At 68.3% G+C, this 47,351-nt stretch carries 50 protein-coding genes (1 of these 50 running past the window's edge); 26 read left to right on the top strand and 24 right to left on the bottom strand.

All coding sequences use genetic code 11. The annotated features are described in order from the left end of the window. Positions 1-66: 66 nt before the first annotated feature. A complete protein-coding gene (locus tag ACFOWZ_RS29550) occupies positions 67-1,014 on the bottom strand; it encodes a helix-turn-helix domain-containing protein (RefSeq protein ID WP_382377170.1) in 948 nt (315 codons plus the stop codon). An 87-nt stretch (positions 1,015-1,101) separates the two neighbouring features. On the opposite strand from ACFOWZ_RS29550, the gene ACFOWZ_RS29545 reads away from it, so the two are divergent. From ACFOWZ_RS29545 to ACFOWZ_RS29530, 4 genes are all read left to right on the top strand, one after another. Next, on the top strand, positions 1,102-1,941 hold the full coding sequence (locus tag ACFOWZ_RS29545) for an alpha/beta fold hydrolase (RefSeq protein ID WP_382377169.1): 840 nt from the start codon (positions 1,102-1,104) through the stop codon (positions 1,939-1,941). Beyond that, positions 1,938-2,738, top strand: coding sequence for an alpha/beta hydrolase (locus ACFOWZ_RS29540; RefSeq protein ID WP_382377168.1), 801 nt, complete (start codon positions 1,938-1,940; stop codon positions 2,736-2,738). Before ACFOWZ_RS29545 ends, ACFOWZ_RS29540 begins: the two co-directional genes overlap by 4 nt. Further along, positions 2,735-3,514: an MBL fold metallo-hydrolase gene (locus tag ACFOWZ_RS29535; RefSeq protein ID WP_382377167.1), complete on the top strand. Its 780-nt coding sequence runs from the start codon at positions 2,735-2,737 to the stop codon at positions 3,512-3,514. Before ACFOWZ_RS29540 ends, ACFOWZ_RS29535 begins: the two co-directional genes overlap by 4 nt. A 367-nt stretch (positions 3,515-3,881) precedes the next feature. Beyond that, positions 3,882-4,604 (top strand): hypothetical protein, encoded by a 723-nt coding sequence (locus tag ACFOWZ_RS29530; protein WP_382377166.1) that lies wholly within the window; start codon positions 3,882-3,884, stop codon positions 4,602-4,604. Here ACFOWZ_RS29530 and ACFOWZ_RS29525 read toward each other — a convergent pair. Beyond that, positions 4,601-6,811, bottom strand: coding sequence for a P-loop NTPase fold protein (locus ACFOWZ_RS29525; protein ID WP_382377164.1), 2,211 nt, complete (start codon positions 6,809-6,811; stop codon positions 4,601-4,603). The genes ACFOWZ_RS29530 and ACFOWZ_RS29525 overlap by 4 nt on opposite strands. A gap of 90 nt (positions 6,812-6,901) precedes the next feature. Between ACFOWZ_RS29525 and ACFOWZ_RS29520 the strand changes: the two genes are divergently transcribed. The 6 genes from ACFOWZ_RS29520 (at position 6,902) to ACFOWZ_RS29495 (ending at position 12,753) form a co-directional block, all read left to right on the top strand. Then, entirely contained in the window at positions 6,902-8,533 is a 1,632-nt protein-coding gene (locus tag ACFOWZ_RS29520) for a circularly permuted type 2 ATP-grasp protein (RefSeq protein WP_382377163.1), read from the top strand. 13 nt (positions 8,534-8,546) lie between these two features. Next, positions 8,547-9,494, top strand: coding sequence for an alpha-E domain-containing protein (locus ACFOWZ_RS29515; protein WP_382377162.1), 948 nt, complete (start codon positions 8,547-8,549; stop codon positions 9,492-9,494). Positions 9,495-9,496: 2 nt separating this feature from the next. Continuing rightward, the gene (locus ACFOWZ_RS29510) at positions 9,497-10,339 is read left to right on the top strand and encodes a transglutaminase family protein (RefSeq protein WP_382377161.1); all 843 of its coding nucleotides are present in this window, start codon (positions 9,497-9,499) and stop codon (positions 10,337-10,339) included. Positions 10,340-10,399: 60 nt separating this feature from the next. Beyond that, positions 10,400-11,245 carry a helix-turn-helix domain-containing protein gene (locus tag ACFOWZ_RS29505; protein WP_382377160.1) on the top strand — a complete coding sequence of 282 codons (846 nt, stop codon included), beginning with the start codon at positions 10,400-10,402 and terminating at the stop codon, positions 11,243-11,245. Then, positions 11,220-11,390 (top strand): DUF397 domain-containing protein, encoded by a 171-nt coding sequence (locus ACFOWZ_RS29500; protein ID WP_382377159.1) that lies wholly within the window; start codon positions 11,220-11,222, stop codon positions 11,388-11,390. Before ACFOWZ_RS29505 ends, ACFOWZ_RS29500 begins: the two co-directional genes overlap by 26 nt. Positions 11,391-11,550: 160 nt before the next feature. Beyond that, positions 11,551-12,753 carry a pentapeptide repeat-containing protein gene (locus ACFOWZ_RS29495; protein WP_382377158.1) on the top strand — a complete coding sequence of 401 codons (1,203 nt, stop codon included), beginning with the start codon at positions 11,551-11,553 and terminating at the stop codon, positions 12,751-12,753. Here ACFOWZ_RS29495 and ACFOWZ_RS29490 read toward each other — a convergent pair. Genes ACFOWZ_RS29490 through ACFOWZ_RS29475 form a run of 4 tightly spaced genes read right to left on the bottom strand, consistent with a single transcriptional unit; the run spans position 12,738 to position 14,908 of the window. Beyond that, entirely contained in the window at positions 12,738-13,160 is a 423-nt protein-coding gene (locus tag ACFOWZ_RS29490) for a type II toxin-antitoxin system PemK/MazF family toxin (RefSeq protein WP_382377157.1), read from the bottom strand. The genes ACFOWZ_RS29495 and ACFOWZ_RS29490 overlap by 16 nt on opposite strands. A gap of 30 nt (positions 13,161-13,190) precedes the next feature. Then, a complete protein-coding gene (locus ACFOWZ_RS29485) occupies positions 13,191-13,337 on the bottom strand; it encodes a hypothetical protein (RefSeq protein WP_382377156.1) in 147 nt (48 codons plus the stop codon). 19 nt (positions 13,338-13,356) lie between these two features. Then, positions 13,357-13,611 (bottom strand): hypothetical protein, encoded by a 255-nt coding sequence (locus ACFOWZ_RS29480; protein ID WP_030472045.1) that lies wholly within the window; start codon positions 13,609-13,611, stop codon positions 13,357-13,359. A gap of 13 nt (positions 13,612-13,624) precedes the next feature. Beyond that, positions 13,625-14,908 carry a protein-glutamine glutaminase family protein gene (locus ACFOWZ_RS29475; protein WP_382377154.1) on the bottom strand — a complete coding sequence of 428 codons (1,284 nt, stop codon included), beginning with the start codon at positions 14,906-14,908 and terminating at the stop codon, positions 13,625-13,627. A 249-nt stretch (positions 14,909-15,157) separates the two neighbouring features. Here ACFOWZ_RS29475 and lepA point away from each other — a divergent pair, with 249 nt between their 5' ends. The 3 genes from lepA (at position 15,158) to ACFOWZ_RS29460 (ending at position 18,516) form a co-directional block, all read left to right on the top strand. Further along, entirely contained in the window at positions 15,158-16,993 is a 1,836-nt protein-coding gene (gene lepA / locus ACFOWZ_RS29470; protein WP_382377153.1) for a translation elongation factor 4, read from the top strand. 32 nt (positions 16,994-17,025) lie between these two features. Continuing rightward, positions 17,026-17,850: a DUF72 domain-containing protein gene (locus ACFOWZ_RS29465; protein WP_382377172.1), complete on the top strand. Its 825-nt coding sequence runs from the start codon at positions 17,026-17,028 to the stop codon at positions 17,848-17,850. A gap of 93 nt (positions 17,851-17,943) precedes the next feature. After that, entirely contained in the window at positions 17,944-18,516 is a 573-nt protein-coding gene (locus ACFOWZ_RS29460; RefSeq protein WP_382377152.1) for a hypothetical protein, read from the top strand. On the opposite strand, the gene ACFOWZ_RS29455 is transcribed toward ACFOWZ_RS29460, so the two are convergent. After that, the gene (locus ACFOWZ_RS29455) at positions 18,513-22,007 is read right to left on the bottom strand and encodes a glycosyltransferase (protein WP_382377151.1); all 3,495 of its coding nucleotides are present in this window, start codon (positions 22,005-22,007) and stop codon (positions 18,513-18,515) included. The two genes, ACFOWZ_RS29460 and ACFOWZ_RS29455, sit on opposite strands and share 4 nt — an antisense overlap. A gap of 106 nt (positions 22,008-22,113) precedes the next feature. On the opposite strand from ACFOWZ_RS29455, the gene ACFOWZ_RS29450 reads away from it, so the two are divergent. Beyond that, positions 22,114-22,728 carry a class I SAM-dependent methyltransferase gene (locus ACFOWZ_RS29450; RefSeq protein WP_382377150.1) on the top strand — a complete coding sequence of 205 codons (615 nt, stop codon included), beginning with the start codon at positions 22,114-22,116 and terminating at the stop codon, positions 22,726-22,728. Positions 22,729-22,781: 53 nt separating this feature from the next. On the opposite strand, the gene ACFOWZ_RS29445 is transcribed toward ACFOWZ_RS29450, so the two are convergent. The 3 genes from ACFOWZ_RS29445 to ACFOWZ_RS29435 all read right to left on the bottom strand — a co-directional run bounded on the left by ACFOWZ_RS29445 (position 22,782) and on the right by ACFOWZ_RS29435 (position 24,665). Continuing rightward, positions 22,782-23,009 carry a hypothetical protein gene (locus ACFOWZ_RS29445; RefSeq protein WP_030472055.1) on the bottom strand — a complete coding sequence of 76 codons (228 nt, stop codon included), beginning with the start codon at positions 23,007-23,009 and terminating at the stop codon, positions 22,782-22,784. 74 nt (positions 23,010-23,083) lie between these two features. Continuing rightward, positions 23,084-23,515, bottom strand: a complete 432-nt coding sequence (locus ACFOWZ_RS29440) for a phosphohydrolase (RefSeq protein ID WP_382377149.1) — start codon at positions 23,513-23,515, stop codon at positions 23,084-23,086. Between the two features lie 10 nt (positions 23,516-23,525). After that, on the bottom strand, positions 23,526-24,665 hold the full coding sequence (locus ACFOWZ_RS29435; RefSeq protein ID WP_382377148.1) for an SGNH/GDSL hydrolase family protein: 1,140 nt from the start codon (positions 24,663-24,665) through the stop codon (positions 23,526-23,528). A 141-nt stretch (positions 24,666-24,806) separates the two neighbouring features. Here ACFOWZ_RS29435 and ACFOWZ_RS29430 point away from each other — a divergent pair, with 141 nt between their 5' ends. From ACFOWZ_RS29430 to ACFOWZ_RS29410, 5 genes are all read left to right on the top strand, one after another. Then, positions 24,807-26,267 (top strand): chitinase, encoded by a 1,461-nt coding sequence (locus tag ACFOWZ_RS29430; RefSeq protein WP_382377147.1) that lies wholly within the window; start codon positions 24,807-24,809, stop codon positions 26,265-26,267. A 133-nt stretch (positions 26,268-26,400) separates the two neighbouring features. Beyond that, positions 26,401-27,447 (top strand): NAD(P)H-dependent flavin oxidoreductase, encoded by a 1,047-nt coding sequence (locus ACFOWZ_RS29425; RefSeq protein ID WP_382377146.1) that lies wholly within the window; start codon positions 26,401-26,403, stop codon positions 27,445-27,447. A 10-nt stretch (positions 27,448-27,457) separates the two neighbouring features. Then, positions 27,458-28,990 carry a DUF885 domain-containing protein gene (locus ACFOWZ_RS29420; protein WP_382377145.1) on the top strand — a complete coding sequence of 511 codons (1,533 nt, stop codon included), beginning with the start codon at positions 27,458-27,460 and terminating at the stop codon, positions 28,988-28,990. Next, a complete protein-coding gene (locus ACFOWZ_RS29415) occupies positions 28,990-30,510 on the top strand; it encodes a DUF885 domain-containing protein (RefSeq protein ID WP_382377144.1) in 1,521 nt (506 codons plus the stop codon). The genes ACFOWZ_RS29420 and ACFOWZ_RS29415 overlap by 1 nt, the downstream gene beginning before the upstream one ends. Next, positions 30,510-32,039 (top strand): DUF885 domain-containing protein, encoded by a 1,530-nt coding sequence (locus ACFOWZ_RS29410; protein ID WP_382377143.1) that lies wholly within the window; start codon positions 30,510-30,512, stop codon positions 32,037-32,039. The genes ACFOWZ_RS29415 and ACFOWZ_RS29410 overlap by 1 nt, the downstream gene beginning before the upstream one ends. A gap of 49 nt (positions 32,040-32,088) precedes the next feature. Here the strand turns inward: ACFOWZ_RS29410 and ACFOWZ_RS29405 are convergent, their stop codons facing one another. Further along, positions 32,089-33,057 (bottom strand): quinone oxidoreductase family protein, encoded by a 969-nt coding sequence (locus tag ACFOWZ_RS29405; protein ID WP_382377142.1) that lies wholly within the window; start codon positions 33,055-33,057, stop codon positions 32,089-32,091. A gap of 70 nt (positions 33,058-33,127) precedes the next feature. Here ACFOWZ_RS29405 and ACFOWZ_RS29400 point away from each other — a divergent pair, with 70 nt between their 5' ends. From ACFOWZ_RS29400 to ACFOWZ_RS29385, 4 genes are read left to right on the top strand one after another with little or no spacing between them, the layout of a single operon-like run. After that, entirely contained in the window at positions 33,128-33,346 is a 219-nt protein-coding gene (locus tag ACFOWZ_RS29400; protein ID WP_035912982.1) for a hypothetical protein, read from the top strand. Continuing rightward, positions 33,343-33,786 carry a ribonuclease domain-containing protein gene (locus ACFOWZ_RS29395; protein ID WP_382377141.1) on the top strand — a complete coding sequence of 148 codons (444 nt, stop codon included), beginning with the start codon at positions 33,343-33,345 and terminating at the stop codon, positions 33,784-33,786. Before ACFOWZ_RS29400 ends, ACFOWZ_RS29395 begins: the two co-directional genes overlap by 4 nt. Next, entirely contained in the window at positions 33,783-34,046 is a 264-nt protein-coding gene (locus ACFOWZ_RS29390) for a barstar family protein (protein WP_382377140.1), read from the top strand. The genes ACFOWZ_RS29395 and ACFOWZ_RS29390 overlap by 4 nt, the downstream gene beginning before the upstream one ends. Before the next feature lie 43 nt (positions 34,047-34,089). Continuing rightward, entirely contained in the window at positions 34,090-34,506 is a 417-nt protein-coding gene (locus ACFOWZ_RS29385; protein ID WP_382377139.1) for a hypothetical protein, read from the top strand. A 19-nt stretch (positions 34,507-34,525) separates the two neighbouring features. On the opposite strand, the gene ACFOWZ_RS29380 is transcribed toward ACFOWZ_RS29385, so the two are convergent. Both ACFOWZ_RS29380 and ACFOWZ_RS29375 read right to left on the bottom strand, forming a co-directional pair. Continuing rightward, the gene (locus ACFOWZ_RS29380) at positions 34,526-35,167 is read right to left on the bottom strand and encodes a response regulator (protein ID WP_382377138.1); all 642 of its coding nucleotides are present in this window, start codon (positions 35,165-35,167) and stop codon (positions 34,526-34,528) included. Next, the gene (locus ACFOWZ_RS29375; RefSeq protein WP_382377137.1) at positions 35,164-36,348 is read right to left on the bottom strand and encodes a sensor histidine kinase; all 1,185 of its coding nucleotides are present in this window, start codon (positions 36,346-36,348) and stop codon (positions 35,164-35,166) included. The genes ACFOWZ_RS29380 and ACFOWZ_RS29375 overlap by 4 nt, the downstream gene beginning before the upstream one ends. 205 nt (positions 36,349-36,553) lie before the next feature. Between ACFOWZ_RS29375 and ACFOWZ_RS29370 the strand changes: the two genes are divergently transcribed. Then, a complete protein-coding gene (locus tag ACFOWZ_RS29370) occupies positions 36,554-37,684 on the top strand; it encodes an ABC transporter substrate-binding protein (RefSeq protein ID WP_382377136.1) in 1,131 nt (376 codons plus the stop codon). 141 nt (positions 37,685-37,825) lie between these two features. Here ACFOWZ_RS29370 and ACFOWZ_RS29365 read toward each other — a convergent pair whose 3' ends face one another. Beyond that, on the bottom strand, positions 37,826-38,599 hold the full coding sequence (locus ACFOWZ_RS29365) for an enoyl-CoA hydratase family protein (protein ID WP_382377135.1): 774 nt from the start codon (positions 38,597-38,599) through the stop codon (positions 37,826-37,828). A 61-nt stretch (positions 38,600-38,660) separates the two neighbouring features. Here ACFOWZ_RS29365 and ACFOWZ_RS29360 point away from each other — a divergent pair, with 61 nt between their 5' ends. Continuing rightward, positions 38,661-39,278 (top strand): DJ-1/PfpI family protein, encoded by a 618-nt coding sequence (locus ACFOWZ_RS29360; RefSeq protein WP_382377134.1) that lies wholly within the window; start codon positions 38,661-38,663, stop codon positions 39,276-39,278. Next, positions 39,265-39,699 (top strand): MarR family winged helix-turn-helix transcriptional regulator, encoded by a 435-nt coding sequence (locus tag ACFOWZ_RS29355; protein WP_382377133.1) that lies wholly within the window; start codon positions 39,265-39,267, stop codon positions 39,697-39,699. The genes ACFOWZ_RS29360 and ACFOWZ_RS29355 overlap by 14 nt, the downstream gene beginning before the upstream one ends. A gap of 30 nt (positions 39,700-39,729) precedes the next feature. Here ACFOWZ_RS29355 and ACFOWZ_RS29350 read toward each other — a convergent pair whose 3' ends face one another. The 10 genes from ACFOWZ_RS29350 to ACFOWZ_RS29305 form a co-directional block, all read right to left on the bottom strand. Further along, on the bottom strand, positions 39,730-40,341 hold the full coding sequence (locus ACFOWZ_RS29350; protein WP_382377132.1) for a cyclase: 612 nt from the start codon (positions 40,339-40,341) through the stop codon (positions 39,730-39,732). Positions 40,342-40,724: 383 nt separating this feature from the next. Beyond that, on the bottom strand, positions 40,725-41,408 hold the full coding sequence (locus tag ACFOWZ_RS29345) for a sirohydrochlorin chelatase (protein WP_382377171.1): 684 nt from the start codon (positions 41,406-41,408) through the stop codon (positions 40,725-40,727). Between the two features lie 20 nt (positions 41,409-41,428). Further along, positions 41,429-42,301, bottom strand: coding sequence for an ABC transporter permease (locus tag ACFOWZ_RS29340; protein WP_382377131.1), 873 nt, complete (start codon positions 42,299-42,301; stop codon positions 41,429-41,431). Beyond that, the gene (locus ACFOWZ_RS29335) at positions 42,285-43,061 is read right to left on the bottom strand and encodes an ABC transporter ATP-binding protein (RefSeq protein WP_382377130.1); all 777 of its coding nucleotides are present in this window, start codon (positions 43,059-43,061) and stop codon (positions 42,285-42,287) included. The genes ACFOWZ_RS29340 and ACFOWZ_RS29335 overlap by 17 nt, the downstream gene beginning before the upstream one ends. Before the next feature lie 22 nt (positions 43,062-43,083). Then, on the bottom strand, positions 43,084-44,130 hold the full coding sequence (locus ACFOWZ_RS29330; protein ID WP_382377129.1) for an ABC transporter substrate-binding protein: 1,047 nt from the start codon (positions 44,128-44,130) through the stop codon (positions 43,084-43,086). 11 nt (positions 44,131-44,141) lie between these two features. Then, a complete protein-coding gene (locus ACFOWZ_RS29325) occupies positions 44,142-45,482 on the bottom strand; it encodes a sulfate adenylyltransferase subunit 1 (RefSeq protein WP_382377128.1) in 1,341 nt (446 codons plus the stop codon). Further along, the gene (gene cysD, locus ACFOWZ_RS29320; RefSeq protein WP_382377127.1) at positions 45,483-46,394 is read right to left on the bottom strand and encodes a sulfate adenylyltransferase subunit CysD; all 912 of its coding nucleotides are present in this window, start codon (positions 46,392-46,394) and stop codon (positions 45,483-45,485) included. Next, positions 46,391-47,086 (bottom strand): phosphoadenylyl-sulfate reductase, encoded by a 696-nt coding sequence (locus tag ACFOWZ_RS29315; RefSeq protein ID WP_382377126.1) that lies wholly within the window; start codon positions 47,084-47,086, stop codon positions 46,391-46,393. Before ACFOWZ_RS29315 ends, cysD begins: the two co-directional genes overlap by 4 nt. After that, a complete protein-coding gene (locus ACFOWZ_RS29310; protein ID WP_030472080.1) occupies positions 47,083-47,241 on the bottom strand; it encodes a hypothetical protein in 159 nt (52 codons plus the stop codon). Before ACFOWZ_RS29310 ends, ACFOWZ_RS29315 begins: the two co-directional genes overlap by 4 nt. Continuing rightward, positions 47,238-47,351 carry the 3' end of a nitrite/sulfite reductase gene (locus tag ACFOWZ_RS29305; protein ID WP_382377125.1) on the bottom strand. It continues 1,566 nt past the right edge of the window, so the window shows 114 of its 1,680 coding nt (coding positions 1,567-1,680); the start codon falls outside the window, past its right edge; the stop codon is at positions 47,238-47,240. Before ACFOWZ_RS29305 ends, ACFOWZ_RS29310 begins: the two co-directional genes overlap by 4 nt.

Here is a 47,351-nt window from a genome sequence, read left to right as displayed (position 1 = left end):
CCGCCGAACTTAATTTGCCCTGCGGGTCGAGCGCCACAAGCGCTCCCCGCAGGGCTTTTTCACGTTCTACGACGTGCTGCGGCGCCATTCGCTGGGAAGCACGCCGAAGGCGGTCCGGAATCGGCGGGTGAAGTGGGTCGGATCCTTGAAGCCGCAACGCCGGGCGACCCTCCCGATGGACAGGTGCCGGGAGCTGGGATGAGCCAGCTCAGCCTTCGCCTGGTCGAGCCTGCGGGCGATGATCCACTGCTCCAGGCGCAGGCCGGCGTTCGTGCAGACGCGGTGCAGGTGGCGAGGTGAGATGGCGAGCGCCGCGGCGATCGTGCCAGGAGAGAGGTCGGGATCGCGCAGGTGCTGCCGCACGTAGGCGCGGACCTGGACGATCAAGGTCTGCTCGACGACGTCACGGGTGCCCGCCACGTCCTCGACGGCTGTCGCGATGAGGGCGCGGGCGAGCTCGATGCTCGCGGCACCCAGCATTCCGGCCGCCGGGCTGCCGCTGAGCAGATCGGCGTTCCGGGAGAGGTCCATCAGGTGGTTGCCGAACAACCCGTACAGCGGACTCGATCTCAGTCGCGAACCGGCTCGTCTGATCATCTCGCCCGGCAGTGCCAGGTCCGCAGCCGAGGTGTTGAGCGACAGCGCCGCCCCACGGCCGCGCCACCCGAAGCTGAACGGCCGGTTGACGTCGACCAGCAGCACTTCCCCGGCCCGCACTGCCTGGGTGGTCGCTCCCACCTGGTAGCGGGCAGCGCCGGCCTCGTGCACACCGATGGCGATGTGCTCGCCCGACGCCGAACGAGCGGACTTCGTCGTGCCGATGTTGGCGAAGCCGTTCGAGTCGGCCCGCAGGATCGACGCGCTGCCGAACGACCAGAGGTCCACCCGCGCCCGCACCGGCTCGTCGTCCGCCAGCTCCACCCGTCCCGTGCCGGAAGCGTCGCGCAACGTGGTGATCAGCGCGTCCCGTCTGTCCCGCAACGGAATCGTCGTCGTGTCGAGCAGAAGTGCCATGCCGAGTCCCCCTGGTGTGGCGGTGTGAGCCGACGGCACGGCGCTGTGAACCGATTCGGCACGCGTGCTGGATCTTAGATTCGAGTCATGAGTTTCGTCACCGCCGCCGATGGGGCGCAGATCTTCTACAAGGACTGGGGCAGCGGGAAACCCGTGGTGTTCAGCCACGGCTGGCCGCTCAACTCGGACAGCTGGGAAGCGCAGATGCTCTTCCTGGCGAGCAACGGCTGCCGCGCGATCGCACACGACCGGCGAGGGCACGGCAGATCCACGCAGACCTGGCACGGCAACGAGATGGACACCTACGCCGACGACCTCGCGGCGGTGCTCGACGCGCTCGACCTGCGCGAGGTCACCCTGGTCGGGTTCTCCACCGGCGGCGGCGAGGTCGTCCGCTACGTCGGAAGGCACGGCACCGCGCGGGTTGCGAAGATCGCGCTCGTCTCCGCGGTGCCGCCGTTCATGCTGCAGACCCCGGACAACCCCGGTGGCGTGCCGATCGAGGTGTTCGACGGGCTGCGGACGGCTTCGCTCGCCGACCGTTCGCAGCTCTACCGCGACCTCGCCGACGGGCCGTTCTTCGGCAACAACCGTCCGGGCGCGGTGGTCTCCCAGGGCACGCGGGACGCGTTCTGGCGGCAGAGCCTGCAGGCAGGGCACCGCAACGCGCTGGAGTCCATCGCCGCGTTCTCCGCCACCGACTTCCGCAAGGACCTCGAGGCGATCGACGTGCCGACGCTGGTCATCCACGGCGACGACGACCAGGTCGTGCCGATCGACGTGGGTGGAAAGGCTTCTGCAGCAAGGATTCCCGGCGCCACGCTCACGGTTTACGAGGGCGCCCCGCACGGCATCACCGACACCCACAAGGAGCGGCTCGGCGCGGACCTGCTCGCCTTCGTCAACTCGGGAGAGGCTGCACGATGAAGACCATCGTCCTGGTCCACGGTTTCTGGGTGACGCCGCGCAGCTGGGAGCACTGGGTCGACCGCTACCAGCGCGCCGGCTACCACGTCGTCGCGCCCGCCTACCCCGGCTTCGAGGTGGAGGTCGAGGCGCTCAACGCCGACCCGTCGCCCATCGAGGACGTCACCGCGCCCGCGATCATCGAACACCTCGAGTCCGTCGTCGGACAGCTCGACGAACCGCCGATCATCATCGGCCACTCAGCGGGCGGCGCGTTCACCCAGGTCCTGCTGGACCGCGGTTTCGGCGCGGCGGGCGTGGCGCTCAACTCGGCGCCGACCGAAGGCGTGCTCGTCACCCCGTTGTCCCAGATCCGCTCGACGTTGCCGGTGCTGAAGAACCCGGCCAACCGGCACAAAGCGGTCGGCCTGACCCCGGAGCAGTGGCGCTACGCGTTCACCAACACCTTCACCGAGGAGGAGTCGCTGGAGCTGTACCAGCGCTACCACGTCCCGGCGTCCGGGCGGATCCTGTGGGGCGGTGTGCTCGCCAACTTCATCCCCGGCCCGCAGGACATCCACGTCGACTACCACAACGACAAGCGCGCCCCGCTGCTGTTCGTGTCCGGCAGCGAGGACCACATCATGCCGCCGTCGGTGCAGCGTTCGAACGCCAAGCACTACAAGTCGGACACCGTCACCGAGATCCGCGAGTACGAGGGCAAGGCCCACCTGCTGCCCGCGCAGGAGGGTTGGGAGCAGATCGCCGACGACGTCCTGGCCTGGGCCGTCGACCAGGCGGGCTGGCCCGGCGCGTGAAGGACGTCCGCATCACCCACATCGGTGGACCCACGACGCTGATCGAGGTCCACGGGTGGCGGCTGCTCACCGATCCGACGTTCGACGCCCCCGGCCGGAGGTACGCCTTCGGCTGGGGCACGTCGTCGCGGAAGCTGACCGGTCCCGCCATCGCCGCCGCGGACCTGGGCGCGATCGACGCCGTGCTGCTCACCCACGACCACCACGCCGACAACCTCGACGACGCCGGACGGGCCCTGCTCGCCGAGGTCGGCACGGTGGTCACCACGACCTCCGGTGCCCGGCGGCTCGGCCGTGGACGCGGCCTCACCGCGTGGGCCACCACCCTCCTCGAAGCTCCCGGCCGACCGCCGATCGAGATCACCGCGACGCCGTGCCGCCACGGTCCACCCCTGTCCCGTCCCATCACCGGCGACGTCATCGGCTTCGCCCTGCGATGGGACGGCCAGGACCACGGCGCGCTGTGGATCTCCGGCGACACCGTGCTGTACGACGGCGTGCGCGAGGTCGCCGGCCGCGTCGAAGTCGACCTCGCCGTGCTGCACCTCGGCGGCGTCCGCTTCCCGATCACCGGGCCGCTGCACTACACGATGACCGCCACCGACGCCGTCGAGCTTTGTCGTTCGGTGCGGCCGCGCACCGTCGTTCCCGTGCACTACGAGGGCTGGCAACACTTCCACGAGGGCCGCGCTCTCATCGAGCCGGCCTTCGCCGCCGCACCCGATGTCCGCGTTCGCTGGTTGCCGCTCGGCATCGGAACAGACCTCGCCGAGTGAGCAGCCACCTCGCTACTGAGGTTGAAGGGCCGGGGTCTGGCCCGATGCCGGTGGGTCGGGGAGCACGCCGGAGCCTGTGACGCAGTGTCCCAACCGGACTTCCCCCGAATCTTTCGGAGCGAAGGGCGCGGCGCCGGTGATGTCGTCGCGCTCTCCTGGCCCGTTCGCGCCCAGTTGGCGGTAGTCCAGGACAAACGCAATCGTTTGCTGATCACACTACCTATCAACCAACTCAGCGGCAGCCGGGCGTAAGAGCGCTCTCACCCGCCCCGCCGGGCTTCGGCGAACCGTCGCTGATGTCCCACGAGTCGGGGATCAGCCCGAGAGGGCGAACGAGACCACTGTCATCACGGCCACGATTCGTGTTGTGCCTCCTGTTGTCCACCACGGCGGTATCGGCTCACGCTGCTGGGATCCGTTGCACACCGCTCCCACCTGGTACGAGAACCTGGAGTTCGACCGCGGCACCATCTGGCTCTCGAACCTGACCGGCAACGCCGTCGAGCAGTACCGCCTGGACGGCACCTTCCTACAGTCGATCCCGCTGCGCGCCCCCGGTGCCATCCGCAAAGGCCCGGACGGCCTCCTCTACGTGAACTTCGGCGACGACAGCCCGGAAACCCGCCCCTTGCCCTCCGGGGTGGTCCGCCTGACCCCCGAGCCAGAGGTGTGGATCGGCGGCGACACCCTGAGCTCCGCCAACGGCGCCGAGTTCGACCGCCGCGGCATCCTCGTCCGTCACCTCGACATCGCCTACCCCAACGGCATCGTCACCATCGGCAACACCGTCTTCACCAACATCGTCATCGACCCGAAGTCCGCCATCGTCCGCATCACCGGCAACCGCCAGACCCGCCTCGAACTGGGCGCACCCGACAAAGGCCTCGACGACCTGGCCGTAGGCCCCGACGGCAAGCTCTACGTCACCGCCTACACCAGCGGCGAGCTCATCAAGGTCGACCCGTGGACCGGCGCCCACTACACCTTGTTGTCCGGCCTCAAGAACCCGACTGCGGTCCGCTTCCTGCCGGGCACTCGCACGATGTTCGTCACCCACGCCTCGGGCGCGGTCCTGAAGGCCCGCCTCTAGAACAGCCGGTTCGCCAGGCTCGCAACCGCTTGCGCGTCGCAGTCGAGGAGCAGTTCGCGCAGGTTCGCCGCGGCCTCGCGGTCGGAGTAGGCGAAGCCGAGTTTGGCGATCGTCGCGCCCCACTGGACATCGTCGCCTACCGCGTTGGCCAGGTCCTGCCAGCCGCCGCGCAGGCGGTGCAGATACGCCGGCCACCTGACCGCGATCTCGGCGACGGCGACCAGTTGGCAGGCCTCCTCGACATCTGAGGTCTGGAGCACACGCAGGTAGAACTGCCAGGTGTTGAGGAGCCGTTTCTCCTCGCGCACCGATTGCTCGGGCTGGGCACGGAGCCGCTGCCGCAGGTGCTCGCGGACGTCCGGGTGCCGCTCGATGGCGATGATCTCCTGCTCGATCACCTCAACGGTTGCAGACTCCGTGAGCAAGCCGGAGTCTGCAGCGGCTACCCCTTCGGGGTGGACTACCTGAGTTTCGCGATGCACCGGCCCGAGTTGCGCCAGCAACACTTGGTCGACGTTGTCAGCGGTGGTGCGGGGCAACCGGACCGGGAGTTGGACGAGCTTGCGCAGGAACGTCCATCCGGGACTCGGGTCGTCGGGGTGCGTCACAATCTTCGCGTCAGCGAGTTCTTTGTACGCGTGGTCGACGTGGGCCGCGACGACGGCGGTGTCGAGGCCCAGCACGAACCTGGTGGCGGGGAAGTCGTCCGACAGGAACACGTTGATCGCCTCGAACACCTGAGCCGTCGTGCGCGGTGTGCACCGGTCGAGATCGTCGATCAACAGGATGACCCGGTAGTCGTACGCCTTCAGGTCGCGGAGCAACTCGCGGACGTCGTGCTGCACGAGGTAGAGGTAGCCGGAACGGGCGTTGTAGTACGGGTCGCGGATCAACGGATCGGTAGTGGTGCCGGAGAAAGCGTTGCTGACGACCGGCCCGGCGAACAGCTCGCCGGGCAGGAACGCCGAAGCCTTGCCGAACAGGTACCTCAGCGCCGTGTGCAGGACACCCGCGGTGGCCAGCCCGGCTGTCACCCACCACGCCCAGTCGAAGTTCCACTTGGCCAACGCGTTCAGCACGGAAACGCCTAAACCCAGCCCGGCGAGAGTCAGCAGCGGCGAGAGGATCCGCTTCCACAGCTGGCGTTGCAGGTGCCGGCGATCGACGCGCTTGGCGTTGCGGGTGAACCAGTACCGCTCGACGTTGTTGCGGTGCGGCATGATCGCGGACTCGGCGGCCTCGGTGACGACCTTCGCGAGTCCCGCCCACACCTGCTCGCTCGACTGGTGCCGCCACGGGTTGAACGACACCACGAGCGGTTTGACCATCGGCTTGATCTTCGTGGGCTGCTGGCGCGGCGGTTTCATCCCGGCCGGTGGCGAGTAGAGCATCCAGTCCGCCTGGCACACCGTGAACCAGAGCCGCTTCCGGACGGCGGTGGGTGGGGTGGGCATCTTGTTCTTCAGCAGCTCCAGCAGCGTGCTCTTGCCCGAACCCCACGCGCCCTCGACGGTCAGTACGGTCGGGCCGTCGTCGTCCTCGTCCGGTCGCAGCACATCGCGCAACCCGTCCACCAGCGTGCCGCGGTCGAGCAGGTCCTCCGACGCGACACGGTCGCTGAATCCACGGGTCGACACGAAGCTGACCAAAGGCGGTACGGGAAGCCGGGGGTTCCAGATGCGCAGCCTGCCTGTCCTGCCACCAGATGCGATCCGGGGTCGTCCGTCCGGCCCCAGGTAGACGACCAGCGCGGAGACCCGCGATGACTGGCTTTGGCGGATCAGTTCACCGGTGCGCGGATCCCAGATCCGGACTGAACCACCCTCGCTCCCCGACACCAGGAGCGGCTCACCCGAAGTTGGGCACAACGCAAGCGTCGTGATCTGGGTGGAGTGGCCGGACAGCCGACGAGTCTCGCGGCCGCGTGCGTGCGGGCGCAGGACGATGTCCGCACGGTCAGCCACGGCATCCAGATCACCGAACGACACAGACATGCGCGGACCGGGCACCTTCTCCCAGTGTTCGCGGGTGCTGCCCCCGTAGCGCTCCCCGGTGTTCGCCAGCACGATCTCCGGCGGCTGTCCGTCGAAGAACACCTGGAGCAGTGGGCTCCCCGCGTCCTGGGTGTTGACCGCTAGATCGTTGATGGGCAGCTCGAATTCGATGGTGCGTTCGAGCTCCATCTGTGGCGGCTCGGCTGAGGTCACGCCCGGGAAGGTACCGAGTTTCGTTTCCGGGAGGTTTCTGTCTGGTCGGGGTAGTGCGTAAACGGCGTAACAGGGGTGAAGATGTGGACCATGGAACGCCGAGCCCGCACCTCAGGACTGCGCCGCAGCCGCACGGTCACCACGCCGAGGCTCGGTGAGCTGTTCAACGGCTATCTGAATCCCCAACGGCCGCACGCCGACGCCTACGACGAGATGTTCTCCACCGACAACGGTGTGCGATCGGCTTATCGCGCGCTGTACGAATCGGTCGCTCCGTCGCAGGTCAACGAGCTGAACGCGCGTAGTGAAGCGCTTGGGCGGGCGTTTGTCGACCAGGGCATCACGTTCAGTCTCAGCGGGCAGGAGCGGCCGTTTCCGCTCGACCTCATTCCTCGCATCATCACGGCGAGTGAGTGGGCGAAACTCGAGCGCGGCATCGTGCAGCGGGTGCGGGCATTGGAGATGTTTCTCGCGGACATCTACGGCGACGCTCAGATCGTCCGGGATGGAGTGTTGCCGCGGCGTCTCATTACGTCGTGCGACCACTTCCACCGTGAAGCCGCCGGCATCAATCCGCCCAACGGGGTGCGCATCCACGTGGCGGGTGTTGACCTCGTGCGGGACGAGCAGGGGACGTTCCGGGTTCTCGAGGACAACCTGCGGTGTCCGTCCGGGGTGAGTTACGTGATGGAGAACCGGCGGACGATGGCTCGGGTGTTTCCGGACCTGTTCGCTCGGCATCGCGTTCGTGCGGTCGGGGACTATGCGGTGCACCTGCTCAGGGCCCTCAGGAATGCTGCTGCGCCCAACGCTGCGGATCCGAACGTTGTTGTGCTCACGCCTGGGTTGGCCAACAGCGCGTACTTCGAGCACTCGTTGCTCGCGCGGCAGATGGGTGTGGAGCTCGTTGAGGGGCGGGATCTGTTCTGCCGCGACAACTTCGTTTACCTCCGCACGACTGAGGGGGAGCGCCAGGTCGATGTCATCTATCGGCGCATCGACGACGACTTCCTGGATCCGGTGCACTTCCGGCCTGACTCGGTGCTGGGGATCGCGGGGCTGTTGAACGCGGCGAGGGCGGGCAACGTCGTTGTCGCCAACGCGGTGGGGAACGGGGTGGCGGACGACAAGCTCGTCTACACCTACCTGCCGGAGATCGTGCAGTACTACCTCGGCGAGAAGCCTTTGCTGCCCAACGTCGACACGTTCCGGTGCTGGCTGCCCGACGAGCGGACGCACGTGCTGGACAAGCTCGAGGAGCTGGTGGTGAAGCCGGTCGAGGGGTCTGGCGGGTACGGGATCGTGTTCGGGCCGGAGGCGTCGCCGAAGGAGTTGAACTCGCTGCGGAAGCGGATCAAGAGCAATCCGCGCGGGTGGATCGCGCAGCCCGTGGTGCAGCTGTCGACCGTGCCCACGAAGGTCGGGGACAAGCTGGCGCCGCGGCACGTGGATCTGCGGCCGTTCGCGGTCAACGACGGCAACTTCATCTTCGTGCTGCCCGGTGGGCTCACGCGGGTGGCGTTGCCGGAGGGGAGTTTGGTGGTGAACTCCTCGCAGGGCGGCGGGTCCAAGGACACCTGGGTGCTCGCGCCGAAGTCGTCCACTGTGGAGCGGGAGCTCGCCGAGCCCGGGCTGGCCGGGGCTTCCGAGATGGAGTCCGCGGCGGCCGAGCAGGGGCCCGAGCTGACCACTTCCCAGCAACAGCAACAACAGCAGCAGTAGGGAGGCGCGCGAAGTGCTGGCACGCAACGCGGAGTCGCTGTACTGGATCGGCCGCTACGTCGAACGAGCGGACGACACGGCGCGCATTCTCGATGTCTCGGTCCACCAGCTGCTGGAGGACGCGACGGTGGATCCGGACGCCACGTCACGGCAGCTGCTGACCGTTCTGGGGATCAAGCCGCCGGTCGGGACCGAGCAGTTGGACGTGTGGTCGCTGACGGAACTGGTGGCGTACAACAAGGACAACCCCAGCTCCATCGTGTCTTCGGTCAACAGCGCGCGCGAGAACACGCGTGGTGCGCGTGAGGTCGTGTCGACCGAAATGTGGGAGTGCCTTAACGCGATGTGGAACGCCGTCGCGGAGAGGCAGACGTACGCGCGCACGATGGGGCCGCACGCGTTCTTCTCGTTCGTGGAGGAGCGGGCGGCGATGTTCGCGGGGCTTGCGGACTCCACGATGTCGCGGGACGACGGGTGGCGCTTCTTAGTGCTCGGGCGGTCCGTTGAGCGCGTGGACATGATTGTGCGGCTGTTGCTTGCTCGTGTGGGGGACAGGGCGTCGTCTCCTGGATGGGTCACGGTGTTGCGTTCGGCCGGTGCGCACGACACGTACCTAAGGACTTATCGCGGCGCGTTGGACGCGTCGCGCGTGGTGCAGTTCCTGTTGTTGGACAGGCTGTTCCCGCGGTCGGTGTTCCACGCGCTGCGGCAGGCTGAGGCGTGTTTGGAACAGCTGGAGAACCAGCCGACGGTGCGGGTCGGGGCACGGGCCGAGGCGCTGAGGTTGCTGGGCAAGGCGCGGAGTGAGCTGGAGTTCCTGCGGCCGCACGACTTGCTGGACGACCTGCCGAAGCGCCTTGCCGCACTGCAGAAAACGGTCCGTGACGTCGGTGAGGCCGTGTCGCAGCAGTACTTCCACGTGGCGCCGTGGGTCGCCTGGACGAACACCGAGGTGGGCTGACCATGAGCTGGCGCGTACGTGTCGTGCACACGACGGGTTATGTGTACGAGGCACCGGTTGTGCAGTCGTACAACGAAGCGCGGCTGACTCCACGTGGCGACCGACGGCAGAACGTCGTCGTCTCGCGCGTTGAAACGAGTCCGGCGACTCGCGCCTACCGGTACACGGACTACTGGGGAACTGAGGTCACGTCGTTCGACCTGCACGCGCCGCACACGGAACTCAAGGTCGTTGCGTCGTCGGTGGTGGAGACGAGTTCGGAGATCGAACCGGTCACCACCGGTACGTGGGCGGACATGCGCGAGGAGAACCTCGTTGACCGGTACACGGAGTTTCTGGAGCCGACGCGGTACACGCCGCGCAACCGTGAGCTGCTGGCCAAGGCGCGCGAGCTGAAGAAGGGCAACTCGCCGTCGGACGCCGTGCTGGCCGCTTCGCAGTGGGTGTGGGAGCAGCTGAAGTACCAGCCGGGGTCGACCGGAGTGCACAGCTCGGCCGTTGACGCGTGGCAGGAACGCAAGGGCGTGTGTCAGGACTTCGCGCATCTGACGTTGGTGTTGTTGCGCGGCATGGGGATTCCTGCGCGGTACGTCTCCGGTTACCTGCACACGAAGAAAGACGGTGCGCCGCGAGAGACGGTGCGCGGTGAGTCGCACGCGTGGATCGAGGCGTGGACCGGTGGATGGTGGGGCTACGACCCGACGAACGCCATTCCGGTCGGGCCTCGGCACATCTGGGTCGCGCTGGGGCGGGACTACGCGGATGTGGCGCCGTTGAAGGGGATCTACTCGGGTGGGGCGGCGACGGCGCTGGAGGTGACGGTCGACATCACGCGCCTCGCCTAGGATGTTTTCACCCGAATGAGCTTCTTCATTGGAGCAGGTGCAATCCCTAGCGTCGGTCCTATGACTGTGACCACATCGACCGCGTGCAGCAGGGCTTTGGGTGACGAGCTGCGCCGGCTTCGGGAGACCTGCACCGATCTGGGCGGTGCCCACATGGCCATGCGGCTCGGGTGGCACCCGAGCAAGGTGACCAACATCGAGAAGGGCAAGGCGCGCGCCAGCGAGATCGACCTGGTGCAGTTCCTGACGATGTGTGACAAGGACATCGACTTCTTCGAGAACTTCCGGAGGCGGTACAAGTACGCCTTCGACGAGTACGTGGTGCAGGTGCACGAGGAGCTGCGAACGGTCGCGTTCGCCGAGTCCACGGCCACGACGATCACCAGCTACTCCGCGCGAGGCATCCCGGGGTTGGTGCAGACACCGGAGTACGCGGACGCCCTGTACAGGGTGGGTGGGTTCGTCGCGGAGGAGCGGATCCCGAACCTCGTGCGGTTCCGCATCGAGCGGCAGGCGATCCTGCGTCGGCACGATCGGCCGACCTGCGTGTTCTTCGTCCACGAGCTGGCACTCCGGCAGAAGGTTGGAGACAACCAGATCATGGAGGACCAGTACGCGAGAATGCTCTTCAGCGGGTTGGACATCCGGATCGTGCCTGCGGACGTCGTGGTGCCTTCGTCGGGCTGCGTCCTGTGGTCGTACGAGAAGGCGGCGTCGGTTGTCTACTGCGAGGCCGACCTCGTGAACGTGTTCGTGCAGGACCCGGGCGCGATCGCGCGGACCAGGCTCCTCTTCGATCACCTGGAGCAAGTCGCGTTGGATGCGGGACAATCGCGGACGAAGCTGGCGGAGTACGTCAGCCCACCGCGAGAGGAATTCGATGGCCGGGGACCGCGTCTGGCGTAAGAGCAGCTACAGCGGAGCGACAGAGGGCGGCGAATGCGTGGAGGTGTCGTTCGCTGCTGACGTGCTGGTTCGTGACTCCAAGAACGCCGACGCGGGCACGCTGATGTTCAGCGCACCCGCGTGGCGTGCGTTCGTCCGCATGTAGCGGACGGGGTGCCTGACCCGATTGTGCAGACGTGTTCGTTGCACATGGGGGTAGGCCGACGTTCGGCAGGCTCGCGCTCACGGCTGCGATTGTGGGCAGTGTCTGGTTCGCGCACACCGTCGATTGGGATCCAGTCTGGGACTGGGCCCGACGGTCGGGGTTGCCGTTCGCCGTCGTCGCGTTGGTACTCGCGGGTTCGTGGGCACTGAAGTCACGCCGCGGCGAGACGATGCAGGCGCTTACGGGGCGCAGCATTCTGGTCGGCTCGGTCGTGGTGCTGGGGATCGGTGTCACGGCGGCCGTGTTGCTGATCAGGCACTACGGCGGAGGAAGCGCGTCGCAGCAGCTCGACGTGATCCGAACCGCGGGGACGATCGTCGTGGGCACGGGCGGAGCTGTCGCGTTGTTGCTCACCGCCCGGCGGCAGAGGTACACCGAGCTCACCCTCGCCCACCAGCGTGAGGTGGCGATCAGCACCGAGTTCGACGCGACCGAACGACGGATCACCGAGCTGTACACGAAGGCGGCCGACCAACTCGGTTCGGAGAAAGCAGCTGTGCGCCTGGCTGGGCTGTACGCGCTGGAACGGCTGGGCGAGAGCTCTCCCGGCCAACGGCAGACGATCATCAACCTGCTCTGCGCCTACCTCCGCATGCCGTACGAGTATCCGGCTGAAGACGAGCCGAAGCGGGACGCGGTCGAGGAAGAGCACGTCCGCCGTGCGGTTGTGCGTGTCATCGGACGCCACTCGATCGCCGGGAACGACGAGTACTGGCGCGTGCCGCAGATCGATCTCTCCGGAGCCGCACTGCGCAAGGCGGAGCTGGCAGAAGTGGACTTCCGCCTGGCCAAGTTGTCCGGTGCCGACCTCGCCGGAGCGAATCTCAGCCAGGCCAACCTGAGGGGTGCGGATCTCACCGGCGCGAACCTCGCGGGCGCAAGGATGTCGATGGCCGACTTGGTCGCCGCCGACCTGACGGACGCCGATCTGAGCAACGCCAGCCTTTTCTGGGCGAGGTTGGCGCCCGCCAACCTGAACGGTGCACGGCTGGTCGAGGCCGAGTTGCGCCACGCCGATCTCCGTGGGGCGGCTCTGCTCAGGGCTGTGCTGGACAGAGCCGCCATGTCGAACGCCAAGTTGTCGCGGGCGGGCCTTCTCGGCGCGTCTTTGGTGGCGGTTGTGGCGAGGAACGCTGACCTGTCAGGCGTTGTGGCCCGCGATGTCGACTTCACCGACGCCACACTGACCGGTGCGAAGGTCGCCGACGCGGACTTCACCGGGGCGAAGTTCGACGGTGCGAATCTCGTCGGTGTCGATCTGATGTCGGCGACCGGTGTGCCGCCCGATCAGCGCCAGCCGTGACGTTCGCGTAGGGCGTCCACGACCTGGCCGAAGGCGGCGGGTGCCAGCACGGCACCCTCGCGCCGGATGTCGTCGTCCGAGTCCAGCGCGAAGACCCGGTCGAGCCGCAGGTAGGACGGCCGGCCATCGCGGTCCCAGGCGCCCGCGCCCAGCTCCAGGTAGTCCTCGCGCGGCTCCTTCGAGGAGAGCATCAGCGCGATCAGGTCGCCATTCGCGTGGCCCACGACCAGCAGCGGGCGGTCCTTGCCTCGGGAGGCGTCCTCCTCGAACGGCACCCAGGCCCACACGACCTCGCCGGGGTCGGCGTCGCCGTCCATCTGGGGCGAGTAGTCGAGCTTGGCGGCCTGCGCCGCGTCGTAGATCTCGCGCACCGCTCCGTGCGCGGGGCGGGGGTCTTCACCGTTCATCAGCACGAGCGCACCTTAGACGAGCAGGCGTCACTCGTCGTTGATCTCCGGGGCGGGGCCGGCGTCGGTCGTGCCCCCGTCCTCGGCGAGCGGCTGGACCACCGTCGTCCTGCCCTCCCGGTTGACCCTGATCACGACGTCCTGCTCGTCGACGTCGATCTCGATCACGATGCGCATGGTGGTTCCCCTCTCGTGGTCAGGAAAGGACGGCGAACCGGCTCTCGAAGGTGACCGTGGCGGCGGTCAGGTTCTTGACCGTGATCCAGTACGTGCACTGGGTCGAGCTCGCCCGCTCGACGGCGACGTCCCAGTCCAGCTGCGGTGCCCCGGACACGGCGGACGTGGGCATGACGTACCAGACGACGTGCCACCCGACCGGCCACCCCCAGGTGAACCAGCGGTGCGAGGTGTTGGGTGCGAGGCTTGCGCTGAACTGCGTTCCGGTCCACATGGCGGTTCCCCGATCAGGTGCTGAGAACGTCGTAGCGGCCCTCGAAGCGGACCGTGTGCGGGCTGGAGTTGGTCACGGTGAACCAGTAGGTGACCTGGGTGGTGGCACTGGCCCGTTCGACCGCGACCGACCACGACAGCGTGGGTGTGCCGGGGCAGATCAGCGTCGGCATGATCGTCCACACCACGTGCCAGTTCGCCGGCCAGCCGAACGTGAACCACCGGTGGCTCGTGTTGCCCGCGATGGTGCCGAACCACTGCGTGCGCGGCGGCAGGGCCAGGCAGTTGGCGTACGGCGGCGGGCCGCTCGCTCCAGCTGCCCTGAGCTGCAGCTCCGTGCGCCACCTCGCGAGCACCGCGTTCGTCTTGCTGTAGGTCGGGTCGAAGGTCAGCGCGCCGTCGCTCCCCCTGTGGAACACGTCCGCGCCGGTCGGTACCAGGGTCGCGGCGGGGTCGCCCTGCACCGACGCCCACGTCGCGCGCGGCACCGGACCGGGGAAGAGCGCCGGGTCGACCACGTACGTCTCGCCGGTCGTGAGCGTGAGCGTCGGCGCCACGTGCCAGAACCAGCCCACCGTGCAGTCGGGCTTGTTGAAGCTGACCACGTGCAGGCCGCCGTAGATCCACACCTTGTCCGGCTGCACCCCGGCGCCGATCATCAGCCGGCACATCTCGTGCGCCCGGCCCCAGCAGCCGTCGTCGGGATAGGTGAAAGGAATTCCCGGTGCGATCGGGTTCGCGGAACACGCCGTGCGGTTGTTGACGAGGGTGAACACCTCGTTCGCCTTGGCGAGCGTCACCGGTGTGCCGAGAACTTCGCTCTCACCGGTTTCCACGCTTTCCGCGCGCACTTTTGGGTCAGGCCGGACATCGATGATCTCGTGTTCGTCGAGGGTTTCCGTGACGAGCACCGGTTCCTGGTTCTCCTGCGCCCGGCGCAGCGCGGCCAGCAGTTCGCCGAACTCGCGGTTGGTGCGCGACAGCCTGTGCCGCGCGTGCGAGACGACCAGCTCGACGTCGACCCCGTCGTCGCTTTCCCGCAGCTCACCGACCACGACCGGGAGCGGGCACAGCACCTCGACGATCACCCCGGTGGCGGGATCGACCTCCACGTACGCGGTGAGGCCGGCCGCGCGCATCTGCTCCAGCGCGGCCAGCCAGCCGGTGGCCCGGGAATCCTCCAGATCGAGCCGGGCACTGCTGCCGCCGGCGAACACCACGGCGTGATAGCGCGTTTCCGCGGCAGCCACGAGCGTCAACTCGCTGACTTCTTCGACCAGAACGTTTTCGCGCGGCATCGCACGACCTCCCCCGCCCGCGATCCTTCCTCTGATGCGGACCCGGAAAAAGCCTGGGGGAGGAGCGCATTACGCGCACAGAGCCGAAAGCCCCGACCGATCCATGCCGGTTCCGAATGCGCTGAGCCGTCGGAGTGACGCGGAGCCAGGAGCGCCCCGGTGGTGCCTCGACCAGCCAGTGGTGCAGGGCACTCCGGCCACTATGGGACCATAAGGGGACACCCGTCCGATTTCCTGCTGAGGACCACCTTGACCACGTTCGCCGACACGACCTTCACGCCGCCGGAGCTCATCCGGAACTTCTGCATCATCGCTCACATCGACCACGGCAAGTCCACGCTGGCCGACCGGATGCTGCAGATCACCGGCGTGGTCGAGGCGCGGGCGATGCGCGCTCAGTACCTCGATCGGATGGACATCGAGCGGGAGCGCGGCATCACCATCAAGGCGCAGAACGTGCGCCTCCCGTGGCAGGTCGACGGGCAGGACCACGTCCTGCACATGATCGACACGCCCGGCCACGTGGACTTCACCTACGAGGTGTCCCGCGCGCTGGAGGCCTGTGAGGGCGCCGTGCTGCTGGTCGACGCCGCGCAGGGCATCGAGGCGCAGACGCTCGCGAACCTGTACCTGGCGATGGAGAACGACCTCACCATCATCCCGGTGCTGAACAAGATCGACCTGCCCGCCGCGGACCCGGACAAGTACGCGAAGGAGATCGCGCACATCACCGGCTGCGAGCCGGAGGAGGTGCTGCGCGTCTCGGCGAAGACCGGCCTCGGCGTCGGCGAGCTGCTGGACGAGGTCGTGAAGAAGGTTCCGGCCCCGGTCGGCGAGGCGGACTCCCCGGCCCGCGCGATGATCTTCGACTCGGTCTACGACACCTACCGTGGCGTCGTCACCTACATCCGAGTCGTGGACGGCAAGATCACGCCGCGCGAGCGCATCAAGATGATGTCGACGGGTGCCACCCACGAGATCCTCGAGGTCGGCATCGTCTCGCCCGAGCCCAAGCCGTCCCGCGGCCTCGGCGTCGGCGAGGTGGGCTACCTGATCACCGGTGTGAAGGACGTGCGCCAGTCCAAGGTCGGCGACACCGTCACGTCCGAGAAGAAGGGCGCCTCCGAGCCGCTCGCCGGCTACCGCGAGCCCCGCCCGATGGTCTACTCCGGCCTGTACCCCGTCGACGGCTCCGACTACCCGGAGCTGCGCGAGGCGTTGGAGAAGCTCCAGCTCAACGACGCCGCGCTGACGTTCGAGCCGGAGACGTCGGCCGCTCTCGGCTTCGGTTTCCGCTGCGGCTTCCTCGGCCTGCTGCACCTGGAGATCACCCGCGACCGCCTGGAGCGCGAGTACGGCCTCGACCTCATCTCCACGGCCCCGAACGTCGTCTACCGCGTGATCATGGAAGACGGCACCGAGCACGTCGTGACGAACCCGTCCGACTGGCCCGAGGGCAAGCGCGCCGAGGTGTACGAGCCCGTCACCAAGTGCACGATCATCGCGCCGTCGGACTACATCGGCGCGATCATGGAGCTCTGCCAGGCCAAGCGCGGCCAGCTCGGCGGCATGGACTACCTGTCCGAGGACCGCGTCGAGCTGCGCTACACGATGCCGCTGGGCGAGATCATCTTCGACTTCTTCGACTCGCTGAAGTCGCGCACCCGCGGCTACGCGTCGCTGGACTACGAAGAGTCCGGCGAGGCCGAGGCGGAGCTGGTCAAGGTCGACATCCTGCTGCAGGGCGAGGCCGTCGACGCGTTCTCCGCGATCGTGCACAAGGACCACGCGTACGGCTACGGCACGCGCATGGCCACGAAGCTGCGCGAGCTGATCCCTCGTCAGCAGTTCGAGGTGCCGATCCAGGCGGCGATCGGGTCACGCGTGATCGCCCGCGAGACGATCCGCGCGATCCGCAAGGACGTTCTGGCCAAGTGCTACGGCGGTGACATCACCCGCAAGCGCAAGCTGCTCGAGAAGCAGAAGGAAGGCAAGAAGCGCATGAAGATGGTCGGCCGGGTCGAGGTGCCGCAGGAGGCCTTCGTCGCCGCGCTGTCCACTGAGGAGCCGAAGGGCAAGAAGTAGCCGCAGTGGCACGTCTTCATGTCGGCTGCGCGATGTGGAACCACAAAGCGTGGCTCGGGCGGTACATGCCGCAGTCGCACCCCGCCGGGGAGCGACTGCGGGCCTACGCCGGCTGGTGCAACGCTGTCGAGGGCAACACCACGTTCTACGCGACACCCGCTCAGAAGACGGTCGAGACCTGGGCGCGGCAGACCGACCCCGGCTTCCGGTTCGTGGTCAAGCTGCCCAAGGTCGTCACGCACGAGCGCCGGCTGGCAGGCGTCGAGGCCCCGATGCGGGCGTTCCTGGACGCGATCGAACCTCTCGGCGAACGTGCGGTCCTGTGGACCCAGCTGCCCGGCTCGTTCGGCCCGACGGACGTCGACGCCCTGAGCCGCTTCCTGCGCAGGCTGCCCGCCGGCCTCCAACGCGCCGTGGAGGTGCGTCACCCGGTCTTCTTCTCCGACGCCGGCGCGGCGTCGCTGCTGGAGGGGGCGCTCGCCGGCGTGGACGCCGAGTGGGTGCCGTTCGACACGACGGTCTTCTTCCGCAGCCCGCCGACCAGCGAGGCCGAGCAGGAGGCCTGGGACCGCAAACCGCGGTTGCCGCGGCGGACGCGGGCGCTGACCGGCCAGCCGATCGTCCGCTACCTGGGCCGGGACTCGGTCGAGGAGACGGTCGAGGGGTGGCGGCCGTGGACCGACGTCGTCGCCGACTGGCTGCGGGAGGGGCGGTCGCCGACGGTGTTCGTGCACACTCCCGACAACGACGTCGCGCCCGAGCTCGCCCGCCGGTTCCACGACGAGGTGCGGGCGCTCGTGCCGGATCTCGAGGCACTGCCCGAGCCCGAGCCGATCGAGCCGCCGACCCTGTTCTGAGCGAACAGATCGCTACGTGTTCAGGTCGGCGTCAGACGTGAGCTGGGTCCGGCTTTCGTGCCACGACTCGGTTTCCGAGGCTATGTTCTCCTGGTGTCGTCACAGGTTCCGATCTGGGTACCCATCGTCGTAGCGCTGCTCGGTTTCGCCGGCGTCATCCTCACTCAGATGCTGAATGCGCGCAGGGAGAACCGGCGCTGGCAGCTGGAAGCCGAGCGCGAGGAACTGCGCTGGAGCCGTGAGCAGTCGTCCCGATCCCGCGAAGCGCGCGCTGCGGCGTACGCGGAGGTCATGGGGGCCATCGAGGCGCTCGACATCGTGCTCTACGAAGGCCGGCGTGCGCGGGAGGACGGCAAGTCCCTCGGTGAGCTGGTCACGTCCGACATCCGCGAGGCCACCGGCAACACCCGTCGCGCGCTGGGACCGGCGAACGTGCACGCCCCAGAGGCGATCCGGGACCTGATGCCGAAGGCCATGATGCCTCGCATCCGGCTCTCGCGGCTGGTGCTCGACCCCGCGAGCGAACCGACCGGCATGAGGTCCGAGTGGGACGCGGGACAGGTCGGCTACCGGGTCCTGCGCGCCGAGATGCGGCGGGACCTGGGGCTCGACGCCGAAGACCTGGAGGTCGTGCACGCGCAGTACCGGGAGAAGCCGGCGCGCTAGCGCGTCAGCCGCACCTGGTCCAGCAGTTGGGCCGACGCGCTCGCCCAGGTGAACTTCGTGGCCAGGCGGTCGCGCAGGTCGGCCACCCGGCGGAACTCCGCGTCGCGGTCCCGCAGGGCACTTTCGATCACGGCGCTCCACTTCTCCACGTCGCGGTCGTCGTCGCCGGTCACCGGCACCACGATCCGCGCGGCCTCCTCCGGTTCCACCTCCTGCAACAGGTCCCCGAAACCGCTGGCATCGCTCACCAGCACCGGTGTGCCCGCGGCTACGGCTTCGGCGGCCACGAGCCCGAAGCCCTCCGCGCGGGAAGGCATGAGCACCAGGCTGGCACCGCGCAGGTCGGCACTCAGCACCTCGGCCTTGGTGGTGTACGGCCGCACCTGCACCGGAAGCGACGGGTCGCCGGCCCACTCGCGCATTTTGTTCTCCAGGGCCGTGGACTCGTTGTCCGGCGCGCCGCGGACGAGGAGCACGACGGGCGGGGTGCCAGGGCGGCGCCGGAGCCGTGCCTCGTTGAACGCGCGCGCTGCGAGGTCGAGGCCCTTGAGGCGATCGTCCTCCATTCGGCCGGTGACGAGCACGATCCATCGATGCCGTGGCGGGCTTCGGTCCACTGCGTTCTGCGAGTCGAAACCAGGGTCGTACCGGAGCAGCTTCGAGACGTCTTTGCCGCGCCGCTCGAAATCCCAGTGAAACCAGCCGTAGATGCGCGGTCCGACCGCGACGACGTGGTTGGCGTCGGTCCCGAGCGCCAGCTCGATCTCCTGGCGCTCCTCGGCGAGCGCGGCCACGTCGACACCTTCCTTGGGTTTGTGCTGCTCGATCTCGTCCGGGATGACATGCAGGAAGTGAAGGCGTTCGGCGTCCGGGAAGTCCCGTGCCAGGCGCCTCGCGGCCAGACCCGTCCACCTGCCGTGTCCGATGATGAGATCCGGGGGAAGGTCTTCCAGCAGAGGGACGGGGTAGGACAACCTGTCCGAGTCTGTTGCGCCTGGTATCTGTTGTGCCTCAACGAGAGTGACCCCGGCATCGGCCGCCTCGCGCCGTTCTTCGTCGGTGACCTTGAGCACGACGCAGGTGACCTGGGCGGTGGAGGCGAGAGAGAGGCACAGCAGCCTGTTGAAAGTGGGCACTCCGCCGCTCGTCGGGGACCACGCGGCGGCGAGCGCCAGCACGTGCGGCCGGTTCGTCGCCGAGGCGTCCGCGGTCGGCTGGTGCTGTGGCAGGACCGGGCCGCCGTACTGGGGACGGAGCACGACCCCAGGCAGTCCGGTGAGGCGCGGCGGAAGCACCGGAAATTCCAGCGAAGGGGATTGCGAGCCGAAGTGAGTGACTCTGTCCCATTCGTACAGCAGGCGTGCTCTGATCTCCGCGCTCGTGGTCGGTGGTGCCGGCTCGTCGAGGTAGCTGCCGAGCAGCGTGGCGGCACTCGCCGTCATCCCGTGCTCCAGAGCGACGAAAGCGGCGCACCAGATGAAGGGGGGTGCGTGTCGGTGTTTGCTGTTCGGGAACCGGTCGAGCACCTCCTGTGCGGCCGCCGGCTCTCCCACTGCCAGCAGACAGAGCGCCTTGTGGAGCGTCAGTTCCGGATAGCTGGCGTATTTTCGGGGGCCATTGCCGATCACGTCGATCGCATCGGCCCAGTGGTTTCTGCGCTCCAGTCGCAGGGCCTGCGCGAGTAGGTGCTGGGGTTCCAGCTCCTGTGTCATCGTCGACAGCCAGTCGCAGAGCTCGTCCAACAGCTTCTGGTCGGATGCCTCGGCAGCCAGCTTCACGGTGTGCGCTGCGATCCGCGTTCTGTCCGTGCCCGCGCGATTGATGCCTTCACGGAGAACGGCAACAGCCTTCTCGGTGAGTCCCATCTCGTTCAGAAAACTGCCGAGCAGCTGGTAGATGATGTACAGGTTCTTGTTGGGTGCGACGTTTTCAGTCGCTTCGCGCGCTGCGGCGATTGCTGCGTCAGGGCCGTCGGACGTAGCCCGGACAAGCCTGATCCACAGCACCCAGGGGACTTCGTTGTCGACATTCGTGGTTGCCAGCTTGGCGAACCCGGTTGCGCGTTCGAGGTCGCCGGGAGCGCCGCGGTCTCTCAAGCAGACGGCGAGATGATAGTGCGTTCCGGGTGTGCCCCATTGGTTGTTGAAGATTTCCAGCAAAGTGATCCGTGCGTTGCGTTCCGCGGCCGTCCTGGTCGGTTGAGCGTTCGATCCGTACCGGTTCTTGATGTAGTGCCGAATGGGCTTTATCGCCTCCAGCAACTCCGCGGTCGCACCTGCGGCCGTGAAGTGGTACCGAGCGCCGTCCAAGCCAAGTGCGAGCGTGTGATCGTGGACCGTGGTTCGCCCAACCGCCTTGAGCTTGCGCGCGTACCACTTTCCCGCGCGGACGTGCGCCTCTCGCCGTGCGTGCTCGGCGGCCGGTTCTTTGTGGGTCGCGTTCACCTCACGCAGCAACGGGTGAACCTGATAGCGGCCTCCGAGGTCGACCTCGGAGGGGTCGGCGGCACTGCGCACCTGGAGGAGATACCTGTCGCGCGACTGCCGTACCAGGCTGCGCACGTCGGCGCCTGCGCGGCCCATCGCCTCGGTCAGTTCCCAGTTGGACCAGTCGCGCAGGACGGACATGTCCTGGAGGAACCAGTTCGTCTCCTCCGGAAGGCCTTCCGCGGCTTTCGCCAGCAGCTTGCGTTCGATGTCGTTGATCAGCTGTGGATCGACCGGCTCTGTGAAGTCCGTTTCCGCCAGTGGCAGCAGCTCCGCCAGTACTCGTGACTTGAGCAGCAGTCCGAGCAGGCGGAGGACCCTCGGGTTGTGCCCCAGGCGATGCGCCACCTCGAGCCGCCGGCTCTCCGGGAACCTGGTGGCCGCGTCCTCCGGGGCCAGCTGCTGCAGGACGATGCCCACGGCGTCGGCGTCGTCGTGGGGTGGTGGCAGTTCCACGACGTCGAACGACTCGGCCCACGACCAGTCGACGTGCCGGTTGGAGACCAGCAGCAGATAACCCGCGTCCGCCGGGCGCCGACCGAGTTGTTCCAGCAAGCGGGCGATCGGCGGTGATGGATGGCCGTCGGGTTCCAGCATGCGCTGGAACTCGTCGAGGACGACGAGCGCGCCCGCTCGCAGGAGCACTCGGAGCGTCGCGGCCAGACCGGTCACGCCGGCGATGGCGGTCCTCAGCGTCGTGTGGCCTCCGTTGCCCAGCTCCTCGTCGATGTCGTCGAGAAGGCGCGAATCGACGCTCGTGGTGTTGGCCGGAACGTCGACCCAGACGGTGGCGATCCCCTGACTGTTCGCCCAGTCCTGCAAGGGGCGCACGACCCCATCCGACTTGCCGACCCCCGAGATGCCGAAGAGCAGTCCGGAGCCGTGTCCGTCCTGCCGCCATCTGCGCCAGAAGTCCACCACCACCGAGCGGCGCCGTGCACCGTCCAGCCTGGATACAGGGGCTGTCCCGTGCTCGTCCACCGCCACCTCGTTCCTCGGTCTCACAACATTCCTCTACATCGCGATGCGCTCGCGGGGCGCTACACGCCGTGTTTTGCTGTCTTGGCAACGAGATTTGCCAGTCTGGCACAGTTGCGCGCACCTTGGGGGCATGACGACGACAGCGCAGGAGTTCTGGGAGTCCTTCTACTCGGAGCGGGACCAGGTCTGGTCCGGCAAGCCGAACCCGTTGCTGGTGCGGGAGGCCGAGCGACTGACGCCGGGGAGCGCGCTGGACATCGGGTGCGCCGAGGGCGGCGATGCCGTGTGGCTCGCGAAGAGAGGGTGGCGGGTGCTGGGCGTTGACGTGTCCCAGGTCGCGCTGGACCGCGCCCTGAAGCACGCGTACGACGCCGGCGTCGAGATCGCGGTGGAGCGGCACGACCTCAAGGTGACGTTCCCGGAAGGCCTTTACGACCTGGTGAGCGCGCAGTTCCTGCACTCGCCCGTCGAGGAGGACGGCGAGCGGAACAGCATTCTGAAGAGGGCTTCGCAGGCGGTGGCGCCGGGTGGGTACCTGATCATCGGTGGGCACGCGGGTGCGCCCTCGTGGTCCGAGCACCAGCACTACTACTTCCCGACGACCAAGGACGTGCTCGACCACCTCGGGCTCGCGGACAACTGGATCGTCATCACGGACGAGGTGGTCGAGCGGCCCCTCGTCGGGCCGGACGGTCAGGAGGAGTCGCGGAAGGACAACGTGCTGACCGTCAAGAGGTTGTTCTAGAAACGCGAAGGCCACCCGCGGCAACGTTGCCGGGGTGGCCCAGGGATATCTCGTCAGGCGGTGCGCATCAGGCGGTCCATCGCCTGCCGGTTGATGATCGAACGGAGCTCGCTCGTCTCGTCGGCGCTGTGGCGCGACATGATGGCGTCCAGTTCGAGCCGGTCGCTCTCGGTGGTGTAGCTGGCCAACTGCCGCTCCAGGCTCCGGCGCTGAAGGCGAGCGTCGCGGCGGGAGGCCAGGCTCGAGCGCAGGGACTTCACGGACAGGTCGTGGCGGGTCATTTGATCCTTCCAATCTTGGTTACGGTTCGATAATACACCCTGCTCAAGCGACCTGTACCGATGAAGAAGGTTAGTTAACTCACGAACTCATCGAGCAACCCCAGCGCCTGGGCGTACTTGATCTTCAAGCGATCTTGCGTGGCGGCGTCGAGGCGGGCCAGGCGCGCCGGCGACAGGTTGTCCGCGATGTCCGCGCGCTTCACGGTCACCGCCAGCGGATCCGCGGCCACCCGGCGCAGGTAGTCCTCCTGAGGTTCGCCCGGCAGGTGCGACAGAGCCACGACCGCGTCAACAACAACGGCAGGACATCCGCGCGCGAGCAGATCCGAGGCCGTCACCGCCGTGTCCTCGATGACGTCGTGCAGCACGGCGGCCATCTGTGTGTGTTCACCCGTCACGGATGCCATGACCCGCAACGGATGTCCGATGTACGGGCGGCCCGACTTGTCGACCTGGCCGTCGTGGGCTGCGGTGGCGATCGTGATGGCGTCTTCGAGGGTGAACACGCGCATCAAGCTAAAGCAGCGACACGTCCACCGCTTGGCCCATGGCCGAATAACCCGCATCGGTCAGATGCAAGCGATCCGGCCGTGCGAACTCTTCGCGCAACCAAGTCGGGCGCGCGGGGTCCCGCACGGCCGAATCGAAGTCCACGACACCGTCGAACGCGCCCGATGAGCGGATCCAGGAGTTCACTGCCGAACGCACGGCCTCGCGCGCGTCGGTGTAGTTCGCGTAGCCGCCCATCGGTGTGATGGTTCCGCCGAGCACTCGTACGCCGTGAGCGTGCGCGAGAGAGATGACGCGGAGATAGCCCTCGCGCAGCTCCTCGAACGTGGCGTCCGGCTTGGCTTTGATGTCGTTGATCCCCTCCAGCACGATCAACGTCCGCACGCCGGACCTCGCCAGCACGTCGCGGGGCGTCCGCGAGATCCCTGACACGCCGTAGGTGCCGTCGCGGAGGAGCTGGTTGCCGGAGATCCCGGAGTTCACGACGCCGAGCGCGGTCCGCGAGGCGAGCACGTCGGTCCACCGCCGATGCGCACCGCCGGTGGAGCCGGAGCCGTCGGTGATCGAGTCGCCCAGTGCCACCACGGATCCGCGCACCGGTGAGGTCACGGCCACCTCGGACAGGTAGTACCAGGAGGAGACCTTCTGCGTGAACGCCGCGCCGTCGAGGTCGTGGGCGTGGTCGCCAGGCGCCACGTAGTTGGTGGACAACGCACTCCGGTGGTACGTCGCGACAGCGGGCGCCGACGACGCCCAGATCGAGACGGCCACGGAGGAGTCCGCGACCGTGCGCAGCGCCACGGGGTCGGAGAGCACCTCACCGCCGCGCGGCACGACGACGGACTCGCGGCCGCGGAACGTCACCCGTCGAGCCTGCATTCCCAGCGCGGCACCGGTTCCGGCCGGCGCCACCGACACCTTGCCGACGGTCAGGTCGCCGGAGCTGAAGACGTTCGAGAGCCTCACCCGCACCGTCGAGCCGCCCACGGTCAACCGGACGACGTTCCGGACCGTGTAGGACGTGCCGCTGACATCCGATGAAACCGGTGTCTGCATCGCCGAACCCCAGGCGGCGACCCAGTCGGGAGAAGCGGTAGCCGGTGTGGTCAACCCCAACAACAAAGCCAGAACAGCCAGTACGCGCATGTCACTCCTCGGCAACAGGCGGCGGCACCCTCACCCTAAATACCTCCGATGACCAGTGCAACGCTTGACCAGGCGTAGTGGTCTAGTCCATTTTTAGTCCAACTCACAACATGGCCGCCGCATGATGTGTGGAGGTGGACCATGTCCAAGACCAGACGAGCAGCGATAGCGCTGCTGTCCGCGCTGTTCGCCTGTGCCGGTCTGGTGTTGGTGATCAACGGCAGCGCCGTCGCCGCGAACCTCGCCGCCAACAGCGGTTTCGAGGCCGGCAACCTGAGCGGCTGGACCTGCACCGAGGGCACGAGCGTCACCACCGGCACCAAGCGCACCGGCAACTACGCGCTGCAGGGCGCGCCCGCCGGGCAGAGCAACGCGCGGTGCCAGCAAACCGTGACGGTGCAACCGAACACGGCCTACAAGCTCACCGCGTGGGTGCAGGGCAGCTACGTCTACCTCGGCGTCACCGGTGGCGTGGAGAAGAGCACCTGGACACCGGGCACGAGCGGGTTCCAGCAGCTCACCGTCGACTTCACGAGCGGCAGCGCCACCAGCGTCACGATCTACCTGCACGGCTGGTACGGCCAGCCCACCTACTACGCCGACGACGTCAACCTCGACGGTCCTGGCACACCGCCTACGACGACGAGCACGACAACCACAACGACTACGACCACTACCACCACCACCACGACCAGCAATCCGCCGAACACCGGACTGCCCAAGCACGTCCTGACGGGCTACTGGCAGAACTTCTACAACGGAGCGCGCGCGCTCAAGCTGGCGGACGTCCCCACCACCTACGACATCGTCGCGGTCGCGTTCGCCGATGCGACGACAACGCCGGGACAGGTCGCGTTCACCCTCGACTCCGGGCTGAGCAGCCAGCTCGGCGGTTACACCGACGCGCAGTTCAAGGCCGACATCAGGGCCCTGCAGAGCCGCGGCCAAAAGGTGATCATCTCGGTCGGCGGTGAGCGCGGCACGATCAGCGTCGGCAACTCGACGGCGGCGACCAACTTCGCCAACAGCGTCAAGTCGCTGATCGCCGACTACGGCTTCAACGGCGTCGACATCGACCTCGAGAACGGCGTCAACTCGACCTACATGGCCCAGGCGCTGCGGAGCATCCACGCCGGTGGCGGCACCGTCATCACCATGGCGCCGCAGACGATCGACATGCAGAGCACCGGCGCCGAGTACTTCAAGCTCGCGCTGGCCGTGAAGGACATCCTGACCATCGTCAACATGCAGTACTACAACTCCGGCTCGATGCTCGGCTGCGACCAGCAGGTCCACAGCCAGGGCACGGTCAACTTCCTGACCGCGCTCGCGTGCATCCAGCTGCAGAACGGTCTGCGCCCCGACCAGGTCGGCCTCGGCCTGCCCGCGTCACCGTCGGGCGCCGGCGGGGGCTACCAGTCGCCGTCGAACGTCAACAACGCGCTCAGCTGCCTCGCCCGCGGCACGAGCTGCGGAACGTTCAAGCCGAGCACGACCTGGCCCTCGATCCGCGGCGCGATGACCTGGTCGATCAACTGGGACGCCTCGAACAACTGGCAGTTCGCCAACACGGTTGCCCCTCATCTGGACTCCCTGCCCTAGATGACGGGCCCGTCGCCGTCACGTCCACAGTGGACGTGACGGCGACGCCGTTCGGACCAAGACCAACGTTCCGTCATCAAAGACACACGTGTTTCGCCGGGCGTCGGCCGTGCGGTCCAACTAGGTTGTTCTCATGTTCCACACGCTGGCCGTGCCCGTCATCGCCGCGCCCATGGCAGGTGGTGCCTCCACCCCCGAGCTGGTCGCGGCGGTGAGCGAAGCAGGCGGGTTCGGGTTCCTCGCGGCCGGTTACATCACCGTTGAGCAGCTCGCGGAGAAGATCCAGCGGACCAGCGAGCTCACGAGCAAGCCGTTCGGGGTCAACCTGTTCGTGCCGGGCACACGGCCGACGGCGGACATCTCCTCCTACGTGCAGCGAGTCACGGCCTACGCCGACAAGGTCGGTGCGGTGCCCGGTGAACCGCGCTGGGACGACGACAACTACGCGGCGAAGCTCGAACTGGTGCTGGCGCTGCGGGTTCCGGTCGTGTCGTTCACGTTCGGCCTGCCCGACGCCGACGACGTGCAGCGCCTCAAGGCGACCGGCAGCACGATCGTCGTGACGGTCACCACACCGAGCGAGGCGCGGCAGGCCAAGCAGATCGGCGCGGACGTCCTGTGCGTGCAGGGCGCGGACGCCGGGGCGCACCGCGGCACGTTCACCGACGACGGCATCTCGCCCGGCGGTGGTGAGCTCTACGGCACGCTCGCCGCGATCCGGCTCGTGCTCAGCGCCGTCGACCTCCCGGTGATCGCGACCGGTGGCCTGGTCAACGGGGCCGACGTCGCCGCAGTGCTGGCCGCGGGTGCGGTCGCGGCGCAGCTCGGCACCGCGTTCCTCGGATGTCCCGAGGCCGGAACCGCTGCCGCCCACCGGGAAGCACTCGCCGAAGGGGGCCGCCGCACGGCGCTCACCAGGGCGTTCAGCGGACGGCCCGCGCGGGGTCTGGTCAACCGGTTCCTGATCGAGAACAGCCCGCACGCGCCCGCCGCGTACCCGAACGTCCACCACCTCACCAAGCCGGTGCGCGCGACCGGCGACCTGGAGGTCATGTCGCTGTGGGCGGGCACGACCTACCCGCTCGCGACGGCCGGACCTGCGGCCGAGATCGTGCAAAAGATCAACGCGGAGCTCGTCGAAGCAGTCAATTCCTTGGCGTCGCGGTTCCGTCGCGGCTAAGAAGGAGAGCGTGACCTCGCTCGCAGATGACATGTTCGCCGTGGCCATGGACCGGGAGCCGCTGTTCGCCTCCCTGGTCGGTGTGCCGGGCTGGGACGATCGGCTCGAAGACCTCAGCCTCGACGGCGACCAGGCGATCCGTGAGCGTCTCGCCGACGTCCTGCGGCGTGCGGAGACCAGCGACGAGGATCCCGTCACGCTCGCGGTGATCAGGCACCAGGCCCAGGCGATCACCAACCAGATCGACGCTCGGCTGGTCGAGCACACCGTGGCTGAGGGGCTGGCCGCACCGCTCAACAAGCTGCTGACAGAGGCGCCGCAGGTGGCCATGTCCCAGCGGGTCGGGCAGGTGCCGCGGTTCGTCGGCCAGGTGGCCGCACGGGTGCGCGACTCCGACCGCAGGCCGTTGCGCCGGCACGTCCAGAGCACCGCGGCACGGCTCGAAGGCTTCCTGGGGTCCCCCGCGCAGGAGTGGGAAGGCGACAGTTCCAGCGACATCCGGACGTCGATCGCCGCCTACCGCGAGACCCTGCTCGACCTCGGCGACCTCCGCGACGACGACCACGCGGGCCTGTGCTGGCTGCCCGACGGCGAACAGAACTACCTCAACCTGGTCCGTGACTACACGACCACCTCCCGCACCCCTGCCGAGCTGCACCAGCTGGGTCTCGACCTGATCGCCGCGCTGCGCGAGGAGTACGCCGAGATCGGATCACGGCTGTGGGGCACGCGCGACGTGTTGGCGATCTTCCACCGGTTGCGCACGGAACTGTTGTGGGACAACGAAGAAGACATGGTCGCGAGCGCCGTGGAGGCCATCGCGCGGGCCGAGGCGGAGGCGCCGAAGTGGTTCGGCCGCATGCCGAAGGTCGGCTGCGAGGTCAAGCTCGTCGGCGAGGCGGAACGCGGGACCGCGCCGATCGCGTACTACATGCAGGCACCGCTGGACGGCAGCCGTCCCGGCGTCTACTGGGTGAACCCGTTGGGCGTCACCGAACGCAGCCGCACCCAGTCCGAGACCACTGCGTTTCACGAAGGCGTGCCGGGCCACCACTACCAGACGACTCTCGCCGCCGAGACCGAGCTGCCCAACATCCGCAAGTACGCGTCGATCGAGGCCTACCTCGAAGGCTGGGGCCTCTACTCCGAACGCCTGGCCGACGAGATGGGTCTGTACTCGTCGGACGAGCAGCGTCTCGGCATGCTGTCGGCGGACGCGATGCGCGCCGGACGGCTGGTGGTCGACACGGGCCTGCACGCGTTCGGCTGGTCCCGTCAGAAGGCCGTCGACTACCTGCGCGAGAACACCGTGATGCCGGAACCGGAGATCCAGTCCGAGATCGACAGGTACATCGAGGTGCCGGGCCAGGCGCTGGCGTACATGGTGGGGCGCATCGAGATCCAGCGGTTGCGCGCCGAGGCCGAGTCCAGGATGGACGGCCGGTTCGACGTCAAGGCGTTCCACGACCTCGTGGTGGGAAGCGGGCCGGTGCCGTTGTCCACTCTGGACGATCTGGTCACGGCGTGGTCGGGGAGGTTCTGATGTCGTTGTCCGACGAGACGTTCCGGGCGATGATGGACTGGAGGCCGGTCTTCGCCACGGTCGTCGGCGTGCCCGGCTGGGACGACCGGCTGGCCGACCTCAGCGTCGAGGGCGAGCAGGCGTTGCGCGCCAGGCTGACCGACATCCTCGGGCGCGTCGACGCGAGCGACGAGGATCCCGTGGCACAGGACGTGATCCGGCACCAGGCGACCTCGATCATCACCCAGATCGACGCCAGGCTCGTCGAGCACACGGTGGCCGCCGCGCTGAGCGCGCCGGTCGCGGAACTGCTCTCGGTGGCGACCCAGGTGGACTTCTCGCAACGGCTGCCCGCGGTCCCGACTTATCTGCGGCAGGCGGAGGAACGCCTGCTCAACACCGACCGCAGGCCGTTGCGCAGGCACGCGGTGAACGGCGCGGCCCACCTAGAACGGTTCCTCGCCTCCCCGAAGCAGGAGTGGGAGGGCGACGCGGACCTGCGCCCGGCGTTCGCCCGGTTCCGGGAGGTCCTGCTCGGGCTGCCCGGCCGCGACGACGAGCAGGCGGGGCTCTGCTGGCTGCCCGAGGGCGAGGCGAACTACGCCAAGCTGGTCCGGGACTACACGACCACCTCGTACACCCCGGCCGAACTGCACGAGCTGGGGCTCGACCTGATGGCACGGCTGCGCGAGGAGTACGCGGAGATCGGCTCACGCGTCTGGGGCACGTCCGACGTGCAGGAGATCTTCCAGCGTCTGCGCACGGACCTGTTGTGGGACAACGCGAACGAGATGCTCAGCAGCGCCGTGGAGGCGATCGAGCGGGCCGAGGCCGAGGCGCCGAACTGGTTCGGCCGCATGCCGAACGCACGGTGCGAGGTCCGGTTCGTGCCGGAGATCGACCGCGAGTCCGCGCCGCTCGCGTACTACCTGGACGCCGCACTCGACGGGTCCCGTCCCGGCATCTACTTCCTGAACCCGTTGGGCGCCACCGAACGCAGCCGCACGCTGTCGGAGGTGGTGGCGTTCCACGAGGCCGTGCCGGGCCACCACTTCCAGCTGACGATCGCCGCCGAGACCGAGCTGTCGAACCTGCGCAAGTTCGCGTTCATCGACGCCTACCTCGAAGGCTGGGGCCTCTACACCGAGCGGCTCGCCGACGAGATGGGCCTGTACTCGTCGGACGAGGCACGGCTCGGCATGCTCGGGCTCGACGCGATGCGCGCCGGACGACTCGTGGTCGACACGGGCCTGCACGCGTTCGGCTGGTCCCGCCAGAAGGCCGTCGACTACCTGCGCGAGAACACCGTGATGCCCGAGCCGGAGATCAATTCCGAGATCGACCGGTACATCGAGGCTCCGGGGCAGGCTTTGGCGTACATGGTGGGGCGCCTGGAGATCCTGCGCCTGCGTGCGGAGGCCAGGGCAGCGATGGGCTCGAGGTTCGACATCAGGGCGTTCCACGACCTGGTCCTGGAGAACGGCGCCGTGCCGTTGTCCACGCTCGGCAATCTTGTCACCGCTTGGTCGGAAAGGATCTGATGTCGCTCGCTGATGAGATGTTCCAGGCAGCCATGGACTACAAACCGTTCAGGGCCGCGATGTTCGGCGTGCCGGGCTGGGACGACAAGGTCGACGACCTGAGCGTCGAGGGCGAGCAGGCGCTGCGGGCCCGCGTCGCCGACATTCTGCGCCGGGCCGAGACGAGCGACGAGGACCCGGTGACCCTCGGCGTCATCCGGCACCAGGGCCAGACGATCGTCGACCGCATCGACGCCCGGCTGGTCGAGCACACCGTCGCGACCGGGCTGGGCACGCCGGTGAACGGCTTGCTCATGATGGCGTCGCAGGTGGACGTCTCCCAGCGCGTCGACAAGTTCGCGCGTTACGTCGAGCAGGCGAGCCAGCGGGTCCGCGACTCCGACCGCAGGCCGCTGCGGCGACACCTGCAGGCCGGCGCCCAGCGCGTGGAGAGCTTTCTGGCCTCCCCGGTGCAGGAGTGGGAAGGCGACCACTCCGCCGAGATCCGCACGGCCGTCGCCGGGTTCCGCGACGTGCTGAACTCGATCGAGGACGGCCGTGGCGACGACAAGCCCGGCATCTGCTGGCTGCCGGACGGAGAGCGCAACTACGCGAACCTCGCCCGCAACTACACCACCACCTCCCGCACGCCGGACGAGCTGCACCGGCTCGGTCTCGACCTGATCGCGTCGCTGCGCGAGGAGTACGCCGAGATCGGTTCCCGGTTGTGGGGTACGAGCGACGTACCGGAGATCTTCCACCGGCTGCGCACGGAACTGTTGTGGGACAACGAGGCCGAGATGGTCGCGAGCGCCGAGGAGGCGATCGCGCGGGCCGAGGCCGAGGCTCCGAAGTGGTTCGGCCGAATGCCGAGGGTCGGCTGCCAGGTGCGTCTCGTGGACTCCGCGGAACGGGCGACGGCGCCCATCGCGTTCTACCAGCCGGCGCCGCTCAACGGAACACGCCCCGGCACGTACTGGCTGAACCCGTTGGGCGCCACCGAACGCAGCCGCACGCTGTCCGAGGTGACGGCGTTCCACGAGGCCGTGCCCGGCCACCACTACCAGCTGTCGATCGCTGCCGAGACCGACATGCACAACATGCGCCGGTTCGCGTTCATCGAGGCCTACCTGGAGGGCTGGGGCCTCTACACCGAGCGGCTCGCCGACGAGATGGGCCTGTACTCGTCGGACGAGCAGCGTCTCGGCATGCTCGGGCTCGACGCGATGCGCGCCGGGCGGCTGGTGGTCGACACGGGGATCCACGCGTTCGGGTGGACGCGGCAGCAGGCCGTGGACTACCTGCGCGAGAACACCGTCATGCCGGAGCCCGAGATCAACTCCGAGATCGACCGGTACATCGAGACGCCCGGCCAGGCGCTCGCGTACATGGTGGGACGCCTGGAGATCCAGCGGGTGCGCGCCGAGGCCGAGACGAAGATGGGCGAGCGGTTCGACGTGCGCGCGTTCCACGACCTGGTGGTGGGAAGCGGCGCGGTGCCGCTCCCCACCCTCGAGCACATCGTCACCGAATGGGCTGCTTCTCCATGACGGAGTTGCGCTTCGAGCAGGGGAGCGGGCTTGTGGCGTGGCGTGCTGTTCACGCCCTGCTGAGCACGATCTTGCCGGCGGTCTCGCCGTCCAGCATCGCCTTCAGTCCCTGCTCTGCGTCCTCGAACTTCAGCTCGGCGCCGATCTGCGGCTTGAGGTCGTTGAGCGCGCAGAACCGGATCAGGTCGCCCAGCTCCTCGCGCGTGCCCATGGTCGAGCCGACGACCCGCAGCTGCAGGAAGAACAGCCGCTGCAGCTCGGCCGCCGTGGCGTCACCGGACGTCGCGCCGGAGATCACGACGATGCCGCCGGGCTTGAGCGCCTTCATCGAGTGCGACCAGGTGGCCTTGCCGACGGTCTCGAACACAGCGTCGACCCGTTCGGGCAGGCGCGCGCCGGACTCGAACACGTCGTGGGCGCCGAGACTCGTCGCCAGCGCGCGCTTCTCCTCGGAACGGCCGGTGACCCACACCCGGAAACCGGCGGCACGGCCCAGCTGGATCAGCGCGGTCGACACACCGCCGGACGCGCCCTGCACGAGCATCGTCTGGCCGGGGCGCAGACCGGACTTCACGAACAGCATCCGGTACGCGGTCAGCCACGCCGTGCCCATGCAGGCCGCCTCGGCGAACGAGAGGCCGGCGGGCTTGGGCAGCGCGTTGCGGGCGGGGACCGTGACGTAGTCGGCGAACGTGCCCTGGTGCTTCTCGGTGAGCAGCGTGCGCTTCGGGTCGAGCGTCTCCTCACCGGACCAGTTCGGGTCGCCGATGACGGAGTGCAGCACCACCTCGGTGCCGTCGTCGAGGGTGCCGGCGCCGTCGCAGCCCAGGATCATCGGGAACTGCTCGGGCTTGATGCCGACGCCGCGCAACGTCCACAGGTCGTGCATGTTGAGGCTGGCGGCCTTGACCGCGACGCGCACCCACCCGGCGGGAACCTCGGGTTCGGGGCGCTCGCCGACGCGAAGCGAGGCCAGCGGGTTCTCGGGACTGGGTTCTGCTGCGTAAACGGCGAACATGGTTCGCAACATACCCACCTGGATCGTGGGCAAATGCCGTGACACCGGTCACGAGACTAGGGTGGGGCGGGTGGACTGGCTGGTGCAGTGGTGGGACGGGGTCGAGCTGTGGGTCGTGCAGCTGCCCGTCGCCGTGCAGTTCCCCGTGGTGATGATCGTGGTGCTGCCGCTCTGCCTGGGCGTGGCGCGGCTCATCGACCGCGTGGCGGACTGGGGTGCGAAGAACCCGGCGTCGGGTGCTGACACGGCGCCGGAACCGGAGCCCGAGCCGGAGAAGGTCGCCGCGTGAGTCCCGGTCGTCGCCTGACCGTCGCACTGGTCGGTCTGATCGCACTGGTCGTCATCGGCTGGTTCGTCAAGGACAGCACGTCCGGGTCGGAGAAGCCGCCCGCGAGCATCCCGCCGTCGGCGTCCCAGCTCGCCGTGCCCGGCGCCTCGTCCGGGATGGACGTGCAGGCGCTGTCGAAGCTGCCCGCCGAGGCCGCGAAGACGTGGAAGCTGATCGAGGCGAAGGGCCCGTTCCCGTACCCGCGCAACGACGGCGTGACGTTCGAGAACCGGGAGAAGCGGCTGCCGCAGCAGAAGTCCGGGTACTACAAGGAGTACACGGTGCCCACGCCCGGCAGTCCCGACCGCGGTGCGCGGCGGATCGTGACCGGGTCGGAAAAGGAAGTCTTCTACACCGGTGACCACTATTCGACGTTCGTCGTGGTGGACGTGAACAAATGAAACGACACATTCTCGTTTCGGAGAAGAAGGCCGCCATCGCGGCCATTGCGCAGGCGCTGGACTTTCCCGGGTGGTTCGGGCAGAACCTGGACGCGTTGTACGACAGCCTGACCGATCTCTCCTGGTTGCCCGAGGGTGAGTACGTGCTGGTCGTGCCCGCGGACCTGGACCCGTCGGTCGCGGACGTGCTGCGTGACGCTGCGAAACGGACCGCTGAATCAGGTGACAGAAAAGTCCGTGTGATTCGCACGGAACGGTGACTCGGACTGCGGTTTTCCTGTCCGGAGTGGACAGTGCAGATCCATGGGAACGCAATTCCGCCGCTTGAGCTGTGCGCTCGGCGTCGTGGTGGTTGTTGGAGCGCTTTGTCCGGCGGTGTCGTTCGCCGGTGACCCCGACTGCTCGCAGGAGGGGCCTTTCACGCCGTTCGAGACGATCGACGGCGACAACCCGGTGACCATGCAGAACGGCCGCGTGATCGAGCTGCGCGCGTCGAACAAGTCCAAGTGCGCGTGGGGCCGCATCTCCTACGGCACGCCCGGTGAGGAGATCTGGACCGACCGCAAGGACCCCTCGGCCAACTCGCACGAGGGGTTCCTCGGGTACACCAGGATCGACTCCGGATCAGCCAAGTACACGGAGGCGTTCAAGAACGACGGCAAGATCATGCGCGCCTGCGGTTCGTCGCAGGGCGTGATCGAGTGCACCGGCTGGTTCTAGTGGCGTGACACGCCACTGGTCAGGGGTCGACCAGGCCGCGTCGCACGGCTTCGGACACCGCCGCGGCCCGGTTGTCCGCCCCCAGCTTGCGGTACATCCGGACCAGGTGCGTCTTCACCGTCGCCTCGGTCAGGAAGAGCGACGACGCGATGGCTCGGTTGCTCAACCCCTGCGCCACCAGCCTGATCACCTCGATCTCTCGTCCGGACAACACGGGTTCCGGTGCGGTGAGCTGGCTGACCACCGCGGCGGCCACCTCGGACCCGAGTCCGACACCGCCCGCGGCGGCGGTGCGGACGGCGTGGAACAACTCGTCCGGCTCGCCGGCCTTGAGCACGTAGCCGCGGGCGCCGGCCGTCATCGCCCTCGCCACGTCCGCCTGCGTGCTGTAGCTCGTGAGGACCACGACCGCGGTTCCGGGAGCGCCGGCGAGGACCCGCCTGGTCGCCTCGACTCCGTCGATGCCGCCGGGGCCGCCCAGTCGCAGGTCCATCAGGACCACGTCGGGACGAAGGCTCACGGCGAGACGGTGCGCATCGGCGCCGTCACCGGTCTCGCCGACGATCTCCACGTCCGGCTCGCTTTCGAGCAACGCTCGCACACCCGCCCGGAACATCGCGTGGTCGTCGACCATCAGCACGCGGATCGGCCGAGGGCTCATCCCGTCGTCACCGGTTCGGCGTGCACCACGGGAACGCGCGCGTGGATGACGGTGCCGCGGCCGGGGGCGCTGGTGACGTCGAACTCGCCGCCGTGTGCCCGCACCCGGTCCCGCATCGAGTTGAGCCCGAAGCCCCGTTGTGAGCTCGTCACCGTGGCGCCAGGGGTGAAACCGACGCCGTCGTCGCGCACCTCGACCGCCACCTCGTGGCCGTCGTAGCGCAGTGCGACCGTGACGTGGTGCGCCTTCGCGTGGTCGCGCGCGTTGGCCAGTGCACCCTGCACCACCCGCAGCAGATCCGACGTCGTGTTCGGAGGCAACGGCACCGGGGCACCGGCCGTGGCGCAGCGGATCTCGGTGGCCGGGTCGTACGAGCGAGCGCGGGCGCAGAGCTCGGCCAGCGCCTCGCTCAGATCGTCCGCGTCCAGCGCGGCCGGGGTGAGGTCGACGATCATCCGCCGAGCTTCGATCAGGTTGTCGCCCAGATACCGCGCCACGGTCCGCACCCGCTCGCGGGCCTGGTCGGGGGAGCGCTCCCACTCCCGGTCGGCCGCCTGCAGCAGGGTGCGGCTCGCGGCCAGTTCCTGGGTGAGCGTGTCGTGCAGGTCACGCGCGATCCGCGACCGTTCGGCCAGCGCACCCGCTGCACGCTGCTGCGCGGCGAGTTCGTCGCGGGTGCGGTGAAGTTCATCGAGAAGTCGCTGCTGGCGGCGGTACATCACGGCGGCCGCCCACACAGCGCCGATGGGCAGCAACACGCCCATGGGGTCGGACTGCGGCGCCTGCAACGTGAACACGAGCACCGCGGAGATCCCGGTCAACGTCAGCTGGGCCGCAACGGGCCTCAACGCCTGCAGCACCAGGCAGGCCAGTGGCACCGCGCACCACGCGACGAGGTAGTGCACCCTCGGGGCCAGGACCACCAGTGCGAGCCAGGCCACCAGCAGCGCCGCCACCCAGACCGGGCGCCACCGGCCGAGCCGGTCCCACCGGGCCAGTCCCGTGACGTAGGCGGTCGACAGCGCGACCATGATCGAGATGACCTGCGGGCACAGCGGGTCGCCGATGGACAGCAGATCCACCGCCGCGACGGTGATGACGACGAAGAACAGGCCGTGCAGCAGCACTGAGGCGCCGAGTTGCCACCGTCGGCTCACCGCGGCGTTGGTCGCGACGCTCACCCAGGTCTCCTTCCACACCGGTCGGGCGCCAGCTTAGTGACGATTCCGCTACCGGCGGTCCTGTCCATTTGAGACCTGTCCATCGTTCGGTTGAACTCCGGTTCAACCCCTTGCCGCGACGGTTCAACCCGGCTGGCGACGCGGGGTCCGGCCGACGCCGGGCACAGTCGTCGCGAGATCTTCACCGAGCTGGACAGGAGCAGTGATGAGCGGTGTGAGCAGGCGACGTCTTCTCGGCGCCGGAGGTGCGGTGCTCGGGGCGGCCTCTCTGGGCGTGGCGCTGCCGGGTGCGGGTGCTGCCGCGAGCGGTGGGCGCGTGACCGAGGAGCGCAAGTCGCTCGACGAGCTGTACGCCGACGCGCTGCGGGAAGGCGGCCAGCTGGTCGTGTACGCCGGTGGTGACACGGCCACCCAGCAGGACCGCACGAAGCAGGCGTTCCTGTCCAGGTTCCCCGACATGCGACTCACGATGGTCGTGGACTACAGCAAGTTCCACGACGTCCGGGTCGACCACCAACTGGCGACCCGCTCTCTCGTGCCGGACGTCGTGCAGCTGCAGACGCTGCACGACTTCACCCGGTGGAAGCAGCAGGGCGTGCTCCAGCCGTACAAGCCGGCCGGCTTCTCCAAGCTGTACAAGGAGTTCGCTGACCCGGACGGTGCCTGGGTCTCTGTTGCGGTGATCGCGTTCAGCTACCTGTACAGCGTGGCGGCGGCGGGCGGCAACGCTCCGCGCAGCCCGTTGGATCTTCTCGACCCGCGCTGGAAGGGTGCCATCGCGTCGTCGTACCCGCACGACGACGACGCGGTGTTGTACCTCTACTACCTGTACGCCAAGACTTACGGCCGCGAGTTCATGGTCAGGCTCGCCGAGCAGAACCCCCAGTTCGCCAGGGGCAGCCACACTCCCGGTGTCGCGGTCAACACCGGCCAGAAGGCCATCGGCATCGGCACCTCCGGCTCACTGACCGCCGCGGCGACCGCACCCGTGCGCTGGGCCGCCCCGGACGGCCACCCGTTCATGGCCTGGGGCCAGCGCGCCGCGATCCTCGCCGGTGCCGCCCACCCGGCAGCGGCGAAGCTCTACCTCAACTGGCAGCTCTCCCCGGCAGTTCAGCAGAACTCGTTCAACGGCTGGGGGGTCCGCACGGACGTCACGCCCGCGGGCGGTCTCAAGCCGATCTGGCAGTACCCCAACGCCAACGTCGAAGGCTTCCCGCGCTTCATGGCGGACCGCGCTGAGGTCGAGCGGTGGAAGCAGACGTTCGCGCTCTACTTCGGTGACGTCCAGGGTGCGCCGAGCCCAGGCCTGCTCGGCCTGCACCCCGGACGGTGAGCTAGCACTTGTACCGAAGCCCGCACCCCCCTGCTGTTTGGCGCGAAAAGCACGTTCGGGCCGATAGATGGCCCGAACGTGCTTTTCGCGCCAAAAAAATATGTCCGGTAAGTCTGAGCCGCTCTACGTTCGATACAGGTGTTAGTCCGCGGGCACCCAGGAGGGCTTGCGCTTCTCCTTGAACGCCGTGATGCCCTCCTGGCCCTCCGGGCCGCCGAAGTGCTGCGCCGACAGCTCGAGCATGTCCGCGAAGACCTTGCCCAGGTTCGACGACCGTTCCTGCTGGAGCATCTGCTTGGTGGCGGCCAGCGCGTTGGGTGCGCCGAGCGCGAGCATGTCGGTGTAGCGGCGGACCTCGGCGTCGACGCCGTCCACCGGCACGGCGGAGTTGAGCAGGCCGATGTCCTGGGCGCGCTGGGCGTCGAACGCCTCGCCGGTGAGGAACAGCTCGTGGGCCTGGCGGGGGAGCAGCCGCGGCAGCACGGTCACCGAGATGACCGCGGGCACGACACCGATCCTGACCTCGCTGAACGCGAACGTGGCCTCGTTGGCGGCGACGGCGATGTCGCAGGCGGCGACGATGCCGACCCCGCCCGCGCGGGCCGGGCCCTTGAGTGCGGCGACGACCGGCTTGGGGCTGGTCCAGATCTGCTCGAGGATCGCCGGGAACTCGTTGACGCCCTGGTCGCCCGCGCTCGCGCCGGCGGCCTCCTTGAGGTCCATGCCGGAACAGAACACGGTGCCCGTGTGGGTCAGCACGACCACGCGCACCTGGTCGTCCTGTGCCGCCGCGGTCAGGTGCTCCTTGAGCTCCCGGCGCAGCTGCGCGGACAGGGCGTTGCGGTTGTGGGGAGAGTCCAGCGTGATCGTCGCGATGCCACGCTGCACCTCGTAGTGGACCAGCTCGTCTGCCATGGGGCAGACCTTAGCTGTCGGGATATTGACAGCATGCTGTCGTATTTGACAGGATGCTGTCATGGGGATGAACACGGTGTACCTGGTTCTGGCCGACGAGCTCGCCGACTGGGAGTACGGCCACGTGGCGGCTCAGGTGAGCCTCCAGCAGTTCCAGCAGCGGCCGGGTCGCTACGAGATCAGGACGGTCGGGCTCACGACGGACCCGATCCGCACGCTCGGCGGCGTCCGGATGCTGCCGGACATCGCGATCGAGGACGTGTCGCTCGACGACGCCGCGATGCTCGTGATGCCGGGCGGCAACGGGTGGGAGGGCGGTGAGCTGGCCGCGTTCGGCAAGCTCGCGCGACGGTTCCGCGAGGCGGGCAAGCCGGTCGCGGCGATCTGTGGCGCGACGGTCGCGCTGGCGGCCGAGGGGCTGCTCGACGACGTGGCGCACACGTCGAACTTCCTCGAGGGACTTGGTTCCTACGGTGGCGCCGCGCTCTACCGCGACGAACGCGTCGTGCGGGACCAGGGCGTGATCACGGCCGGCGGTGCGAGCGCGCTCGAGTTCGCGCGGGAGGTGCTGGCGGAGCTGGAGACGTTCACGCCGGAGACGTTGCAGGCCTGGTACGAGTTCAACCGCGACGACACGGTGGAGGCGTTCGGGAAGCTGGTGGCGAGTGTCCAGGACTGAGGCGGGCGACGTCCTCACCGACGTCGTGATGAGGACGTTCCGCTTGTACGGAGCGTTTCTCGACGCGGCCGAGGTGATGACGAAGCCCGTCGGCCTGACCGCGGCGTGGTGGCAGGTGCTGGGTCCGGTGCTGCGCGAGCCGATGTCGGTGTCGGGGATCGCGCGGGAGATCGGGCTGACGCGGCAGTCGGTGCAGCGGATCGCGGACCTGTTGGTGGACAAGGGTTTGGCGGAGTACCTGCCGAACCCGGCCCACGCCCGCGCGAAGCTGCTCCGGCCCACCCCCGACGGTTACGCGGCGATCGACCGGCTGCGCGACATCCAGCACGAGTGGGCGAACCGCGTCAGTGCGCAGGTCTCCGTGGAAGACCTGCGCACGACGCTCGAGACCATGACCAAGCTGGTCGCGGCTGTCACGTGATGCCCGGCAGGGGTTGGGGCATCACGCTTTCTAGCCGATGGTCGTCGTCGTCAGGACGGGGCTGGGGTCCGGGTAGCCCTTCGCGGCGGCGTTGATCGGGAACCCGATCACCGTGACGACCGCGGTGAACGTGAGGCCCGGCGCGTCGTAGCTCGTGCCACCGAGCTTCGTGGTGATCGTGCCGGTACCGCCGGCCTGCAGGTTGATCGTGACGGTCGGCAGCTCGAAGTCGGCGCCGCCCTTGATCGGGCCGGGCACGCTCAGCACGACGTCGTTGCCCTGCAAGGCGATCGACGGCGTGCCGCCCAGCCCGGCACCGCCCGCCAGCGACGCGGACTGGAACTTCGAGTTGGCGGGCACCGGCAGCTTCAGCGCGAGCCCCTTGATCTCCCGCACCTGACGGCCACCGGCCTCGGACGGGATCTTGTTGGGGGCGGGGTCGATGGTGACCTTGAGCGTGCCGTTCGGCGCGACGCTCGCGGGCGCACTCGCGTCGAGGCCCTGGTCGAGCGTGAAGTCCGACGACTGCCCGGCGGCGCTCGCCCTGAGCTTGTAGGTGATGGTCTGCGGGGCTGCTGACGCGTTGGTGGCGAACATCAGCATCGGTACCAGTGCGAGGGATGCGATTCCGGCTAGCTTCATGACCTCTCCCCGTTGAGTGGACGAGGGGCACTTCCGGCACGCGGCGTAGTCCCTTGACTACTCATGAGTAGGTTTCACGTCAACAGTTCACACTTCACATCGCCTGAACGGCGCTGCGTACTCGATCTTGTGGCGGCGGCTGAAAGTGTTGTCCCGCCGAGAAGAGCTGGGCCGCGACCGACTGGCGCACCAGAGCCTTCGTCGTACCGGTCCAGCACGAGCTGCGCGACCTCGACCTTTGGCGAACGGTCTGGACCGCGGACGCGTGTGGGAGACCGGCGTCGATCCCGACCCACGTGCACACCGGGTGCGTATCGGCGGACCGCGGCCCGGCCGTTCGACCTCGGCCCGCTCCCGGAATGGGTGCAGTCAGACGACCTCGGCTAAGCAGCGACGGTCTGGCGCGCCAGGGCTTCGTCGTACCGGTCCAGCACGAGCTGCGCGACCTCGACGTCGTCCCCCAACGGCCGTGCGATGACGGCGTCGCCGGCGAGCGAGGCGACCTTGTCCGGCAGCAGCCCCGGCGCCAGGAACCACGACGCGACAGCGATCCGCGAAGCACCGCGGGCCTTCAACCGTTCGATCGCCTCGGGCACCGTCGGCGAGGCGATCGACGCGAACGCCGCCTCCACCCCGGCCCAGCCCGACTCACGAGCCCACCGCCGGGCGACGTGCGCCACGGCCTCGTTCGCGGGGGCGTGCGAGGACCCGGCACCGGCGAGCACCACGCCCAGCGAGGAGTCGCCGAAGTCGACGCCCGCCTCGGACAGCCGGCGCAACGCGGCCGACTCCAGCCGCGGATCCGGTCCCAGGACGTCGGTGACGACAGCGGGGACGCGGGACTCGGTGACGGCGGCAGGCACGTCGACCCGTGCGTGATGAGCCTTGCCCAGCAACAGGGGCACGACCACCGACGGGCCGCGCAGCACGTCGCTCAGCCGAGGTGCGCACAGGTCGAGGAAGCAGCCGCGGACGTCGAGTTCCGGTCGCAACGACCGCACTACGTCCAACAGTGCGTGGATCGACGCGGCCGAGCGCGGGTCACGGCTGCCGTGTGCGACAGCGATCAACGGGGTCCCAAAAGACGTCACAGCGCACCCGTCAGTCCACGAGCCCGCAGCACAGCGCGCTCCAACGGGCGGAACAGCAGCAGCTCGATCCCGATGCCCACCAACAGGATCAGGAAGATCGCCGCGATCACCATGTTGATGTCGTTCAACGACGACCCGTTGTGCAGGTACTGGCCGAGTCCGGTGCCGAGCTGCGGTGAGGTCGCGATGATCTCCGCGGCCATCAGCGACCGCCACGAGAACGCCCAGCCCTGCTTGAGGCCCGCCAGGTAGCCGGGCAACGCGGCGGGCAGCAGGATGTGCCGCGCCGAGGCCAGCCGACCGGCGCCCAGCGCACGTCCGACGCGGGGGAGCAGCGGCGGGATCTGGTCGATGCCCGCCACCAGGCCGTTGGCGATCGACGGCACCGAGCCCATGAGCACGACGAAGTAGATCGTCGACGGCGTCACGCCGAACCACAGGATCGCCGCCGGAACCCAGGCCACCGAAGGAAGTGACTGCAGACCCGTCAGCAACGACCCGATCGCCGCGCGCACCACCCGCACCTTGGCGACCAGCAGACCCAGCGGCGTCGCGATCAGCACCGCCGCGATGAACCCGAACACCGCGCGGTGCAACGAGGTCCACAGGATGCTGAACGCCTCACCCGTGCCGATGCTGCGCACGAGCTCGTTCCACACGTTGACCGGGGCGGGCAGCTGGAACTCCGGCAGCAGAGCCGAGGCCCACAACGCCTGCCACACGCCGAGGAGCAGGGCGAACGCGATGATCGGCGGCACGCCCGTCTTCAGGAACCGTTGCCACAACGGCGGCTTGTGCGCCTCCACCGGCACATCGAGCGCGTCGAGGCCGGCGCCGACCTTGTCGAGCGTGTCAGGAGGCGTGGCCACTGATGACCTCTCGCAGGTGGGTGTTGATCTCGTCGAGAACCGTGTCCGAAGAATCGGTGACGTCCCACTCGCGCACGACACGGCCGGGGCGCGAGGACAGCAGCACGACGCGCTGGCCGAGACGGACGGCCTCGCGCACGTCGTGCGTCACGAAGATGATCGCGGTGTTCGTGGTCTCCCACACGCGCAGGAGTTCGCTCTGCAGCACGTCACGCGTGATGGCGTCCAACGCCGCGAACGGCTCGTCCATCAGCAGCAGAGCGGGAGCGCCGTCCGCGGACACGGTGGTGGACGCCAGCGCGCGGGCCAGAGCCACGCGCTGACGCATACCACCGGAAAGCTCGTGCGGACGCTTGTCCGCGACGTCGCCGAGCCGCACCAGCTTCAGCAGCTCCAGCGCGCGACGCTTGCGCGCCAACCGGCCGACGCCCGCGAAGCGCAGCGCCAGCTCGACGTTGCGGGCGGCGGTGAGCCACGGCATGAGCGCGGGCTCCTGGAACATCACGGCCGGGCGCGACGTGTTGAGCTGCAACGAGCCCGACGTCGCGCCGTCCAGGCCGGCGACGATGTTCAGCAGCGTGCTCTTGCCGCAGCCCGAAGCGCCGAGGAGGCACACGAACTCGCCGGGCTTGACCTTCAGATCGACCCCGTCGAGGGCCACCACGGCCGAGCTGCCGTGGCCGAACACCTTGCGGACGCCGGCCAGTTCAACGGCAGTATCCACAGTAGACAGAACAGTGGTCTCGAGCGTGGCGGTCATGTCCGTGTGTCCCCTCGGAGAGTTACTTCTTGTCCAGACCGGCTGCTTGCACCTGCGGCTTGCCCTGTGCCTGAAGAACCTTGTTCAGCAACGTGAAGTCGGCGTACCCGGCGACGTTCGCGGCTTCCTTGGCCACGCCCGCGGTCACCGCGTCCTTGGCGAGCTGCGGGAAGGTCTTGGCCTGCGCGTCGGTCGTGAGGTCGATGTTGTCCCACGCGGCGTCGAGGATCTTCTGGCCGAGCTTCTTCGACGTGAGCTTCTCGAGAGCGGCGTTGGCGGTGGTCTTTGCCTCGTCCTTGTTCGCCTTGGCCCAGTCGATCGCCGCCACGTGACCCTTCAGCACCGCCTCGACCGTCTCCGGGTGCTCCTGCAGGAACTTCGTCCGCACGATGATGACGGTGGTCGGGAACTGCCCGCCCTCCCACAGGGTCTTCTCGTCCAGCAGCACCTTCGCGCCCGCCTCGGCGACCAGGCGCGCCGACCACGGCTGAGGAGCCCACGCGGCCTGGACATCGCCCTTCTTGAACAGGTCGAGCGTGGCCGCGTTCTCGGAGTTCTGCACGGTGACCTGGCCGGTGAGGTTCTTCTCCGCCAGGTACTTCTTCAGCGAGACGTCCTGCGTGTTCGCGAGCTGCGGCGTGGCGACGACCTTGCCCTTGAGGTCCTCGATCGAGTTGATCTCGGGCTTCACCACGAGCTGCGCGCCACCGGACGTGGCACCGGAGATCAGCTTGACCGCCTCGCCCTTGGACTTCGCGTAGGCGTTGATCGCCGGTCCGGAACCGATGTAGGCGATGTCGAGCGACTCGCCCAGCAGCGCGTTGACCTCGTCCGGACCCGCGTTGAACGTCTGCGTCGTGAGCTTGGTGTTGCCGAGCTCCTTGGCGAACAAGCCCTTCTCGACGCCGATCAGCGCGGCGGCGTGGGTCACGTTCGGGAAGTACCCGAGGCGGACCTCGGTCGCGGCACCCTTCGACTGGACGGGTCCGTCGTCAGTGCCACGACGGGTGCACCCCGACAGTGCTGTCAGTGCGATGAGCGCGATGGCGACGGCGGGCTTGAGCTTCACGAGAACGCCTTTCAGGGGCCGGGGGAGACGAGGGCGCGGTCGTCCTGGGCGGCGATGTCGCCACCCTCGGTACAGCTCTCCGCGTCCAGCTCCGGCAGCGGCGCGCCGACCAGTCCGGCGGCGAGCGTGCTGCCGTCGGAGACGTCGATCACCAGGAAGGACCCGGTGCGCCGGCTGAAGCTGTAGTCGTCCAGCGGAACGGGCTCCGCGAGCCGCAGAGCCACTCGGCCGATCTCGTTGAGCTCCAACGACGCAGGGCTGTCCACACTGGACAGCGTCTGCTCGTCGAAGCGGTCGCGCAGCTCGGTGACCATCGCCTGCACGGTGCGCGTCCCGTGCTTGACGAGAACTCGGGCGCCGGCGCGCAGCGGCTTCTCCGCGAGCCAGCAGAGCGTGGCGTCCAGCTCGTCGGTGACCTTGGGCTCGTTGCCCGCCACCGAGATCAGGTCGCCGCGCGAGATGTCGATGTCGTCGGCCAGCAGCAGCGTGACGGACTGACCCGCCGCCGCCTCCGGCAGTTCGCCGTCCGCGGTGTCGATCTTCGTGACGGTCGAGCGGCGGCCCGACGGCAGCACGACGATCTCGTCGCCCGGCTTGACCGTGCCCGCCGCGACCAGGCCGGCGTAACCGCGGTAGTCGAGGTGCTCGGCCGTGCGCGGGCGGATCACGTACTGCACGGGGAACCGGAACGGCGCGTCGTGCGGGTCCGGCTCGACCGGCACGTTCTCCAGGTGCTCCAACAGGGTCGGGCCGGAGTACCACGGCGTGTTCGCGGACTTCTCCACGACGTTGTCGCCGGCCAGCGCGGACACCGGGATCTCGACCACGGCGTCCTCGGTGTAGCCGAGCGCGGTGGCGTGAGCGGTGAACTCCTTGGCGATGCGGGAGAACGTCACCTCGTCGTAGTCCACGAGGTCGATCTTGTTGACCGCGAGGACGAGCCTCGGCACACCGAGCAGCGCGAGAACCGCGGCGTGGCGGCGGGTCTGCTCGATGACGCCCTTGCGCGCGTCGACGAGCAGCACCGCGAGCTGCGCGGTGGAGGCGCCGGTGACCGTGTTGCGGGTGTACTGCACGTGGCCGGGGGTGTCCGCGAGCACGAACGACCGCTTGGGCGTCGCGAAGTACCGGTACGCCACGTCGATCGTGATGCCCTGCTCGCGTTCCGAGCGCAGGCCGTCGACCAGCAGCGACAGGTCCGGCGTCGCGAGGCCGCGGTCGGCGCTCGCGCGGTGCACGGCGTCGAGCGTGTCCGCGAGCACGGACTTGGTGTCGTAGAGCAGCCTGCCGACGAGCGTGGACTTTCCGTCGTCCACGCTGCCCGCGGTAGCCAGCCTCAACAGGTCGCTCATTTAGAAGTAACCCTCCCGCTTGCGGTCTTCCATGGCGGCCTCGGACAGCCGGTCGTCGGCACGCGTGGCGCCGCGCTCGGTCAGTCGGGACGCGGCGACCTCGGCGATCACCGCGTGGATGTCGGCGGCGTCGGACTCGACAGCGCCCGTGCAGGAGCCGTCGCCGACCGTGCGGTAGCGAACCACCTTGCGCTGCAACGTTTCGCCGTCGCGCGCCTTGCCCCACGGACCTTCGGCGAGCCACATGCCGTCGCGCAGGAACACCTCGCGCTCGTGCGAGTAGTAGATGTCCGGCAGCTCGATGCCCTCGCGCTCGATGTAGTTCCACACGTCGAGCTCGGTCCAGTTGGACAGCGGGAACACGCGGACGTGCTCACCGGCGCGGTGCCGGCCGTTGTAGAGGTTCCACAGCTCCGGGCGCTGGCGCTTCGGGTCCCACTGGCCGAACGCCGTGCGCAGGCTGAAGATCCGCTCCTTGGCACGGGCGCGTTCCTCGTCCCTGCGTCCGCCGCCGAAGACCGCGTCGAACTTGTGCTGCGTGATGGAGTCCAGCAGCGGCACGGTCTGCAACGGGTTGCGCGTGCCGTCGGGGCGTTCTTCGAGACGGCCGTCGTCGATCCAGTCCTGGACCTTGGCGACCTCCAGGCGCAGGCCGTGTTGCGCGACGACGCGGTCGCGGAACTCGATGACCTCGTCGAAGTTGTGCCCGGTGTCGACGTGCAGCAGCGGGAACGGCACCGGCGCCGGGTAGAACGCCTTGATCGCGAGGTGCAGCAGCAGCGTCGAGTCCTTGCCGCCGGAGAAGAGGATCACCGGCCGGTCGAACTCACCCGCGACCTCGCGGAAGATGTGGATCGCCTCGCTTTCGAGGCGTCCCAGGGTGTCAAGCGCCCCAGAAAATGTGACCGTCATCCGTGCAACCCACATTCCGTCTTCGACTGGCCGGCCCACCGGCCGCTGCGGGCGTCCTGCCCCGGCAGCGGCTTCGACGTGCACGGCAGGCAGCCGATGGAGGGATATCCCTCCTGCACCAACAGGTTCTCGAGGATGCCCTTCTCGCGGATGTAGGCGTTGAACTCGTCGTCGCTCCACGGTGCGATCGGGTTGATCTTCACCAGGCCGTTGCGGTCGTCCCACTGCACGATCGGCGTGTTCGCGCGGGTGGGCGCGTCGACGCGGCGCACACCGGTGACCCACGCGTCGTACTTCGCGAGCTCGCGGCGCAGCGGCACGACCTTGCGCAGGTTGCAGCACTTCGCCGGATCCGACTGGTACAGCAGGCCGAACTCGCGTTCCTGGTCCTCGACCGACTGCTCGGCCTCGGCGTTGACGATCCGCACGTCCGGGTAGACGACCCCGACCGCGTCCCGCACACCGATGGTCTCCGGGAAGTGGTAGCCGGTCTGCAGGAACAGCACGTCGAAGTTCGGCTTCACCTTCGCGGCGAGGTCGATCAGCACGGCGTCCTGCATGTTCGAGGCGACGATGTAGTTGTCGCCGAACGTCCGCGCGGTCCACTCCAGCGCCTCGATCGCGGAAGCGTTCGCCAGCTCTTCTTGCGCGGCTTCGGCGACGATCTTGAGGTCTTCCTTGAGATCGCTCACTTCTTCACCTCCTGCGGCAGGTTGAGCCCGACGAAACTGACCTTGAAGACGCGGCGGCACCCGGTGCACAGCCACGCGTAGCTGGGTTCCTCCTGCGGCCGGAGGTCCTCGTCTCCGCAGTAGGGGCAGTAGAACGGCGTCGCGCGTTCGCTCATCGAAGCGTTCCCTCTTCCGCCCTGGCGACCCACTGGGCGAAGCGCTCGTCGGTCTCGCGCTGGGCGACGAAGTTCCGCACGACCCGTTCGACGTACTCGGGCAGCTCGGC

It is taken from the genome of Lentzea rhizosphaerae, assembly GCF_042649515.1.
GTDB classification, from domain to species: Bacteria; Actinomycetota; Actinomycetes; order Mycobacteriales; family Pseudonocardiaceae; genus Lentzea; species Lentzea aerocolonigenes.
This window is presented reverse-complemented; position numbering and strand designations above follow the sequence as displayed.

Excerpts from the sequence above, each read along its gene's own strand:
- ACFOWZ_RS29550 (WP_382377170.1), bottom strand. The coding sequence starts at position 1,014 with ATGGCACTTCTGCTCGACACGACGACGATTCCGTTGCGGGACAGACGG.
- ACFOWZ_RS29545 (WP_382377169.1), top strand. The coding sequence starts at position 1,102 with ATGAGTTTCGTCACCGCCGCCGATGGGGCGCAGATCTTCTACAAGGAC.
- ACFOWZ_RS29540 (WP_382377168.1), top strand. The coding sequence starts at position 1,938 with ATGAAGACCATCGTCCTGGTCCACGGTTTCTGGGTGACGCCGCGCAGC.
- ACFOWZ_RS29520 (WP_382377163.1), top strand. The coding sequence starts at position 6,902 with ATGGAACGCCGAGCCCGCACCTCAGGACTGCGCCGCAGCCGCACGGTC.
- ACFOWZ_RS29510 (WP_382377161.1), top strand. The coding sequence starts at position 9,497 with ATGAGCTGGCGCGTACGTGTCGTGCACACGACGGGTTATGTGTACGAG.
- ACFOWZ_RS29505 (WP_382377160.1), top strand. The coding sequence starts at position 10,400 with ATGACTGTGACCACATCGACCGCGTGCAGCAGGGCTTTGGGTGACGAG.
- ACFOWZ_RS29500 (WP_382377159.1), top strand. The coding sequence starts at position 11,220 with ATGGCCGGGGACCGCGTCTGGCGTAAGAGCAGCTACAGCGGAGCGACA.
- ACFOWZ_RS29490 (WP_382377157.1), bottom strand. The coding sequence starts at position 13,160 with ATGAACGGTGAAGACCCCCGCCCCGCGCACGGAGCGGTGCGCGAGATC.
- ACFOWZ_RS29485 (WP_382377156.1), bottom strand. The coding sequence starts at position 13,337 with ATGCGCATCGTGATCGAGATCGACGTCGACGAGCAGGACGTCGTGATC.
- ACFOWZ_RS29480 (WP_030472045.1), bottom strand. The coding sequence starts at position 13,611 with ATGTGGACCGGAACGCAGTTCAGCGCAAGCCTCGCACCCAACACCTCG.
- ACFOWZ_RS29475 (WP_382377154.1), bottom strand. The coding sequence starts at position 14,908 with ATGCCGCGCGAAAACGTTCTGGTCGAAGAAGTCAGCGAGTTGACGCTC.
- ACFOWZ_RS29465 (WP_382377172.1), top strand. The coding sequence starts at position 17,026 with ATGTGGAACCACAAAGCGTGGCTCGGGCGGTACATGCCGCAGTCGCAC.
- ACFOWZ_RS29450 (WP_382377150.1), top strand. The coding sequence starts at position 22,114 with ATGACGACGACAGCGCAGGAGTTCTGGGAGTCCTTCTACTCGGAGCGG.
- ACFOWZ_RS29445 (WP_030472055.1), bottom strand. The coding sequence starts at position 23,009 with ATGACCCGCCACGACCTGTCCGTGAAGTCCCTGCGCTCGAGCCTGGCC.
- ACFOWZ_RS29435 (WP_382377148.1), bottom strand. The coding sequence starts at position 24,665 with ATGCGCGTACTGGCTGTTCTGGCTTTGTTGTTGGGGTTGACCACACCG.
- ACFOWZ_RS29430 (WP_382377147.1), top strand. The coding sequence starts at position 24,807 with ATGTCCAAGACCAGACGAGCAGCGATAGCGCTGCTGTCCGCGCTGTTC.
- ACFOWZ_RS29425 (WP_382377146.1), top strand. The coding sequence starts at position 26,401 with ATGTTCCACACGCTGGCCGTGCCCGTCATCGCCGCGCCCATGGCAGGT.
- ACFOWZ_RS29415 (WP_382377144.1), top strand. The coding sequence starts at position 28,990 with ATGTCGTTGTCCGACGAGACGTTCCGGGCGATGATGGACTGGAGGCCG.
- ACFOWZ_RS29410 (WP_382377143.1), top strand. The coding sequence starts at position 30,510 with ATGTCGCTCGCTGATGAGATGTTCCAGGCAGCCATGGACTACAAACCG.
- ACFOWZ_RS29405 (WP_382377142.1), bottom strand. The coding sequence starts at position 33,057 with ATGTTCGCCGTTTACGCAGCAGAACCCAGTCCCGAGAACCCGCTGGCC.
- ACFOWZ_RS29390 (WP_382377140.1), top strand. The coding sequence starts at position 33,783 with ATGAAACGACACATTCTCGTTTCGGAGAAGAAGGCCGCCATCGCGGCC.
- ACFOWZ_RS29385 (WP_382377139.1), top strand. The coding sequence starts at position 34,090 with ATGGGAACGCAATTCCGCCGCTTGAGCTGTGCGCTCGGCGTCGTGGTG.
- ACFOWZ_RS29380 (WP_382377138.1), bottom strand. The coding sequence starts at position 35,167 with ATGAGCCCTCGGCCGATCCGCGTGCTGATGGTCGACGACCACGCGATG.
- ACFOWZ_RS29370 (WP_382377136.1), top strand. The coding sequence starts at position 36,554 with ATGAGCGGTGTGAGCAGGCGACGTCTTCTCGGCGCCGGAGGTGCGGTG.
- ACFOWZ_RS29365 (WP_382377135.1), bottom strand. The coding sequence starts at position 38,599 with ATGGCAGACGAGCTGGTCCACTACGAGGTGCAGCGTGGCATCGCGACG.
- ACFOWZ_RS29360 (WP_382377134.1), top strand. The coding sequence starts at position 38,661 with ATGGGGATGAACACGGTGTACCTGGTTCTGGCCGACGAGCTCGCCGAC.
- ACFOWZ_RS29350 (WP_382377132.1), bottom strand. The coding sequence starts at position 40,341 with ATGAAGCTAGCCGGAATCGCATCCCTCGCACTGGTACCGATGCTGATG.
- ACFOWZ_RS29335 (WP_382377130.1), bottom strand. The coding sequence starts at position 43,061 with ATGACCGCCACGCTCGAGACCACTGTTCTGTCTACTGTGGATACTGCC.
- ACFOWZ_RS29325 (WP_382377128.1), bottom strand. The coding sequence starts at position 45,482 with ATGAGCGACCTGTTGAGGCTGGCTACCGCGGGCAGCGTGGACGACGGA.
- cysD (WP_382377127.1), bottom strand. The coding sequence starts at position 46,394 with ATGACGGTCACATTTTCTGGGGCGCTTGACACCCTGGGACGCCTCGAA.
- ACFOWZ_RS29310 (WP_030472080.1), bottom strand. The coding sequence starts at position 47,241 with ATGAGCGAACGCGCGACGCCGTTCTACTGCCCCTACTGCGGAGACGAG.